This window comes from Synechococcus sp. N32 (assembly GCF_900473895.1).
Taxonomy (GTDB): Bacteria; Cyanobacteriota; Cyanobacteriia; order PCC-6307; family Cyanobiaceae; genus Parasynechococcus.
Map to the genome: position 1 here is coordinate 106682 of NZ_UCND01000003.1, position 57671 is coordinate 164352.

Below are 57671 nucleotides of genomic sequence, written 5' to 3' on the forward strand. Positions count from 1 at the left end.
ACAACAACACCATCGTGGTCTCCCCCACGAGCACCAAGCGCATCTCCCGTGAGCGCCACGGCCTGAGCCGCACCCTCGTCGCCAACATGATCGAGGGTGTCAGCAACGGCTACAGCAAAGCCCTGGAGATCGTTGGTGTGGGCTCCCGTGCCCAGGTCAAAGGCAAAACTCTCGTGGTGAGTGCTGGCTACAGCCACCCCGTCGAGATGGAAGCCCCTGAAGGCATCACCTTCAAGGTGGAGAACAACACCAAGGTGATCGTCTCCGGCATCGACAAGGAGCTGGTGGGCAACGAAGCCGCCAAGGTCCGCGCCATCCGTCCGCCCGAGCCCTACAAGGGCAAAGGCATCAAGTACGAGGGCGAGCGCATCCTGCGCAAGGCAGGCAAGTCCGGCAAGAAATAAGCCTTGTCCTGACGTTCCTTCCCTTCACCCACCATGTCCCAACTGTCCCGCAAACAGCAGACGCAAAAACGCCACCGGCGTCTGCGTCGTCACATCACCGGAACCTCAGACCGTCCGCGTCTGGCCGTGTTCCGCTCCAACAACCACATCTACGCCCAGGTCATCGACGACGCGGCCCAGAGCACACTCTGCTCCGCCTCCACCGTTGACAAGGAGCTGCGCGCCGGCCTCAAGGCTCCGGCTGGCAGCTGCGACGCCTCTGTCGCCGTCGGCGAACTGGTCGCCAAGCGCGCCATCGCCAAAGGCATCCAGCAGGTGGTGTTCGACCGCGGCGGAAATCTGTACCACGGCCGGATTAAAGCCCTCGCCGATGCCGCCCGGGAAGCGGGCCTTCAGTTCTGATTCCTGCTCAACCCATGACAGATTCCTCCCCCCAATCCAATCCCAACGCCGTGCCGGGTGCGGCCGACGTTCCAGCGGCAGCCGAAGGGCAGCAGCAACAGGAACAGCGCCGCGGCCGTGGCGACCGTGATGGTCGTCGTGGCGACCGGCGTGGTGGCCGTCGCGGCCAGGAACGCGATTCCGAATGGCAAGAGCGCGTGGTTCAGATCCGCCGCGTCTCCAAGACCGTGAAAGGCGGTAAGAAGATGAGCTTCCGGGCCATCGTGGTTGTCGGCAACGAGAAAGGCCAGGTCGGCGTTGGCGTCGGCAAGGCCGGTGATGTGATCGGTGCCGTCCGCAAGGGTGTTGCCGATGGCAAGAAGCACCTCGTCAAAGTGCCGTTGACCCGCCACAACTCCATTCCGACCCTCTCCAATGGTCGTGATGGTGCTGCCAGCGTGCTCATCCGCCCTGCAGCCCCTGGTACCGGTGTGATCGCTGGCGGTTCCATCCGCACAGTGCTCGAACTCGCCGGCATCAAGAATGTCCTGGCCAAGCGCCTGGGCAGCAAGACCCCCCTGAACAATGCACGGGCTGCCATGGTGGCCCTGTCGCTTCTCCGCACCCACAAGGAGACGGCGAAGGAACGGGGAATCTCCCTCGAACAGATCTATTCCTGATTCGCGATGACTCTCCGACTCGATTCCCTCAAATCCAACAAGGGCGCTCGTCGCCGCAAATTGCGCAAGGGCCGCGGCATCGCCGCTGGTCAGGGTGCCAGCTGCGGCTTCGGTATGCGCGGCCAGAAATCCCGTTCGGGTCGCCCCACGCGCCCCGGCTTCGAGGGTGGCCAAATGCCTCTGTACCGCCGGGTGCCGAAGCTGAAGCACTTCCCCCTGGTGAATCCCAAGTTCTTCACCGTTCTCAACGTTTCTGCGTTGAACGACCTGAAGGACGGCAGCACCGTCAACTTGGATTCCCTGGTCAAGGACGGCATCGTGACCAGCCCCAAGCATCCTCTGAAGATGCTCGGCAACGGTGAACTGAAAGCCAAAAAGCTGACAGTGCAAGCCGCGGCATTCACCGCCTCGGCCCGCACCAAGATCGAAGCCGCAGGCGGAACCTGCGAAATCCTCGACTAATCAAGGGCTCGTCCCCAAGTCAGCCCTAGGGTCTGAGCCGTCCGCTGGATTTCGATCCACGGGCGGCTTCTTGGCTTTTCGCCCAACTTCACTTTCTTCCGGACATGCTCGTCAGTCGGGGTCGCAACCCCAACGCCTCCGAAGTGATCGGCCAGCTGATCACCAACCCTGGGCTCCGCAGTCGCGTGCTCACCACACTCGGCCTGCTGTTGTTGGTGCGTCTTGGGATCTACATCCCAATGCCCGGAATCGATCGGGAAGCCTTCAAGCAATTCATCGATCAAGGCGGACAGCTGATCGGTTTTCTCGACATCTTCACCGGCGGCGGGATCTCCACCCTGGGCATCTTTGCCCTGGGGATCCTGCCTTTCATCAACGCCTCGATCATCCTCCAGTTGCTGACCGCAGCGCTGCCGCAGCTGGAAGACCTCCAGAAGAATGAAGGCGAGGCTGGCCGACGCAAGATCGCCCAGATCACCCGTTATGTGGCGCTCGGTTGGGGTCTCGTCCAGAGCGTCGTCTTCGCCATGATCCTGCGCCAATACGCCGTGGAAGGTCTCAGCGAAGTGACCTTTGTGGTGCAGACGGCACTGGCCCTGGTCACCGGCTCGATGGTGGTGATGTGGCTGAGTGAAGTGATCACGGAGCGAGGCATCGGCCAGGGGGCTTCCCTGGTGATTTTTCTGAACATCGTCGCCACCCTGCCGCGCACCCTCGGCGCCACGATCGAAGCCGCTCAAACCGGTGACCGGGACACCGTGCTGGGCATCATTGTTCTGGTGCTGGTGTTCCTGGCCACGATCGTTGGAATCATCTTCGTGCAGGAGGGGGCTCGCCGTATCCCCATCGTCAGCGCCAAGCGCCAGGTAGGTGGAGCAGGTGTGCTCCCCACACGTCAGAGCTATCTGCCGCTCAAGCTGAATGCCGGCGGTGTGATGCCGATCATTTTCGCTTCAGCCCTGATTTTCCTGCCGGTCACCATCGCCAACCTCACCAAGAGTGAGTGGTTGATCCGTGCGGCCAGTGCCCTGAATCCTGGGGCAGCGAACCCCTGGCCATACGCACTCACATTTTTTGCGTTGATCCTGGGCTTCTCTTATTTCTATGCCTCGCTCACGGTGAATCCCGCTGACATCGCCACCAACCTGAAACGGGGTGGTGTGGCGATTCCAGGCGTTCGCCCCGGCAGCGCCACGGCCACTTATCTCTCAGGAGTCCAGAACCGCCTCACCTTGCTGGGTGGTCTGTTCCTCGGCGCCGTCGCCATCATTCCCGCGGCCGTCGAACGCGCCACGAATGTGCAGACCTTCCAGGGGCTTGGCGCCACATCACTGCTGATCCTTGTCGGTGTGGCCATCGACACGGCCAAACAGGTGCAGACCTATGTGATCTCACAACGCTACGAAGGCCTCGTTCGCCAGTGAGCGCTGCTGCGCAGCGCACCTTCCGTTCACGTCACCTCACGCTTACGCAACCATGAAAAATCGTTTGCTATTTCTTGGCCCTCCCGGAGCCGGCAAAGGCACCCAGGCCGCTCGGCTGTGCGATGCCAACAGCATGAAGCATCTGTCCACAGGCGATCTGCTGCGCTCTGAAGTAGCAGCCGGCAGCGATCTGGGCAAAGAAGCTGAAGCGGTGATGAACCGCGGCGAACTGGTGAGCGACGCCCTTGTGCTGGCGATTGTGGAAAGCCAGATGAAGGCTCTCACGACCGATGGCTGGCTGCTGGATGGGTTCCCGCGCACGGTGCCCCAGGCTGAAGCACTCGAACCCCTGCTGGCCGAATTGCAGCAACCCATCCAGGCCGTGGTTCTGCTGGAGCTGGATGACGCCGTTTTGATTGAACGGCTGTTGGCCCGCGGTCGCGCCGACGACAACGAAGCGGTGATCCGCAATCGCCTGGAGGTTTACCGCGAGAAAACCGCACCCCTGATTCGCTTCTATAGCGACAAGGGTCTCCTCGTTTCCGTCCCCGCCCAGGGCACAGTCGAGGAGATCACCAAGCGGATCGAGTCCATTCTCGGTTGACCGGCATGGTAACGTTGCCGTTTGGAAATTTGGAGAGCCACGCCTCATGAAGGTGCGCAGCTCAGTGAAAAAAATGTGTGACAAGTGCCGGGTGATCCGTCGCCACGGCAAGGTCATGGTCATTTGCGCCAACCCCAAGCACAAACAGCGCCAGGGCTGATCCCCCGCTGTTCTGAAACATTCCTCGCCTCCAGGACTTCGGAGGCATCTGTCCTTTTCAACTAAACGAACGTGGCACGGATCGCCGGCGTTGACATTCCCCGCGACAAGCGGATCGAAGTGTCCCTCACCTACATCTACGGAGTTGGTCTCACCCGCTCACAGGCCATCCTGGCCAAAACCGGCGTGAACCCCGACATCCGGGTGAAAGATCTGGAGGACGGAGATCTTCAGAAGCTCCGCAACGCCATGGAGGAATACACCCTCGAAGGTGATCTGCGCCGTCAGGAGGGCATGGCCCTCAAGCGCCTGCAGGACATCGGCTGCGTCCGTGGCCGTCGCCACCGCATGAGCCTTCCCGTTCGTGGCCAACGCACCCGCACCAACGCCCGCACCCGCCGCGGCGCGCGGAAAACTGTGGCCGGCAAGAAGAAGTAAGTCCTCTACATCCTTATCCCTGACTGCATACGGCCATGGCTAAAACCGTCAAAAAATCCGGCCCCAAGAAGGCCAAGCGCAACGTCCCGAACGGCGTCGCTCACATCCAGAGCACCTTCAACAACACCATCGTGTCCATCACCGACACCGCCGGTGAGGTGATTTCCTGGTCGTCTGCGGGTGCCAGTGGCTTCAAAGGTGCTCGCAAAGGCACCCCCTTCGCGGCTCAAACCGCTGCAGAAGCAGCAGCACGTCGCGCCCTTGACCAAGGCATGCGTCAGATCGAAGTGCTGGTGAGGGGTCCTGGCTCAGGCCGTGAGACAGCCATCCGTGCTCTCCAGGTTGCTGGCCTCGAAATCACCCTGATTCGCGACGTCACCCCCCTGCCCCATAACGGTTGCCGCCGGCCCAAGCGCCGCCGCGTCTGAACCGAGCTGATTTCCGTCCGGTTTCACCCCTTACCCCGATTCAGACCGTGTTGCAGTACCAGATTGATCGCATTGAGCATCAGGTGGCCGAGGATCGCGCCCAGTCCGGCGTTTTCCTGATCGGTCCCCTCGAGCGTGGCCAGGCCACGACCCTGGGCAACGCGCTGCGTCGCGTGCTGATGGGTGGGCTGGAAGGCAGTGCTGTCACCGCCATCCGGATTGCCGGTGTCAATCACGAATACGCCACGGTTCCTGGGGTCCGTGAAGACGTTCTCGACATCCTGCTGAACTGCAAGGAGCTCACCGTCAACAGCCGTTCGGCCGAACTCGAGATCGGTCGTCTCGTGGTGGCTGGTCCCGCTGAAGTGAAGGCTGGAGATCTTCAGTTCTCCTCTCAGGTGCAGGTGGTGGACGCCGATCGTCCGATCGCCACCGTGGCCGACGGCCACAGCCTCGAGCTGGAAGTGCACGTCGAGCGCGGCGTTGGCTATCGCCCGGTGGATCGTCACAACGAAGAAACCAGTGCCATCGATCTGCTCCAGATCGATGCCGTGTTCATGCCCGTGACCCGGGTCAACTTCACCATCGACGAAACCGCCGTTGCCGAAGGCGGTTCGGCCCGCGAGCGCCTGCGGATGGAGATCGTCACCGACGGCTCCATTACCCCCGACGACGCCCTGGCTCAATCAGCCAATCAATTGATTGAGCTGTTCCAGCCGCTGGCCACGGTCACTCTCGTGGAGGAAGTTCCTGCTGAACCCGAGCCCTCGGCGGAAGCACAGATTCCTCTTGAGGAACTGAACCTTTCGGTTCGCGCCTACAACTGCCTCAAGCGGGCCCAGGTCAACTCCGTGTCTGACCTGATGGGCTTCAGCTACGAGGATCTTCTGGAGATCAAGAACTTCGGTTCCAAATCCGCTGATGAAGTGATCGAAGCCCTCGAGCGCATCGGCATCTCCATCCCCCAGAGCCGCACTTCTGCATAACTGCAGAACGGCCTGAACGTCCTTTTTCGTCTTCGTCACCGACAGAACCATGCGTCATCAATGCCGAGTTCCTCAGCTGGGACGTCCAGCTGACCAGCGCAAGGCAATGCTGCGCGCCCTGACCACCCAGCTGATTCGCGAAGGTCGGGTCACCACCACCAAGGCACGGGCCAAAGCGCTTCGCGACGAAGCCGAGCGCATGATCACCCTGGCCAAGGACGGCAGCCTCGCCTCCCGTCGCCGGGCCATGGGTTACATCTACGACAAGCAACTGGTGCATGCCCTGTTCGACAAGGCTCCCAACCGCTACAGCGATCGCAAGGGTGGCTACACCCGCATCACCCGCACCGTTCCCCGTCGTGGCGACAACGCCGAGATGGCCATCATTGAACTGGTCTGATCAGACCTCACGTCAGTTCTGACGTTTGAACACCCAACCCTCGTCTGCAGGTCCTGAGCCAGCGTCCCTTCAGCGGATCGCGCTCACCCTTCAGTACGAGGGTTCTTCGTTTTGTGGGTGGCAGCGCCAACGCAACGGTCGCAGTGTTCAGGCCGTGCTGGAGGACGCCATCGCCCAGCTTGATCCGCACCGACCGGTGCAGACCTTTGCCGCCGGGCGCACCGATGCCGGCGTTCATGCCGCCGGTCAGGTGGTGCACTTCGACTGCAGTGGGCCGATCCCAGCTCGAAAATGGGCCCCGGCCTTGAACGGACGCCTGCCGAGCACCATTCGTGTGCGCGAATCCGTCGCCCGTCCCCTGGATTGGCATGCCTGTTACTCCGCCACCTACAGGCGGTACCGGTACACGATTCACAACGGGCGCCGCCCCAATTTGTTTTTAAGCCCCTGGAGCTGGCACCGTTACCAACACAGGCTGGATGAGTCCCGCATGCGGGACGCTTTGAGCAGCATGCTTGGTCTGCACGACTTCAGCGCCTTCATGAAGGCAGGCAGCCGTCGCGCCCATGCCCGAACCACCGTGCAGGAGGTGCTCGTGGAGCGCCAAGGCGATCTTCTGCGGGTTGAGATTCAGGCCAGTGGTTTTCTGTACGGCATGGTTCGCCTACTGATGGCCCAGTTGGTGGCCGTTGGCGAGCACCGTCTCAGTGTTGCCGCCTTTGAACAGCGCTGGAGGGAACGACGACGCCATGAGGTGAAAGAGGCGGCGCCGGCCACGGGCCTCTGCCTGCTTCGGGCTGGCTATGCCGAGCCCATCTTCACCAAAGCCGGCTGGTACGATTGTCAGCCGTGGTTTTTTCTGGCCGAGAGCGATCCGCCTCCGGATCCACCCTCAACGCCGGGATAAACGGGCCTCTACTTCGAAAGCTGCCCAACTCACTGGAGCTGGAGGGCCGAAGAGTAAGCTCGATCTTTAGCCCCGTCAGGTCCAGTTCTGGACCGACCCCTTTGCCCAGTTCCGCTTCTTCAGGCGGGACATAACCGAACCGGCATGCCGGCGCGATGAACAAGACCTCTCTCCCCCCGATTGATTCGATCGACCGCCAGTGGTACGTGGTGGACGCTGAGAATCAAACCCTCGGCCGTCTGGCCACTGAAGTGGCCGCCGTGCTGCGTGGCAAGAACAACCCCAGCTTCACCCCCCATCTGGACACCGGTGATTTTGTCGTCGTCGTGAACGCCGAGAAGATCAAAGTCTCCGGCCGTAAGCCCCAGCAGAAGCTGTACCGCCGTCACTCCGGTCGTCCCGGCGGCATGAAGGTGGAAACCTTCGAAGCTCTGCAGGAACGGATCCCCGAGCGGATCGTGGAGAAGGCCATCAAAGGCATGCTCCCCCACAACGCCCTGGGCCGCCAGATGTTCCGCAAGCTCAAGGTCTACAAAGGCACCGAGCATCCCCACGCCGCTCAGAAGCCCCAGCCTCTTCAGCTCAACCCCTCCGCATCCGCCCAATGAGCAACAACTCCGTCGTCTACTGGGGCACCGGTCGTCGCAAGACCTCTGTTGCCCGTGTTCGCCTCGTCCCCGGCAATGGAACGATCACCATCAATGGTCGTCCCGGTGACAACTATCTGAACTACAACCCCTCGTACATCGCAGCGGTGAAGGCTCCCTTGGAGACCCTCGGCCTCAGCAGCGAGTACGACATCCTCGTCAATGTTCACGGTGGTGGACTCACCGGTCAGTCCGGCGCCATCAAGCAAGGTGCAGCCCGCGCCCTGTGCGAACTGTCGGCCGACAACCGCAAGCCGCTGAAGACGGAAGGTCACCTCAGCCGCGACCCCCGTGCCAAGGAACGCCGCAAGTACGGCCTCAAGAAAGCCCGTAAGGCTCCTCAGTTCTCCAAGCGCTGATTTTTTTTACCCGATGCCAAAGCCCGACATTCATCCCACCTGGTATCCCGACGCCAAGGTGATCTGCAACGGCGAAGTGGTCATGACCACAGGCGCCACCCAGCCGGAGATCCACGTCGACGTCTGGAGCGGCAACCACCCCTTCTTCACCGGCACCCAGAAGATCCTCGACACCGAGGGTCGTGTGGACCGCTTCATGAAGAAGTACGGCATGGGCACCAAGAAAAAAGGTGCCGACTCTGCCAAGGCCGAGTCCAAGGCCTGAGGGTGAGAACGGGGCATGGACGCCTCGACCTTGTTCACACGGCTGGAAACAGCCACAGCCAGCTTCCGCAACCTCGAGCGGCAGCTGGCTGATCCTGATGTGGCCGCTGATCCGAAGCGGCTTGAATCGATCGCACGGGAGCGATCAAGACTTGAGCCACTCGTGCTCGACTTCGAGGAACTCCAGAAGCTCGAATCCGAGCGTGATTCCGCACGTCAGCTGCTGAAAGACAGTCGCGGTGACGCTGCAATGGAGGAGCTGGCGCAAGATGAGTTGGCCAGCCTCCAAGAACAGCACGCAATGCTGACGGAGCGGCTCACCCTGGCTCTGCTGCCGCGGGATCCCCGCGATGAGCGCAGTGTGATGCTGGAAATTCGTGCCGGCGCAGGCGGCGACGAGGCCTGTCTCTGGGCCGGTGATCTGGCACGGATGTATGAGCGGTACAGCCAAAAAGTGGGCTGGGCCGTGCAATCCATCAGCTGCACCGAGGCCGACCTGGGCGGGTTTCGCGAACTGATCCTGTCGGTGCGTGGCGACAGCGTCTACAGCCAACTGAAATTTGAAGCGGGAGTGCATCGGGTGCAACGGGTCCCGGCCACGGAATCCCAGGGTCGGGTCCACACCTCAACAGCCACGGTGGCCGTGATGCCCGAAGCCGATGCCGTGGAAGTTCAGCTCGACCCGAAGGATCTCGATATCAGCACCGCGCGTTCAGGCGGTGCTGGGGGGCAGAACGTCAACAAGGTGGAAACAGCTGTGGACCTTCTCCACAAACCCACGGGCATCCGCGTGTTCTGTACCCAGGAACGCTCCCAGCTGCAGAACCGGGAACGGGCCCTGGAGATCCTGCGCGCCAAATTGTTGGAGCGGGAGCAGGCGGCTGCCGCAGAACGCGAAAGCAGCGACCGACGCGCCCAAGTGGGCAGTGGTGACCGCTCTGAAAAAATCCGCACCTACAACTACAAAGACAACCGAACCACAGATCACCGGCTGGGCCGAAACTTCACCCTGGAACCTGTGTTGGAGGGCCAACTGGAGGACCTAATCGGTGCCTGCATCGCCGAAGAGCAACGTCAGAAACTCGAAGCGCTGAGCGATCAGGCCGAGGCCTGACGGTCAAGCACCGATCACGTACTTCGCCCATTCCTGGTGATGACCGGAATGGATCTGGCGCCGGGCCTCAAAACTGAGGCTGCTGGCCGGTCGCCGCGGCACATGGCGCAGAGGCATGGCGGCTTCCTTCGGAGTTCGATTGCCTTTGCGCACATTGCAGCTGAGGCAAGCCGTGGTCACGTTCTCCCAGGTGTCGCTACCTCCCCGACTGCGGGGCATCACATGGTCGATGGACAACTGATTGTCACGACTGCCGCAGTACTGGCAGGTGTGGTTGTCCCGCTGGAAGAGGTTGCGACGCGTCAGGGGCAGCTGACGAAAGGGAACGCGAACGTACTGGCGCAGGCGGATCACCGTTGGCAGGTGGGTGCCCTGACGCAGTTGCCGACAGGGGTCGTGTTCCAGACTCTCGGCCTTGCCCTTCAGCATCATCACCACAGCCCGTCTCCAGGTGGTGATATTGAGCGGCTCGTAGGACGCATTGAGAACGAGAACCTGGCCCATGCCAGCTCACTCAATAATGGTCATGCTACCGGCGATGTGAAGCTGTCTCGGTAGCGCCGAGCACCGCCTGTGATTCCTGAGCTGAATCCCCGTCAGCGCGCCTGGGTGGAGGTTTCACCTGCAGCGATTCGGGCCAACGCCAGGGCGCTCTGCCAACACCTCGGTGCTCGTACCCAACTGATGGCGGTGGTGAAGGCCGATGGCTACGGCCACGGCGCCGAGACGGTGGCACGGGCTGCCCTTCAGGGGGGAGCCACCAGCCTTGGCGTAGCCACGCTGCAGGAAGGCCTTGAGCTGCGGCGGGCCGGGCTGGACGCACCAGTGCTGTTGCTCAGCAACCTCAACGAACCGGACGACCTACGCACCTGCCTGCACTGGCGGTTGATGCCCACCCTGAGCAGCCTCAGGGATGCCCAGCTCTGCAACGCTCTGGCAGCCGACAGCGGTCGGTGTTTCGACGTGCAATTGAAGATCGACACCGGCATGGCACGGCTGGGCTGCTCCCTCAGCGAGGGACATCAGACCGCGGCGGAGCTGAACAGCCTGGAACACCTCAATCTGGAGGGCATCTACAGCCATCTGGCCTGTGCCGATGAGCCGAACGATGCCTTGACCAGCCTCCAGCAGGAGCGCTTCGTGAGCATGCTCTCGGCCCTGCCCCAAGCGGGTGCCGGCATCACCCGCCATCTCGCCAACTCCGCAGGGACCCTGCTCAACCGGCAGCTACACCACGACCTCGTGCGCGTTGGATTGGCCCTGTACGGCCATGCCCCCGCCAGTCATCTGAGCAACGTCATTCCCCTGCAACCCGCCCTGGCGGTTCGTGCCCGGGTCAGCCTGATCCGCGACGTGCCCGCCGGCACTGGAGTCAGCTACGGCCATCGCTTCATCACCCAGCGCCCCACGCGGCTTGCGGTGGTCGGGATCGGCTATGCCGATGGTGTTCTGCGGTCCCTCAGCGGGCACATTCACGCCCTGCATCGCAATTGCCAGCTGCCTCAGGTGGGAGCCATCACCATGGACCAGCTCCTGCTGGATGCCACCGATGCAGCTGAGCTGGAGCAAGGCGACATCGTCACTCTGCTGGGCCAGGACGGCGACCTGGAATTAAGCCCTCAAAGCTGGAGCAACCACTGCGGCTCGATTCCCTGGGAGATCCTCTGTGGTTTCAAACGACGTCTGCCCCGCGTTGAAGTCTGACCACCTGCCCAGCACTTGGTACTCTGGGTGCGCCGCTGGAGAGGTGGCTGAGTGGTTGAAAGCGGCTCCCTGCTAAGGAGTTACAGGAGGCAACTTCTGTCGAGGGTTCGAATCCCTCCCTCTCCGTTCCAAGTTCATCAATTCAATCCGCCGGCTCCTCTGAGCTGGTGAACAGGTTGAGTTGCCGTGCCAGCTCCGGCAAAAGGGATGCGTCCCTGGCGCGATCAGGCCCCGTGGTGAACACCACCAGCAAGCTGGGCGGCTGCTGTTCAGACGCCTGGAACCAAGCGGCGTCATGACGGGCCTGACTCATCCAGCCGGCCTTGCTCCACAGCAGAGCGTCCTCAGGTAGGCCTTCGCCGAGGAAGCCATCCACCTGGTTTTCAGGATCAGCGCGACGCTGCTTTTGATCGAGCGAGCGCCGCAACAGACCCTGCAGGCGACGACAGGCCGGTGGCGACACCACCGCACCGGTCATCACCGCCTCCAGCATCCGGGCTGTCGCAACCGTGGACAAGCCATTGCGGTTGCCGTTGTCGGCCCTATAGAACATTTTTTCCCGGCCATAGGGACCATCACCCCAGGTCTTCTGGCAGCAATTCACCGCCTCAAGTTCCGGCCAGGCCAGGCTCTGCAACCAGCCATTGATCAAGCGACGCTGCTGCGTCCAAAGCTCCCAGCGTTCGCCATGGAGGGCAGGGCCGCTGGTGGTACCTGTGAGCAGATCCACCACAAGCCCCGTGGCATCGTTGCTGGAATCAACGATCATGTCGCGCATCGCGCGCCGCAATTCGTCGTTCTCAGGGATCAGGTCCCGTTGCAGCCACTGCTCAACGGCGACGGCATAGAACAGCTTCACCACGCTGGCCGGATAGAGGATCCGGTCCTGGTTCCAGGAAGCACCACGGCCCTGACCCGCCTCCGGTGCAGCGTCGTCGTACCGCACCCAGGTGATCGCCAGGCTGTTGCGCAGCCCCGGGCGACCGTCGGCATCGAGCCCATCGAGGGCCGCCTCAAGCCGAGCCGCCATTGCGGGATCGGGACGGTAGAACGCCATAGCGATTCGATTGGGCCATGGCGACGTTAGGCACCCTGCTGGCCCCGGACCTGATTCAGACAGGCTCCAGTTGGCAGCTGTGCGCTGACGTGAATGGTTATTCGCGATCTGAGGGCGCGAGTCTGACCACCCAGGCCTGTCGTGGACGCCGTTTTCGCATTCTGGAGAGGCAGCCCAAGAGGATCGCTGTGCAGCTGCTGGAGGATGGCTACCGCTGCTGGCTCGAACTCGAGGCGGTTCTGGGGCGAGCTGAGCGATGCGCAGCCTGGCGACCGTCGCCGCTGAGCGCGACGGAGATTGAACGACGTCTGCCCAGCGTGCTCGCCTGGAGCGAAACCGCCCAGCAGCGCCCCAATGTCTACCTCTGGGGAGGCACCACAGAACCGGACATGGATTGTTCCGGTCTGATGCAGATGGCCTTCGCCAGCCAGGACATTTGGATTCCGCGAGATGCCTATCAACAGGAGCGGTTCTGCCAACCTGTTGCAGCTCTGCCCGACGATCACAGCCTGCTGCGCCCTGGAGATCTGCTGTTTTTTGGCACACGGCGACGTTGCACCCATGTGGGGATCCATCTCGGCGAGGGCCGCTACCGCCACAGCTCAGGCCAGGACCATGGGCGCAATGGGATCGGCATCGACAGCTTGCACAGCAGCGATCAACACCCGGTGGCTTGCCACTACAGGGCTGAATTCCGCGGCGCAGGCCGTGTGGTGCGTTGCCATGACGGATCGCATCTCTCCTGACGCTGGCTGCCGGATGAACCGGGCCCCTGCTTAAGTTGAGCGACTCGCAGCGCGACCGGCATGAGTGCACCCCTGAATCTCTCGGTGGTGGTGCCGCTGTACAACGAAGAGGAAAGCCTGCCTCATCTGGTTGAGCAGCTCCTTTCAGCGCTGCGTCCAACCGATGAGGCGTTTGAGCTGGTTCTGGTCGACGACGGATCCAGCGACCGCACCGCGAACGTGCTGGCCAAGCTCAGCGCCGAAGTGCCCGAAGTGGTGGCTGTACTGCTGCGCAAGAACTATGGCCAGACCGCAGCCATGGCGGCTGGGTTTGATGTGGCTGGCGGAGAGGTGATCGTCAGCCTCGATGGAGATCTGCAGAACGATCCAGCCGACATCCCCATGCTGCTGGCCAAACTGCGAGAGGGGTACGACCTCGTCAGTGGCTGGCGCCATCAGCGCCAGGACGCCGCCCTCCAGCGCAAACTTCCCTCCCGGATCGCCAACCGCTTGATCGGCCGGGTAACCGGTGTGCGGCTGCATGACTACGGCTGCTCCCTCAAGGCCTACCGCCGCGAGGTGCTCTCAGACATGCGGCTCTATGGGGAGCTGCATCGCTTTCTTCCCGCCCTGGCCTTCATCGAGGGTGCACGGATCACCGAAGTGAAGGTGAACCACCGGGCGCGTCAGTTCGGCAGCAGCAAGTACGGGATCGATCGCACCTTCCGTGTGCTGATGGATCTGCTCACCGTCTGGTTCATGAAGCGTTTTCTGACCCGGCCGATGTACGTGTTCGGCTTCGGGGGGCTGCTGGCCATCGCCGCCAGCCTGATCACCAGCACCTATCTGCTGGTGATCAAGGTGATGGGAGGCGACATTGCCAATCGCCCACTGCTCACCTTGGCAGTGGTGCTTGGCTTGGCTGGCATTCAACTGTTCTGCTTCGGACTGCTGGGCGAACTGCTGATCCGCACCTACCACGAAAGCCAGGATCGCCCGATTTATCGCATCCGCGAAACATTGCGCGGCGGCCGAGCCGGCTGACGGATCGGGGCAGCGGCCGGCGCGCCGCGGAACGGTGCGATCGCAGCGGCAGCTGCTTCCACCACACGCGCATCGCTGTCACGCAGCGCCTGGCGCAGCAGGGGCAGCGCCGAACGGTGTCCCCATCGGGCGGCCAAACGAACAGCGCGCAAACGCTCCTCGGGTCCGGCCTCCATATCAGCCTTGAGACGACGCTCCAGGGCAAGACGCTCCAAGGGACTGCTCGGCGCCGTCCAGGACTCCAGGGAAGCATCGGCGGATTCCCCATCAGCGGCGGGCTCAATCACCAGTTCCAACTGGGCACGATTGATCTGTGCGACACGGCTGGCATCCGTGCTGGAAAGCATCGGCTTCACCGGCTTCCTGCGCAACCAGAGCACCACCGTGAGCAGCACGACGGCACCTGGGAGGAGAACGTTCTGCATGCGGATTGAACTTTTATGTCGCCGTCGGGGCCTAAAGCAGGCCGTCAGAACGGTCCTACTTACAGTAGCTGCGAAGCTTTTGGCCTCGACATGACTGGAGATTTCGCTGCTGCCTGGCTGCCTGCGATTTTTGTGCCCATCACCGGAATCGTGTTCCCCGCAGTGTTCATCGTCCTTGTTGGTCGAGTGATCACCGCTGCCGAGTGACCGCGACCTGCGGACCGTTTTAACCCCTCAGCACTCGTACCTCATGACCGTCACTCCTGCTGCTGATCCCTGCGTCGGCAACCTTGCGACACCCGTCAACAGCGGCTATTTCATCAAGGGTCTGATCAACAACCTGCCCCTGTACCGCCCTGGAATTTCCCCGAACTTCCGTGGCCTGGAAACCGGTGCAGCCTTCGGCTATCTGCTCTACGGCCCCTTCACCATCTGTGGTCCCCTGCGTGCCACGGAATACCAGCAAACCGCTGGCCTGCTGGCTGCCATCGGCGCCGTGCACATCCTCAGCCTGCTGTTCCTGCTTTACAACCAGCCCGGCAAGCAACCCAACATCCCCCCTGCAGATGTGACGGTTGAGAATCCCCCCGCCGACCTGTTCACCCGCACCGGTTGGGCTGACTTCACCAGTGGGTTCTGGCTGGGTGGTTGCGGCGGTGCCGTTTTCGCCTGGTTCCTCTGCAACACTGTTCACGTGCAGGAACTGTTCAAGATCGCTGCTGGTGTCTGGAGCGTCGGCTGAAGCAGTTCACTGAACCCTCTGACAAAAACCATTCATCCCCCGGTTGCCTGATTCCAGGCGATCGGGGGATTTTTCCTGGCAGGATTCATTCACATTTGAGACGCCCCGGTGCGGTCGATCTCCCAGCCGTTTCTTCGGCGGCCGGTTCTGACGGTCGTCTGCAGCCTGCTGATCCTTTTGGCGGGCTGCACGGCGTTGTTCGGCCTGGGACTGGAGGATCTTCCGCCCCTCGCTCCCACCCGCGTGAGTGTGAGCGCCAGCTTCCCGGCAGCTTCACCGGAGGTGGTGGAGCAGAGCGTGACCCGGGTATTGGAACAACAGCTGAATGGCCTTGAAGGGGTCGAAAGCATCAGCTCAACCAGCAAGCAGGGCGGCGCCAGCATCTCGTTGCGCTTCAACTCGGGTGATCCCGAGCTGAATGCGATCAAGGTTCAGAACGAGGTGAACCTGGCCAGCCGCCGGCTGCCTCAGGCTGTAACGCGCCAGGGGCTCCAGGTGCGGCGCTCCTCGGAAGACCTGTTGATGATCCTGGGGTTCAGCCACCCGCCGGATCAATACGTCCCCACCTTTCTCACGGGCTGGCTGGACCAGACCCTGCGGGACGCGCTGCTCAGCACACCAGGCATCGGTGATGTGCGGATCTTCGGCAGCAGTGAACTCTCCTACCGCCTTTGGTTGGATCCGCAACGCCTCGAACAGACCAACCTCACCCTTGGCGATGTCAGCCGAGCCCTGGCTGAACAGAACGTTTTGGCTGCCGTTGGCAGCATCGGGGCTGCCCCAGTTCCAGCGGGCCAAGTGCTGAGCCTTCCGGTGGAAGCGGAAGGGCGTCTTCGCAGCCAATCAGATTTCGAGAATCTCGTCTTGCGCCGGCTCGACAACGGCGGGCTGCTGCGCCTGAAGGATGTGGGACGGGTTGCCCTCGGACAGCGCAACTACGGACGCGAGGCCATGAATCTGGCTGGCGAGCGTTCGGTGGCCGTGGGCATCTACCAGCGCGATGGGGCCAATGCCCTGGAGGTGAGCAAGGCGATTAAGCGCAAGCTGAAGCAGTTGGAAGCGAGCTTTCCCCCGGGCATCGAGGTCTCAATGATCGTGGATGTGGCCGACACGGTTCAGGCCAACCTCGATCGCACCTTCATCACCTTGCGCGATGCCGTGCTGCTGGTGCTGGTGGTGCTGGTGCTGTTTCTGGGCCGCTGGCGTCTCGCCCTGATCCCTGGCCTTGCCGTGCCGGTGGCGCTGGTGGGAAGCCTCAGCCTGGTGAAACTGAGCGGTTCCAATCTCAACAGCCTGATCCTGTTTGGCCTGGTGCTGGCCACCGGGATCGTTGTGGATGACGCCATCGTCGTGAGCGAAGACATTGCCGGACGCATCGAACGGGGCACACCCCCCGAACAGGCGGCCGAAGACGCCATGGCTGAGTTGGCAACGGCCGTTGTAGCCACCTCATTGGTGCTGGCAGCCGTGTTCCTCCCTGTGCTGCTCATTCCTGGATCGATCGGACGCCTCTATCAACCGATCGCCCTGGCCATCAGCGGAGCGATCCTGTTCTCCACCCTGAATGCGCTCAGCTTCACCCCAATGGCCTGCGCCCGGGTGTTGGGCCCAGGGGGCGGCCGTCTTCCTGGGGCCATCGGCAAGCTCAGCCGTTGGCTTCGGCAGGGCATGCAAACCCTGCAATCCCGATACGCGAAACAACTCGAGCACTGGCTGCAGCACAAGCGATGCATCGCCCTTGTGCTGCTGAGCGGCCTTGTCATCACAGCCTCAGGCTTGGCGGTAATGCCAACGGCGTTTATTCCCGATGACGACCAAGGCCAGATCCGCGGCTACTTCACCCTCCCCGATGGCGCCAGCCTTGAGCGCAGCCTGGCCGTGATGGACGACATCCGACGGGTCGTCAGCGAAGAGCCCCTGGTGCGCACCGGCAACTTTTATGCCGGCAGCTCCTTCGGACAGAGCGGAGAAGACCGTGGCTCGTTTTACCTGCGCCTCCAGCCACTCAAGGATCGGCCTGGCAAAGAGCAGAGCAGCAACGCCATCAAACGCCGTCTCAATCGCAAGATTCAACAACGGGTTGGTGAGGCCAGGGTCGTGCTGATCACCCCACCAACCGTGCGGGGCTTCAGCAGTGAATCAGGACTTTCGCTGGAACTGCTGGACCGCAGCGGAGGGCAACTCAGCCTGGAGCAATTCGGCCAAGTCGCCCAGAATTTCATCCAGACAGCCAAGGCGACGGACCGGTTTGAACGGGTGGGCTCCCGCTTTGATGCCAGCTTCCCCCGCTGGCGACTGGAGCTCGACCGCGACCAACTGGCTGCTCTCGACCTCGACTACGGCGCAACCCTGCGGGAGATCGGCACCGCTTTCGGCGGCCGCTACATCGATGACACCTACGACGACGGTCGCATCCGCTCGATTGTTCTGCAGCTGGAAGGCAGAGAGCGACGTCGGCCGGAAGACCTCACCGGGCTGATGGTGCGCAACCGCAGCGGTGAGCTGGTGTCGGTGGCCAGCGTGGCAAGCCTGACCCGCGAGGAGGGCGTTAACAACATTCGCCACTACGGACTCAACCGGGCCATCCGGATCACGGCCATCCCGGCGCCAACGGTGAGCAGCGGTGAAGCCATCGATGCCCTCACCCAGGCCGGTGATCGCATTGGAGGCAGCAACATCGGCCTGGCCTTCACGGGCCTGGCGTTGGAGGAACAACGGGCTGGGCAGGTGACCTGGGTGCTGTTCGCCCTTGGCGTGACGGTGGTCTATCTGATGCTGGCCGCTCTTTACGAGAGTTTCATTGACCCGTTGATCATCCTGCTCACGGTGCCGATGGCCCTGCTCGGAGCTCTGATCGGCTTGAAATTGCGGGGCCTTCCACTGGATGTTTACGGCCAGATGGGACTCCTGGTGCTGGTGAGCCTGGCGGCAAAGAACGGAATTCTGATCGTGGAATTCGCCAACCAACGGGTGGCGGCAGGCCTGGCCCTGCGCGAGGCCGTTGTGGATGCAGCCGTGAACCGGATGCGCCCAATCCTGCTGACAGCGGTCACATCTCTGGCGGGTTTCCTGCCGCTTCTGTTTGCCCAGGGCACTGGAGCAGCCAGCAGGGTCAGCATTGGCACCGTGGTGTTCAGCGGACTGCTGGTGGCCTCGTTGCTGTCCCTGTTTGCCGTCCCTGCCGTCTATCTGATGCTGAAACGCGATCGAAGCCCCACCGCGTAGGGTGCGCTCTCGATCCAATGGTTCTGCTGCTGGAGGGAACGATGACCATCACCCCACGGGCGACAACGGCAACCAGTTCCCAGGCGCAGTTCTTCGATTACGCCTCAGCAGCCAATCCCCTGCAACAGGGGCTGATCAGCACGATCCCCTACCGCAGCTTTTCGGCCAGTTTTTTTGATCAAGCCGGAACGGCCCTGCAACCTCTTGATTTGAGTGCCGACTTGCACTGCGAAGGTCCGGCCACCGGTCCATCGCTCTGCGGCAACTTCATCCGACTGGATCATGGATCCCTGCGCACCCATGCGGATGCGACCAGTCAGTTGTTCTTCGTGGCCCGAGGCCATGGGCAAACTGAAGCCTGCGGTCAGGTTTTTCACTGGAGCGAGGGAGACACGTTCGTGCTTCCGGCGGGCGGTGAAGCCATTCACAACAGCGACACCCACGCAGGCCTGTATTGGGTGCACGATGCCCCCTTGCTTCGTTATCTGGGGGTGAGCACCGTGAAACCGGTGTTCGAACCCTGCTTCTACAGCCATGAGGATGCTCGCGCGCAGTTGGATGCCATCGCCAGCAATCCCCGCGGAGCCAACGCCAATCGCGTGAGTGTGCTGTTGGGAAACAACGCCTTCCCTCAGACGCGCACCGTCACCCACACCCTCTGGGCCATGTTGGGAATCCTCCCCGCAGGCCAGGTGCAGCGGCCCCACCGACACCAGTCGATCGCCCTTGATTTTGCGGTGGCCTGCCAACCGGGTTGCTACACGATGATCGGCACCGAGCTGGATGAGAACGGAATGATCCGCAATGGGCACCGGGAAGACTGGGCAGCCGGTGCAGCCTTCGTGACCCCGCCCGGCTACTGGCACTCTCACCACAACGAATCCGGCGCCGACGCCTACGTGCTGCCCATTCAGGATGCCGGCCTGCACACCTATCTGCGCACTCTCGACATTGCCTTCAGCAACAGAGGCCGGGCTGACTTAAGCAACACCCCCTAGCCAACCCAACCTCAACGGGTGAGCAATTGATGGTTCACCGAGCTGAGGGCACCGTGTTCTGAATAGCGACGTGAAATGCGCTCGAGGCGCGTTGCACTCGACAGCCAAAGCGCTTCGATGTTGAAGGGCTGGTGCGGATCTATCTGGGCCGGCGCCAGAAAAGCGCCTCCATCAGGCAAAAAGATCCAGCGATCAAGATCGCCTGCGGCAAAACAGATGTTGTCCCCTGGCGAAGGGTGGTCGCAGCGCCAGTCACCGATCAGCTGATCTGGCTCCAGGGCTGGACGTTCCAGGGCTGAACTTCCAACGAGGAACTCACGGATCAGCACAATCCGATCCAATTGCCCCGCACCATCCCAAAGCAGCACCAAGCGATGACGGCGTTGCTCATGCAGGAACCCGAACTCGGCATAGGGCTTGGTCCAGGTGGAGCGGTGCAGCGTCCCCCTTGAAAAACTACCGGTGCCGAAGACCCCCATGTCGGGATCCAGCCGCGTGAAGCATTGAACGATCCGCTTTTCAGGCTCGCCGGCAGGCGGTTGATGAGGAGAACTCGATCCCGCCCCCTCAGGCCAGAGCAGCAGGGTCAGATTCAGTGGCACACCGGAGGGAGCCGGTTTAAGCGTGAGCAGGGAGGGCTGACGCTTGGTGCGTTGAAGTGTCCGGTCAAGGCTATCGAACCAGCCGCGCCACTCACCAACGTTGCGCTGCAGGTGCTCCCATTCGCCCACGTTCAGCCCGATCCCGATCGAGGCCTGATGTTAGAGAGGGCCCAGAGCAAGACGAGAACAACAACGCGGTCCAACAGAACCACTGCGAAGCACAGACAACAAAAATCCCCACCCGGCGAACCGGATGGGGACGTTTGAAACGAGGAACGACTCGTCGCGGGTTAATTCAGGAAGGAATCAACCGAATTTCCCTGAAGTCGAGGCAATCAGGAAGGCGGCGTACGTCAGGACATAGCCAACCGTGAAGTGAGCCAAGCCGACGACACGGGCCTGAACGATGGACAGTGCCACAGGCTTGTCGCGGTAACCCATCATGTTGGCGATGGGGCTGCGCTGGTGAGCCCAGACGATGGTCTCGATCAGTTCCTGCCAGTAACCCCGCCAGGAGATCAGGAACATGAAGCCGGTGGCCCAAACCAGGTGTCCGAAGAGGAACATCCAAGCCCAGACGGCGAGGTTGTTGCTGCCGAACGGGTTGTAGCCGTTGATCAACTGGGAGGAGTTGAGCCACAGGTAGTCGCGGAACCAGCCCATCAGGTAGGTGCTGGATTCGTTGAACTGGGCCACGTTGCCGGACCAGATGGCCAGGTGCTTCCAGTGCCAGTAGAAGGTGAGCCAACCCACGGTGTTCAGAGCCCAGAAGACAGCCAGGTAGAAGGCGTCCCAGGCAGAGATGTCGCAGGTGCCGCCACGGCCGGGGCCGTCGCAGGGGAAGGAGTAGCCGAAGTCCTTCTTGTCGGGCATCAGCTTGGAACCGCGGGCATCCAGGGCACCCTTCACAAGGATCAGGGTGGTGGTGTGCAGACCCAGAGCAATGGCGTGGTGAACCAGGAAGTCACCAGGGCCGATGGGCAGGAACACATCGGTGTTGCCATTGATCGCGTCCAGCCAGTAGTGCTCACCAGGAATGTTCTGGGCAGCAAGGCTGGCGGAGCTGGAGGCGTTGGAGAGCAGCACGTCCATTCCGTACATGGCCTTACCAGAGGCGGCCTGAACGAACTGGGCGAACACGGGCTCAACCAGGATCTGCTTCTCGGGGGTACCGAAGGCAACGACCACATCGTTGTGGACGTAGAGGCCGAGGGTGTGGAAACCGAGGAACAGGGAGACCCAGCTCAGGTGACTGATGATCGCTTCCTTGTGCTCGAGCATCCGGGCCAGGACGTTGTCCTTGTTGGCTTCGGGGTCGTAGTCACGGATGAAGAAGATCGCACCGTGGGCGAAGGCACCACACATCAGCGCGATGGCGATGTACTGGTGGTGGGTGTAAAGGGCTGCCTGAGTCGTGTAGTCCTTCGCGATGAAGGCGTACGACGGCATCGAGTACATGTGCTGCGCCACGAGGCTGGTGACCACGCCAAGGGAGGCGAGAGCCAGACCAAGCTGGAAGTGCAGGCTGTTGTTGATGGTGTCGTAGAGACCCTTGTGACCAGCGCCGAGGTCACCAGGGGTGCCCTTCGGGGGGTTGTGGGTTTCGAGGATCTCCTTGATGGAGTGACCGATACCGAAGTTGGTCCGGTACATGTGGCCGGCGATCACGAAGAGGCAACCGATGGCCAGGTGGTGGTGGGCGATGTCCGTCAGCCAGAGGGCTTCTGTCTGAGGGTGGAAACCACCGAGGAAGGTGAGGATGGCGGTGCCGGCACCTTCGGAACTACCGAAGACCTGATTCAGAGAATCGGGGTTTTCGGCGTAAACACCCCAGTTGCCGGTGAAGAAGGGTCCAAGACCGGCGGGGTGAGGCAGAACGTTGAGGAAGTTGTCCCAACCAACGTGCTGACCGCGGGCTTCGGGGATCGCAACGTGAACCAGGTGACCGGTCCAGGCGATGGAGCTGAAGCCGAAGAGGACAGCGAGGTGGTGGTTCAGACGCGATTCAGCGTTTTTGAACCAGGCCAGAGAAGGACGGAACTTGGGCTGCAGGTGCAACCAGCCGGCGAAGAGGGCCCAAGCCGACAGGATCATCATGAAGATGGAACCCTGATACAGCTCGGCATTCGTCTTCATGCCGATTGTGTAGAACCAGTGATAAAGGCCTGAGTAGGCGATGTTCACCGGGGAGGAAGCACCCGCTTGGGTGAAGGCGTCAATGGCGCCTTGACCGAAGTGGGGATCCCAGATTGCGTGAGCGATGGGGCGCACGTGCAGGGGGTCGGCGACCCACTGCTCGAAGTTGCCCTGCCAGGCGATGTGGAACAGGTTTCCCGAAACCCACAGGCCGATGATCGCGAGGTGACCGAAATGGGTGGAGAAGAGCTTCTGGTAGAGGCGCTCCTCCGTCATTCCGTCATGGCTCTCGAAGTCGTGAGCCGTGGCGATCCCGTACCAAATACGGCGGGTTGTCGGGTCCTGGGCCAGACCCTGGCTGAACGAAGGGAATTTCGTTGCCATTAGAGGGAGAGGTCAGGTGAGGTCAGCCGACCACAAGAATGTGGGCGTGGAAGAAGGCCCACGTGGTCGCAATTCCGCCCAAGAGGTAATGGGCAACACCCACGGCACGGCCTTGGATGATGGAAAGAGCACGGGGCTGGATGGCGGGAGCCACCTTCAGCTTGTTGTGAGCCCAGACAATGGACTCGATCAGTTCCTGCCAGTAGCCGCGGCCACTGAAGAGGAACATCAGGCTGAAGGCGAACACGAAGTGGGCGCCGAGGAACATGATTCCGTAGGCGGCTGTGTTCGAGCCATAGCTGTTGATCACCTGAACGGCCTGAGCCCACAGGAAGTCACGCAGCCAGCCATTGATGGTGATGGCGCTTTGGGCAAAGTTGCCGTTGGTGATGTGCGCGACGGAACCGTCGGCATTCACCGTTCCCCAGATGTCGCTCTGCATCTTCCAGGAGAAGTGGAAGATCACAACAGACAGGGAGTTGTACATCCAGAACAGGCCCAGGAACACGTGGTCCCAAGCGGAGACCTGGCAGGTGCCACCACGACCAGGACCGTCGCAGGAGAAGCGGAAGCCCAGGTTGGCCTTATCAGGGATGAGGCGGGAGCTACGGGCGTACAGGACACCCTTCAGCAGGATCAGCACCGTCACGTGAATCGTGAAGGCGTGGATGTGGTGAACCATGAAGTCGGCGGTGCCGAGCGGCATGGGAGCAGCGGCAACCTTGCCGCCGACGGCGACAACGGAACCGTTGAACACTTCACTCACACCCGCGAGGGCGTTGGGAGCCGTGCTGCCGGCAGCTGCGGCGTGCACGTTCTGAATCCACTGAGCAAAGATCGGCTGAATGGAGATCGCCGAATCGCTGAACATGTCCTGGGGACGACCCAGGGCACGCATGGTGTCGTTGTGGATGTACAGGCCGAAGCTGTGGGCTCCGAGCCAGATGCAGACCCAGTTGAGGTGACTGATGATGGCGTCGCGAGCCTTGAGCACCCGATCCAGCACGTTGTCGATGTGCTTGGCGGGGTCGTAATCGCGAACCATGGCGATGGCGGCGTGAGCTCCGGCACCAACGATCAGGAAGCCGCCGATCCAGATGTGATGGGTGAAGAGCCCGATCTGGGTGGGGTAATCGATCGCTTGGTACGGATACGGAGGCATCGCGTACATGTGCTGAGCAACGATGATGCTCACGGAACCGCCGATGGCGAGGTTGACCGCCAGCTGGGCATGCCAGGAATTGGTCATGAAGTCGTAAAGACCGTCGTGACCGTTGGTGGCAGGGAACAGCAGGGGATCACCCTTCTGGCCTTCGTGGATCTCCTTGATTGAGTGACCGATGCCCCAGTTGGTCCGGTACATGTGACCGGCAACGATGAACATCACGGCAATCGCCACATGGTGATGGGCGATGTCGGTCATCCAGAGACTTCCCGTTACAGGATTCAAACCACCCTTGAAGGTGAGGAAATCGCTGTAGGCAGCCCAGTTGCCGGAGAAGAAAGCACCGACACCAGCACTGAAGCCGGGATACAGCTGCGCCAGCAGGTCCTGATTGAAGAACTCGTGGGGCAGCGGAATGTCTGCAGCCGAAGCGATGGTCTTGCCATTCAGCACCAGCGGTTGGCCGGCGTCGATGGCGTCCATCAACTTGGTGACAGGGGCAGACACGTGGATGACGTGTCCGGCCCAGGACAGTGAACCGAGACCCAGCAGACCTGCCAGGTGGTGGTTCAGCATCGACTCAACGTTCTGGAACCACTCCAGCTTCGGCGCAGCCTTGTGGTAGTGGAAAACACCGGCGTTGAGCATGAGGCCGGCCATCACCAGGGCACCGATGGCCAGAGCCATGAGCTGGGTTTCGCTGGTGATGCCCCAGGCCCGCCACATCTGGAAGAGGCCTGAAGTGATTTGGATGCCTTGGAAACCGGCACCCATGTCGCCGTTGAGGACTTCTTGGCCGAAGACGGCCCAGACCTGCTGGGCGCTTGGCTTCACATGGGTGGGGTCAGCAAGCCAACCAGAATAGTTGGAGAAGCGGGCGCCATGGAAGAAGGCACCGCTGAGCCAGATGAAGATGACGGCCAGGTGGCCGAAATGGGCGGAGAAGATCCGCCGAGAGACCTCTTGAAGGTCGCTCGTGTGAGCGTCGAAGTCGTGAGCGTTGGCGTGAAGGTTCCAAACCCAGGTGGTGGTTTTGGGACCTTTCGCGAGAGCTCGGTCGAAGTGTCCGGGCTTGCCGAACAGCTCGAAGGTTGCTGGATTGTCAACCTTCTCGACCTGGCTTTTCGCGTCACTCCCACGCTCAGGTGGGCTGATGGTCATCGAGTCGTTCCTCGAGGGACGGGTTTCGAGGTGGTGGGCCACCCCTCCGAAGGGCCGAAGCCAATCGGGGCCCCGAACAAGGATTCGCAAGGAATCGGTGTTCGGGCGTCAGTACGGCAAGGGGTCGAAACCCCTTGCCTGCACTGAAGCTGGGGCCCCAAAGAGGGGACCGCTGGCGGAAGCATAGGGGCGGAGAAGGGGGTTAAAGGGCCCTGAGTTACAAAGGTTCAATCCCGTGGCGAGCCAGTCAGCGACAGGCGTCTGCAGAAGGCTGAGAATCAGCGAAACAACAAAGATCTCAGGCAGTAAGCAATACAATTTCACGCATATTTCCTTCCTAAATAACTAAAACTCTGACAGTGAAGGGCGGATTGTTCAGAATGATCGGATCTGTTCATGCCCGATGCGTCGCCCTGGCCTGAAGTCGATATGGGCTGTTCTGCTTGCAGCAGTGCTGCTTCTTGGTGCCGGCTTACCTGTTCATGCGCGCCCTGGATTCTTCAATCGCGATGCAAGGTCCGCTGCCAAACCGCTGCCGAGTTCAGCCCCCAGCGGGAAGCTCCAGGAAGTGGCTCCTCCAGGGGCAGTGCAACAGCTGCGCCAGAAGCTGCAACAGCACCGCCCCTCCCTGCGGCTGATCGATCCAAGCAACGACAGCATCGTTTCTTCTGACGCCCTTGAGCTGCGTTTCGAAATCGACGACTGGCCCCTCAGCAGCGACCCCGAATTGGGCCTGGGGCCCCATGTGGTGCTCCAAATCGACAACCGCGCTCCCCTACGACTGAGCAAAAGCGATGGAAACCGCCTGAAGGTCCGCATCGATGACCTGGAGGCGGGCAGTCACCGGTTCAGCGCATGGGCCGCTTACCCCTGGGGAGAAGCCGTTCAAGCACCGGGAGCCTCAGTCCAGGGACGCATGCACCTCTGGCAAAAACTGCAGGGCACACAACCCGAACGTGATGCCCCCTGGCTGGTCCCTGTCTCACCGGCCGGAGAGCAGGGCCTGCAACCCCTGTTGGTGGATTGGCTGATCTGGAATGCTCCGCTGCAAAACCTGCGGGAGGGCGATGGACGCTGGCGACTCCGCATCAGCATTGATGGGGACAGCTTTTTGGTTGATCACCAGGAAGCCCTTTGGCTCAAAGGATCGAACGGCTCAGGCAGCCACGACATTCAGATGGAACTGCTGAATGGGCTGGGCGAGCCAATTACACCGGTCTTCAACAACCAGCTGATTCATCTGAAAGCCGCATCCGGTGCCAAGCCGGGCTGGATGCGCCCACGCCTCACCGAAAGCCAGCTCGCGCGCCTGAGCGGCTCCCCTGAGCCTGACGTTCTGGAGGTGGTCGAATCCTCGCCAGAGCCTCCTCAAAAGACTGAGGAGAAACAACAGGAGAAGACAGAACAGCCCCGAGACCTTCCTCAGGCTGAGCTCAAAGCCGAGGCCGTCGACAAGGACGAGGTTGAAACCAAGCCCGAAGCCACCCCCCAGCCCGCGGCACCAGAGGAAAACGAAGAGCAGGATCCTGAGCCACCCCTTGTTGAACAGCCGCTTGCTGAGCAGGTACCTGCTGAACAGCCATCCAAATCAGAGGCTGCTCGGCCCACTCCTCCCACTCCCGACCCGAAGGAGCCAGCGGAGCCTCAGCAGCCAGCCGACGAGGAACCCAAGCTGAAGCCAAGCAGCAGCCTGGGAGGATCAGCCCGTGAGTTGCTCAACAGCGATGGGCGCTTGCACAAGCCCTGATCCGGATTTCCTGCCCTGAACCCCACATCTGCCGCTCCCGCTCTGGGCCTCGGACTGAGCCCCAGCGCCATGCCGCTGTTGGAGCGTTTGCTGCTGCACGGCCACATCGACCGGATCAAGCCAGCCGATCAAGACATCAGCACCGCCCTGGATGGGAACTGGACGGCAGAGAACGTCGTGTTGTTCGTGGGCGCCGTGGGAGCAGTGACGCGCCTGATTGCAGCTCGGATCCAAGGCAAGGAGAAGGATCCAGCCGTTCTGGTGCTTGATCCGAAAGGAGAATTCATTATTCCGCTGTTGGGAGGCCATTCCGCAGGCGCCGAACAACGCGCCCGGGAAATCGCCATGGATCTCGGCGGGCAGGCGGTGATCACGGGCGCCTGTGCCCATGAAGGACGTCTCCCCCTGGATGCTTTTGGCGAGAGCTGGGGCTGGAAACGCAGCGGATCGGTGGCCGATTGGCGCGATCTGATGGTGCGGCAATCCCAGGGATCCAGCATCAGCGTTCACCAGAGCAGTGGATCCACCGCCTGGCGAGGCCCTGAAGGCCATCCCCTGCTGCACAACATCGAGCCCAAGGGTGTGCCAGACGCCGCTGATCTCGTGATCGGAGCGCGCCGTCAGGGTGATTGCCAGTGGCATCCAGCAACGCTCTGGATCGGCATCGGCTGTGAGCGCAATACCAGTGTTTCGCTGGTGGAGAAGGCCATTGCCGAGGCCTTGGCAACAGCAGGACTGGCGGAAGAGGCGATCGCCGGCATCGCCAGCGCAGCGAGGAAAGCCGATGAACCGGCCCTGCAAGAGCTAAGCCGCACCAGGGCATGGCCGTTCCGAACCTTTGCGGAGCACGCCCTTGCATCCATCGACGTGCCCAATCCCTCCGAAGTGGTGCGCCAGGAAATGGGGACTGCGTCTGTGGCTGAAGCAGCGGCCTTGCTGGCTGCGGGCGAACAAGGCCATCTGATCCAGCCCAAGCGAATCTGCCGTTCGGGGACAGGGGAGCAGGGTGCCGTGACCGTGGCCATTGCCGAAGCCGCCATCCCCCACGCACCAGAGAGGGGCGAACTGCATCTGGTGGGGAGCGGCCCAGGGGATCTGTGCCTGCTCAGCGGAGACGCCAAAGCAGCCCTTTCCCGTTGCTGCACCTGGGTTGGTTACAGCCTCTACCTCGATCTTCTGGAGCCCCTGCGCCGGCCGGATCAGATCCGATTCGATGGCCAGCTCACCCGGGAATGGGACCGCTGTGCAGAAGCGCTGCGCTTGGCCCAACAAGGGGCCAAGGTTGCTCTGATCTCCTCCGGCGACAGCGGGATCTACGGCATGGCGGGATTGGCCCTGGAGCTGCTGCTTCAGCAACCCGAGCAGGAGCGGCCCAGCTTCGCGGTGCATCCCGGCATTTCAGCCTTCCAGCTGGCCGCCGCCCGGGCCGGAGCGCCACTGATGCATGACTTCTGCTGCGTGAGCCTCAGCGATCGCCTCACGCCATGGGCCGTGATCGAAAAGCGACTGGAGGCCGCCGCCGCTGGAGATTTTGTGCTCGCTCTGTACAACCCACGCTCCAAGGGCCGGGACTGGCAGCTGGGACACGCCAAGGAAATCCTGCTGAAACACCGCCCCCCCACAACCCCGGTGACGCTGGCGCGGCAGCTGGGCCGCGCAGAGGAATCCCGTGAGCTCACCTCTCTTGAGCGCTTGGAGCCGGAATCCGTGGACATGCTCACGCTGGTTCTGATCGGGAACAGCAGCAGCCGTGCAGAGGATGGCTGGATGGTGACGCCGCGGGGCTACCCCGGGGCGAGTCTCCAATGAGCGCCAGGTCTTTTTTGGCCTAGCTCAGGCCTCCCTCAAGTCCAGGCAGTGCCATGCAAACCAAGAATCGGGATGACAGGATTCGAACCTGCGGCCCCTTCGTCCCGAACGAAGTGCGCTACCAAACTGCGCCACATCCCGGCACCGCAATCCTAAAAGATCGCAGTGAAGCCAAATCCAGGCGGATCTCAGCAGCGACTAGGGTCATGGATTGAAGATGCTTCGCCGTGCTCAAGCCGGAGTGGTTGCGCGTTAAGGCTCCGCAGCGCCAGCGAATCGGCGCCGTGGCCGACCTGCTGCTGGACTTGAACCTGAACACGGTCTGCCAGGAGGCCAGCTGCCCCAACATCGGCGAATGCTTTGCAGGCGGCACCGCCACGTTTTTGATCATGGGGCCCGGCTGCACCCGCGCCTGCCCCTACTGCGACATCGACTTCGACAAGAGCGTGCGGGAGCTCGATCCCACCGAGCCGCAACGGCTTGGGGAGGCAGTGGCCCGTCTGGGCCTGAAGCACGTGGTGATCACCTCGGTGAACCGCGACGATCTCGTCGATGGTGGAGCGTCCCAGTTCGTGGCCTGCATCGAACAGGTGAAGCAACGCTCACCGCTCACCACGATCGAGCTGCTGATTCCCGACTTCTGCGGCAACTGGGATGCCCTGGCAACGGTGATGGCCGCCGCCCCCCACGTGCTGAACCACAACATTGAAACGGTGCCGCGGATGTACCGCCTGGCGCGGCCCCAGGGCATCTATGAACGCTCCCTCGAGCTGTTGCAACGAGTGCGGGAGCAATGGCCCAAGGCCTACAGCAAGTCGGGCCTGATGGTGGGACTCGGGGAAACCGATGAGGAGGTGATCGAGACGCTCCGGGATCTACGCAAACACAAGGTCGATATCGTCACCATCGGGCAATACCTCTCACCTGGCCCAAAGCACCTGGCCGTCGACCGCTTTGTGACACCCGCTCAGTTTGATATGTTCAGAAAAATCGGCGAAGAGGAGCTGGGCTTCCTTCAGGTGGTCAGCACGCCTCTCACCCGCAGCAGTTACCACGCTGGCGAGGTGCAACGACTCATGAGAAGTCATCCACGATGAGTTAAGATCAATACTGTAAAATATGCTTCAACAAAATTAATCTACTTTAAAAGCGAGGAATTCCAAAGGAACTGCACATTCCTCTCACCAATTAAATGACAGAAGATTATTAAACCAAAATTCGAACAATGCCAATTGGTTGTCTTGATGAAATAACTGAACTAGGCATTTTACGCGGGTGGGCACGTCCCTACAAAGATGGCTCATCACGACAAATTGAAATTTACGCCAACGGGCATCTCGTGGGCGAATGCGTAGCAGATCATTATCGCGCCGACGTCCAACAACAACTAAAATTAATACCGAACTGCGGAATTCAATTCGACTGCGGCAAAATAGAGCTTCCCGAACAAACGGATAAGAATCAAGAATTAATAATATCCGCGAAGTGCAAGCTAAGTAAAAATGACCTAAAAGGAACCCACTCATTTTCTATAGCCAGCGCCTTAGCCCTTAGAGAAAAGTCAGGGATAGCATCTGTCAAATACTTATCAGGAAAGATTCATATCGATACCTTGAATCAGGATGGGTTGATATCTGGATGGTCTGATTTGCAATCAGAGGAATATAAAAACGACTCAGCCGTATCAGTAAAAGCCTTTATTGGCGAAAAGCTAATTGGTGAGGGATTATCAAACATCCCCAGAGAAGACGTAGCAAGCGAAAGGGGAATTTCCAAAGAATGTGGTTTTTCGTTTTATTTAAATATTAGCGATTACTGCCTACAGTGCAGCTTGGGCGAGGCTGATAATACTCAATTATCGCTCATCGCCTCACGCCCCAACGGCGAAGCACTCCTGGTTAAATGCAGTAAGAGGTCAAAAGCTCAATCAAACCTAGAAGAAATATTGTTTAAAAGCTATGCTGGCTCTAATAAAACAGATAGTGCACTAAACCTTTTGAGGCGAGACAATCCTAAGTCACATATTCTTAAATACACCCACATCGCAACAGAACTAAGTGGAATCAATTGTTTATTAGGAAAACCAGAATCAAAGCTTCTTGAAGAGTGCTTGAATATTCAAAAATCTGATCGATATCCACTTTCTTCAAGTCACGATGCATCTTGTAGACGAATTGGGCTTTTTGCTGTACTCCTTGCTGAACTGAATGAAGTACAAAAAAAAATACATCTCGAGGAATCACCTATTCACAAACCTATCGATAGCAGATCCGCGAACGAAACTAATATCCCAAAAATTGTCTCGGATATCAAACAGTTAATGCATGCCGCTCCGAGCCAAGTCGAGGCAAGGTTGTGGGAAAGTTATTTTTGCTTACTCGCTTACCATGCGGCAGATTTCTATTTTTTAAATAGTATTAACAAAAAATCATGCGAAGAAATACTCGCTTTAGAAGCTATATTCAATTACAATAAAGTAATATTTAAAGACAACAGTCTGAGCTTAGCCATTACACATGCTCTAGACGAAGGGGCAATAACTCAAACAAACAACCACAACCTTATAGAAGCCGAGTTCAACAACGGCAGATTTCGACGAGTACTCAAGGAAACAGAAAACATCAATTTTGCAGTCACAGGGCAATCATCAATCCAGTTCAGGCTCCTTAGCATATTAAAACTAAGCCTGGAGAATCCGTTAACCATATATGACCAAAGGGAATTCATAATCAGTCAGATCACTAAATATTTCTCACTTAACGCAAAGACAAGAGATATGCGATTCGCGATTCATCTAGCTTGCACTAAATGGCAATCTCAGATAGATAATATTCTTTCGCTATCAGTCGAACATTTAATCAACGAAATTCACACAAGTGCATATCAAGAGAAAATCCTAAATTTAATTGACGCTTTTAATGAACTTTATTGGTCTCTAGCTGTACCCGAAAATAATTGTGATAGCAGTCCTAGTAAAACAAAAAGAAATGAGCGCTTTTTATTGGTCGGTAATGAAAACCTAGGCCAAGTCTGGGAGTACAGAGTTTCGCAAAAACTAACGCAGCTCGAATCGATAGGCATTCAAACAAAATACTGCAACTACCTAAATCTCAATGATTGGAGATTCACGAATGCATTTGATTGGGCTGATGCAATAATATTCTGCAGATGCGAAGCAAACTATAAAACACTTTGTGCCATTAACTTTGCAAAACAAATTGGAAAAAAGATTTTCGCTGATATTGACGATCTTGACTTTACTGGGGACTTCCCAGCTCCTCTTTCAACTTATGGAGGAACGATATCCCTCAAACTGCATAGATCATTAAAAAATCAGGCTATTAAGTCATCATTTTTCTTGGGCAAATGTGAAACTATAATCACCTCAACAAAGACATTAAAAGATGCAGCATCCCAAGAATTTGGCCCAAATAAAAATATCGAGATTTTACCCAACCTTCCCCCGCCAGCTCTAGAAACAATTTCCAATTTAATACCTTCATTCCGATCACTCAAGGTCGCTAAAAATCCACGATCACTACTTATTACATCTGGAACATTAGCTCACAAAGGAATTTGGAATGAAGAACTTGCTCCAGCCTTAGCGAGCATATTAGAGCGATATCCTGACACTTCACTTACTACAATTGGAACCATAGAAATACCACCAATCTTGTCTAAATTCAAGGAAAGAATAATTCAAGTTCAATATTGTGACTACAAAACTTATATATACCACGTTCGTAAATGCTCCATTCTCTTGGTTCCTTTAGAAAGCCATAAGACCACAGATTGCAAGAGTGCAATTAAGTGGATGGAGGCATCACTGTGTGACCTTGCCACAATTTGCTCTCCTTCCAAGGCATATATGGCATATGCAACAGCTGAAGAAAATATTCTGACGGCAAGCGGAAGATCAGAATGGGAAAAACAAATCTCAAAGTTACTCATAAATGAAGATTTTAGGTCTACTTTATCCCAAAATGCCTATCAATACTGCCAAGAATACTTTAATCACTCCGTTGCGATTGATTTTTGGATGAAGCAAATAGAAAGACAAGAACAAAAGAAAAAAAGAAAAGTCTTGTTCATAAATGTATATTTTGCCCCTCAAAGCATAGGTGGAGCAACACGCGTTGCACAAGACCAAGTGCTCGATTTTATGAGTAAAAATCCTGAAGCAGATGTAACAATACTATGCTGCGACAAAGATCACAATGATTGGACAGAGTATCAATCCAATGAACCAAGTTTCAATGATTCTATTCCCTTCGATACCTATTATTGGCATAATGCAAAAATAATAAGGCTGTCTCTACCCCCAAACGAATGGTCTAATCATTTTTCACAAGAAGTGCAAGATTTTTGTGAGAGGTGGTACAAAGAAGAAAAGTTCGATATTATCTATTGCCATTGTTGTCAAATTTTAACTGCATCAGTTTTGACTCCAGCCATTAAACAATGTATTCCATATGAAATTACGGTACATGACGCGTGGTGGATAAGCCCCTTTCAATTTCTCGTCAATGATGATGGCAATAATTTTGATCATATTGATCCCTTAGCTCATTTAAATTCTGAAATTGCAGGAGATCGTGAAATTACAAATGCTATTTCCCGAAGATCCGAATTAATGAATATTTTAAATCGCTCTAAATCCGTCAATATTGTATCTAAAATTTTTGCTTCGCTCTACGAAGACATTGGAGTCAAAAATATAAAAGTAACTCCGAACAAAGCAGCTAACATGGTACTGCCAGCAAATGCTGAACTGAAGAACACTCGAGGTGAAATAAAGCATCTTCATAAAATTAACATATGCTTTATTGGCGGAATGGCTGCACACAAAGGCTATTACATCCTTGTGACGGCTGCCGAACTTTTGCCATCTGGTCTTGATATCGAATTCACTGTTGTTGATCACAGTTTGGCTAGCACCGCTGATAACTATCAATCAAAGTGGGGCGATTATATTGTTAACTTCATTGCCAAAATAGACATGGAAAATATGGCTAAATTCTACAGTTCCCAAGATATGTTATTGGCTCCATCGATATGGCCTGAAAGTTTTGGTCTCGTGACGCGGGAAGCACTTTCTGCTGGATTATTTGTAATTGCTAGTGATATTGGTGCTCTAGCTGAACCAATCCTAGAAGACAATTCAAATGGCATAAAAGTTGAGCCTGGGTCAGCAGATCAACTTACCAATGCGATATTGAATGCAGTACAATATCTCACTTCAAAGCGGTAAGACAATGACTATTGATTTCATGATATGTGGGCTCGAACATTCTGGCACAACAGTAGTATCCGATATTTTTCGTCAACATAAAGGTTGTGATTCAGGTTGGGAGTGCGGGGTTTTACTGTGTGATAACCACAAAGATTTTGAAAACTTTGAACCATTCTCGAAAAATATATTAAGTGGATGGGGTATCACGGCCCAACAATTTAAGGATGCATGTTTGCGAGATACGCTCGATGGCTTCTACGATGATCTTTACAAAAGCTCATCCATACACGGAATTGCAGAAGCTTATATCCGTTTCGATAAAACACCACGCTATATATCCAAATTAAACACAATACACGAAAAGATCAACATACCTGTCATAGCAGTTACGAAAGATTTACGCTCAATAGTTGCATCTGACTTCAAGCGTTCGCGCTTTAATTATAATCAATTTAACGAGTGGTATGAAAAATATTTGCCAGCTAAAAAAAGGTATCTGAGATCAGTTTATCAAGGGTATTTGTATGCCCTAAACAGTCCCGAATGCGAGTTGATAAGGTTAGAAGATCTATGCTTCGACTCCAAAAAAACCATCAAAAGGATGTTCGAGGCAGTTCGTTTAACTCCCAAAATGGAATACTTCGTCTTTAATGATTCTAGAACTTCTCACACTAAAGGTACCTCGCTTAACCATAAAGCGGGACTAGGTCTCATGCAACTGCCAAAATCAAAGCGAGAACAGATAAAGGCCGATCTCGCAGAATTCGAGCTGATGTTTTACGACTTTAATTTATGATTAACGGCTCAACATTTAAGGAAAGTTATTTAATTGTTTATCATCGTTGGTGACGATAATCCATTCATGCACCTGCCAGTCCACAAGGCCGGCGATGATCATCGGATCGTTCTGCACCCACGCCAAAGCATCGGCATAGGACGACGCCTCAAAGATCAACAACCCCCCACCGCCCGGACGCCGGTCGCCATCCACAAGGTAACCGCTGCGTAGACGGCGGACTCCTGCTGCAGCTTCATCTAAAACCCAACGGCGGTGAGCCTCCAGGGTGGGTCGCCGCTGCTCAACGGAGAGGGCGGCGGCGACAGCCGTGAAGGTTTCGGTCTTGACGAACCAGGCCACGGGCGGGGGACGGCGCTAAGCCGCCACAGCCTGCTTGTCGGCCAATCCCATCGCCTCCCGCTCACTGGGGGGGACCAACACCTTGAAGCGACCCTTCGCCGCAGACCAATCGGCCAGTAGAGCAGCAGCCTTCTCGCTTCCCGTGAGCGCCACATGCCGTTCCAGCAGACCCTTCAGCAGCGACTCCTGCTCATGGGTAGTGATGGTGCAGACCTCCACAATCTCCGGGTTCACCCGAGGAGCGACACGCCCCTCATCATCCAGCAGGAAGGTCACTCCACCGGTCATACCAGCGCCGACATTGCGGCCGGTGCTGCCGAGAACAACGACGACGCCACCGGTCATGTACTCACAGCAGTGGTCACCAGCTCCCTCCACAACCGTGCGGGCGCCGCTGTTGCGAACACCGAAGCGCTCACCAGCCCGGCCATGGGCAAACAACTCACCGCCGGTGGCCCCGTAGAGGCAGGTGTTGCCGAGGATCACCTGGTCACCTGGAGAAGCACAACCATCTGATGGCACCAGGGTGATGCAACCACTGTTCATGCCCTTGCCCACATAGTCGTTGGCTTCGCCTTCCAAACGAACCTGCATGCCCTGCACCAGGAAGGCGCCGAAGCTCTGGCCTGCCGCACCCCGGAAGGTGAGATCGAGCTGTCCCTTGAAGCCGCGGTTGCCATGGCGCTGGGCGATTTCACCGGCCAGACGGGCACAAACACTGCGATCGGTGTTGATGATCTCGATGCTGCGGCTGATGGAACCGTGGTTCTCCAGGGCAGCCATCAGTTCAGGGTCGGCGAGGAGCTGATCCTCAAGGATCGGTCCGTTGCCGTGGGCCTCGTCGCTGTGGCGAAGCCAAGAGCGATCTTCGGCGCCGCTGATCGGGGCCAGCAGGCTGGAGAGATCCACACCCTTGGTCTTGGCCAGATCAACCGAGCGGGCCTGGAGCAGATCGGTGCGACCGATCAGCTCCTCGAGACGGCTGACGCCGAGCAGGCTCATCAGCTGACGCACTTCCTCGGCGACGTACCAGAAGAAATTGACGACATGCTCAGGAATGCCGGTGAAACGCTTGCGCAGGTTCTCCTTCTGCGTGGCCACTCCCACAGGGCAGTTGTTGGTGTGACAGACGCGAGCCATGACGCAGCCCTCGGCGATCATCGCGATCGAGCCGAAGCCGTATTCCTCGGCCCCCAGCAGGGCAGCGATCACAACATCCCAGCCTGTTTTAAGGCCTCCATCGGCGCGCAGCAGAACCCGATCGCGCAAACCGTTCTCCACCAGGGAACGATGCACCTCGGTGAGGCCCAGTTCCCAGGGGCTGCCGGCGTGCTTGATCGAACTCAGGGGAGAGGCACCGGTGCCACCGTCGTGACCGGAGATCTGGATCACATCGGCGTTGGCCTTGGCCACACCCGCAGCGATGGTGCCAATCCCGATCTCAGCCACCAGCTTCACGCTCACGGGAGCAGCGGGATGCACCTGATGCAGGTCATGGATCAACTGCGCCAGGTCTTCAATCGAATAGATGTCGTGGTGTGGCGGCGGTGAAATCAAGGCCACACCTGGCTTGCTGTTGCGCAACCAGGCGATGTACTTGTCGACCTTGGGCCCTGGCAGCTGACCGCCTTCACCGGGCTTGGCGCCCTGGGCCACCTTGATCTCCAACTGCTTGCCGCTGCGCAGGTATTCCGCCGTCACACCGAAACGACCTGAAGCCACCTGCTTGATTGCCGAGCAGGCGGTGTCCCCATTGCGCAAACCACCGATGCTGGGGAAGGAAGCGGAACGGCCCTCGCCATCCACATCCTTGAGGATCTGGAAGCGGGCAGGATCTTCGCCGCCTTCACCGCTGTTGCTCTTGCCGCCGATGCGATTCATCGCCACGGCCAACACTTCATGGGCTTCGCGGGACAAAGCGCCCAGGCTCATCCCGCCCGTGCAGAAGCGGGTGCAGATGCTCTCAACGCTCTCCACTTGATCCAGGGGCACTGGGGTGGGAGCCAACTTGAACTCCAGCAGGTCCCGCAGGGCCATCACCGGTCGGTTCTCCAACAAGGCCTGGTAAGTGGAGAAGTGGTCGTAACCAGGGCCCTGAGCCACCGCCTTGTGCAGCGCCTTCGACAGCTCGGGATTGTTGCGGTGGTATTCAGCACCACTGCGGTACTGAACGAAGCCCATGAATTCGAGCTTGCTGCGGTTGAGCTCAGGGAAAGCCTTGGCGTGCATCGAAAGCGTTTCGTTCGCCAGCTCGGCCAGCGTCATTCCGGCAACACGGCTGGTCGTTCCGGTGAAGGCGGTCTCCACCACATCCGCTCCCAGGCCGATCGCTTCAAAGATCTGAGCGCCGTGATAGCTGGCCAGCAGTGAAATTCCGATCTTGGAGAGGATCTTGCGCAGGCCGTTCTCCAGCGACTCACGAACGTTGGCCTGGGCTTGATTGGCATCCAGGGCGGGCAACTTGCCCTGTTCGATCCGCTTCTTGGTTTTGGGGTGATCCAGCCAGTGGCGGGTGGTCTCCCAGGTGAGCCAGGGGCAGACGGCACTGGCGCCGTAACCGATCAGGCAGGCCATGTGATGGGTGCTCCAGCACTGGGCCGTATCCACCACCAGAGAGCACTGCAGCCGCAGCTTCTGGCGCAGCAGATGGTGATGAACAGCACCCACGGCCAGCAAGGCAGGCATCGCCACCGTGGTGGGGGTCAGCGGGGCAGCCGCCCCCGTGCCATCGACCCGGTCGGACAGCACCAGCACTTGGGCTCCGTCACGCACCGCCTGTTCCGCAACGCTGCACAGCGCCGCGATGGCCTGTTGCAGGCCTCCCGCACACGACTCCACAGCCACCTGGGTGGAGACCGTCTTGACGGGCAAACCCTGCTCACTGATGGCCGCCAGTTCCGCCTCGTTCAAAACGGGCGTCTCCAGATGGATGACGGAGGCAGCTTCCGGCTGGGGCTTCAGGGCGGGCCGGCGCTCACCAAGGTGCATCTCCAGACTCATCACCAGCTTTTCCCGCAGGGGATCGATTGGAGGGTTGGTGACCTGGGCGAAACGCTGCTTGAGGTAGTCGTAAAGCAGGTGGGGCTTGTCGGAGAGCACCGCCAGGGGGATGTCATCGCCCATGCAGTAGGTCGGCTCTTTGCCGAGGGCAGCCATGTCCTCGATGATCAGATCGAAGTCTTCGGCGGTGAACCCCATCGCGGTCTGCAACCGCAGCAGATCGAGTTCACCCACCTGCCGGTCCTGGGTCCAGGGCTGGGGGGCCACGCCGCGGCGATGCTTCTGCAGCCAATCGGCGTAGGGGAAGCGCTGCGCCGCGTCTTCCTTCACCGACCAGTTGTCGAGCAACTCGCCACGTTCAAGATCGACGGCCACCATCTGACCAGGACCAAGACGACCTTTCCGAACAATCGTCTTGCCGCTGAGATCCACCACGCCGGTCTCCGATCCCATGATCACGAAGCCGTCAGCGGTGGTGCACCAACGCGCCGGACGCAGCCCGTTGCGATCGAGCGTTGCACCCACTCGCTTGCCGTCGGCGAACACCAACAGGGCCGGGCCGTCCCAGGGTTCCTGAATGCCCGCATTGAATTCGTACATCGCCGTCACATCGGGACGGCTGTCGAGATCGGGCTGATTGCGAAACGCTTCGGGCACCAGTGTGATAAGGCTGTCGGTAATCGACCGCCCACTGCGCACCATCAATTCCAAAGTGGCATCCAGGTTGGCGGAATCACTGAAGGCAGGGTTCACCACCGGAATCAGGTCATCAGCCGCCTCACCCCAGACGTTCTCAAGGCTGGCTTCTGAAGCCTTAGCCCAGTTGAGATTGCCCAACAGAGTGTTGATCTCGCCGTTGTGCCCCAGAAGCCGCATCGGCTGCGCCAGGGGCCAGCGCGGCAGGGTGTTGGTGCTGAAACGGCGGTGATACACCGCAAAGCTCACCTCAAATCTTGGGTCCTGCAGGTCGGCGTAGAACTGCGCCAACACCTCAGATCGCACCATCCCCTTGTAGACAACCGTCCGGCTGCTCAGGGAGGCGACATAAACGTCCTGGGCCACCTCAGCACCCAGAGCGGCCCGCACACGGGCACCGATGCGGCGCCGCAAGCGCAGCAGCTGGCCATCAAACGTTGCGTCGTCGGCATCACCATTCAGCACCCACTGCTCGATCACGGGGGCTGTGGCACGAGCCAAAGGCCCAAGAACCGCAGGGTCGACGGGCACAGTTCGCCACCCCAGAGGCTGCATACCAAGGGCTTTGGCCTCTTCATCACACAGGCCCCGTACCTCAGCACGACGGCTGGCATCGGTCGGCATGAACATCATGCCGAGGCCCCGTGCTGCAGCCGCCTCGGGCCAGACGGCTTTCAAATACGACCAGGGAATCTCACACAACACCCCCGCGCCGTCTCCGGAGTCGCCATCTCCCCCGCAACCGCCACGGTGCTCCATGCATCCCAGACCACGCAGGGCCTGCTCCAGCACCCAGTGGCTGGCCTTCCCCTGAAGCTGGGCCAGGAAACCAACGCCACACGCATCCTTCTCGCCCGCAACAACCTCGGGTGCAGGGCTGTCGCAGTAAGGCCAGACAGCGGAACGGATGGCGTCAGACATAGGGAACTCAACCGGACGATCGCATGGGCCTGCAGCTTCGAGCTCTGCAGAATCCATCTCGAGGGACGATCCTAGGCAGGCGCCTCTCCGCCAAGGCATTTCATGCTGGCCTTTGCCCCACTTCCCGCGCCACCGCCTGAGCTTCGCCCTGTGCCGAACCAGAGCGGTGAGGAGGTGCTGATCGGTAGAGAGCGCAGCAAAGCGGTTTGGCTCTGGAGGGGTAGCGACGCAGAACCGGAAGAACTTTGGCTGCCCTTGGAGGTTTTGGAATCCCGTCTGGGTTTCCGGCGGGTGTCTCGCCTCGATGGAGAGGCACTGGAATGGTTTGGTCGAACGGTCGCATTGACCGCATTGGCGACCCGTTCACTCGGTGATGAAGTCGGCCTCGAAGTGAGCGACTGGCTGGCCGCCACTGGCGTCAGCGCCCAAGTGAGGGGAAACACCTTGGAGCTTCGGCTGCCCCTACCAACGGTGAACAACCTGCGCCGCGGCAAGGGTTCAACCGCCGATCGGTTGGTGCTGGACCTGAACGGCCCCGCCCTGGTGCAGCGCTTGAACGGCGACCTGTTGCTGGAGCTCAAGCTGTCGCGGACCCAGCAACGTCAACTCAAGGCATGGGGGCTCTCGCCACAGCTGCATCGCCACGGCGGCCTTGTGCTGAAGGGACAAGCCATCAAGCTGAGGAGCCTGAGCCTGGCATCCCCTTGGCGGCTGGTGCTGGATGGTGTTCAGACCGGTGGTCGCCGCCCGGTCCAGAGCGCACGTCTCCCCCTCCACAACCCAGCTGTGGCCGAATGGCTGAGGCGGGGCTTCGTCCTGGAGCAACGCACCATCAAGGTGGGGGTGAAACCGATTCAGGTGTTCCGTGCCGGCGGGCGGCTTAGCCGTCTCGGCATCACCCTTCAGCCTCTGGTCAAAGCCGAGCAGCAACAGGGTCTGCGTTTTCTGCCTCAGCTCTCCCAACCCGCCGGGGCACTGGTCGCAGTGAACGGAGGCTTTTTCAACCGGATCAACCAACTCCCCTTGGGGGCCGTGCGGCATCAGGGGGTCTGGCTGTCCGGTCCGATCCTGAACCGCGGTGTGATCGCTTGGGGATCCTCAGGAGATCTGCAGTTCGGCCGGCTGCGTCTGAATCAGACGCTGCAGGTGAACAACGGTCGCCGTTGGAGCCTCATGGCACTCAACAGCGGCTACGTCCATAAGGGGCTGAGCCTCTACACACCTGCATGGGGGCCCCGCTACCGGGCCCTGAGCGGCGAGGAGGAAGCACTGTTGATTCGCGGCGGCCGCGTCGAAGCAACGGTCGACAAGAACAGCCTGCAACGCGGCATCGCCATCCCCAAAGACGCTGAATTGGTGGTGGCCCGGGGACGCACGCCGCTGCCAGCACGGCCTGGGGATCGGATCCGAGTGACATCCAGATCCCTCTCCTCCCTGGCGCAACAACCCAATGTTCTGGGCGGCGGTCCACTGCTGATGCAGAACGGCAACGTGGTGCTGAATGGACGCCAGGAGGGATTCAGCCCTGGCTTCATGAGCTTGGCGGCACCAAGAACGGTGGTGGCCCAGGGGCCGAGCGGTCAGTGGCTGATGACCATGCGTGGCGCCGCCGGCAGTGATCCCACCCTTGTAGAAACAGCCCTGGCAGCCCAGCAACTGGGGCTGCGCGATGCCTTGAACATGGATGGCGGCAGCTCCACCACCCTCGTGGTGGCCGGACGCACCGTGATGAATGGCCGAAGCAGCACCCCGAGAGTCCACAACGGCCTGGGGCTCATCCCCCTCTGAGACCTGCGACAGTGGGGGCCCCGAAGAACTGAGCATGGCTGCCAATTTGCGGCTGACCGCTGCTGCTGCTGCCGAGCTTGGGCGACAGGCGGCCGTTGCGGGAACACCGGGGCAGATGCATCTCGATCTCACGCCCGGCGAGTGCGCACAACATGTGCTGCGCATCCGGGCAGGACATCTGGCTGGCGTTGCGATCGCAAGGGCCGATGGCGTGACCCTGCACGCCCCTGCAAAACAGCTCAAATTGCTTGAAGGCCTTTGCCTGGACTACCGCGGCGACCTCAGTGGTGGTGGTTTTCTGATCCGCAACAGCGATGGGGTTGAACCCTGTGCCTGCGGCAGTGCCTTCAGCCGCCTTTGAGGGGGGACCGTCACCCGGTATCGTGGTCGATTGTCGAATCAGGTCGGGAGTCCGACCGCTCACCGACCATCGATGCCAACCATCCAACAGCTGATCCGCACTGAGCGCTCACGCCTCAAGGCCAAGACCAAGTCCCCGGCTTTGAAGTCCTGCCCTGAGCGTCGCGGTGTTTGCACCCGCGTTTACACCTCAACGCCCAAAAAGCCGAATTCGGCGCTGCGCAAGGTGGCTCGTGTGCGCCTGACCTCCGGCTTTGAGGTCACGGCATACATCGGCGGTGTCGGTCACAACCTGCAGGAGCACTCGGTGGTGTTGATCCGCGGCGGTCGTGTCAAAGACCTCCCTGGCGTCCGCTACCACATCATCCGCGGAACCCTGGATACCGCTGGCGTGAAAGACCGGCGTCAGTCCCGCTCCAAGTACGGCGCCAAGGCTCCGAAGGAGTGATCACCGGTTTCTTCCCCATCCTCATCAAGTTCTGATCCCTAATGTCACGCCGCAACGCCGCTGAGAAGCGCCCGATTCTTCCCGACCCGCAGTTCAACAGCCGCCTCGCCACGATGATGGTGGTGCGCTTGATGCAGCACGGCAAGAAGTCGACAGCGCAACGGATCCTGTCCGACGCGTTCGGCCTGATCAACGAGCGCACCGGTGGAGATCCGCTCGAGCTGTTCGAAACAGCTGTCAAGAACGCCACCCCCCTGGTGGAAGTGCGCGCCCGCCGCGTCGGTGGTGCCACCTATCAGGTGCCCATGGAAGTGCGCCAGGAGCGCGGCACCGCCATGGCTCTTCGCTGGCTGGTGAGCTTCTCCCGTGCCCGCAACGGCCGGAGCATGGCCCAGAAGTTGGCTGGCGAACTGATGGATGCCGCCAACGAGGCTGGCAACGCCGTTCGCAAGCGCGAAGAAACCCACAAGATGGCCGAAGCCAACAAGGCTTTCGCCCACTACCGCTACTGAGCCTCACAGGCCAGCCATCAACACAGATGTTCATGGCTGGCCTGTAGAGTCACCCCGCCTTTTCACGCCCCACCCCCGGAGAATTTCCTGTGGCCCGCGACTTCCCCCTGGAACGCGTCAGAAATATTGGTATCGCTGCTCACATCGATGCCGGCAAAACCACCACGACAGAACGGATCCTGTTCTATTCCGGTGTGGTTCACAAAATCGGCGAGGTGCATGACGGCGCCGCCGTGACCGACTGGATGGCCCAGGAACGGGAGCGTGGCATCACGATCACCGCAGCTGCCATTTCGACGTCCTGGCAGGACCATCGGATCAACATCATCGACACGCCTGGCCACGTGGACTTCACCATTGAGGTGGAGCGCTCCATGCGTGTGCTGGATGGTGTGATCGCCGTCTTCTGCGCCGTTGGTGGCGTTCAGCCCCAATCGGAAACCGTCTGGCGTCAGGCCGATCGCTATTCGGTTCCCCGGATGGTGTTCGTGAACAAGATGGACCGCACCGGTGCGGACTTCCTCAAGGTTCACGGCCAGATCAAGGATCGCCTCAAGGCCAACGCTGTACCGATCCAGCTTCCGATCGGTGCTGAAGGTGAGCTGAGCGGCATCATCGATCTCGTTGCCAACAAGGCCTACATCTATAAGAACGATCTCGGCACTGACATCGAAGAAGCCGAGGTGCCGGCCGACATGGCCGATGAGGTGGCCGAATGGCGGAACACCTTGATGGAGACCGTCGCCGAGACCGATGAGGCGCTGATCGAGAAGTTCCTCGAAACCGGCGAACTCAGCGTTGACGAGCTCAAGAAAGGCATCCGTGAGGGCGTGCTCAAGCACGGCCTGGTGCCCATGCTCTGCGGCTCCGCCTTCAAGAACAAAGGTGTGCAGCTGGTGCTCGACGCTGTGATCGACTACCTGCCTGCCCCCGTCGACGTTCCCCCCATCCAGGGTGTGCTCCCCGACGGCAGCGAAGCGGTGCGTCCGTCCGACGACAACGCCCCCTTCAGCGCCCTCGCCTTCAAGGTGATGGCCGATCCCTACGGCAAGCTCACCTTCGTTCGGATGTATTCCGGCATCCTCGAGAAGGGCAGCTACGTGCTCAACTCCACCAAAGGCGAGAAGGAGCGCATCTCCCGCCTCGTGGTGCTCAAGGCTGACGACCGTGAGGAAGTCGACGCACTGCGTGCCGGCGACCTCGGTGCGGTGCTCGGACTGAAGAACACCACCACGGGTGACACCCTCTGCACCCAGGACGATCCGATCGTTCTCGAGACCCTGTTCATCCCTGAACCGGTGATCTCCGTGGCTGTTGAGCCGAAGACTAAGGGCGACATGGAGAAGCTCTCCAAGGCCCTGGTTGCTCTGGCTGAAGAGGACCCCACCTTCCGCGTCAACACCGACTCCGAGACCGGCCAGACCGTGATCGCCGGCATGGGCGAACTCCACCTGGAAATCCTGGTGGACCGCATGCTGCGTGAGTTCAAGGTGGAAGCCAACATCGGCGCACCTCAGGTGTCCTACCGCGAAACCATCCGTGGTTCCGCAGGTGGCGAGGGCAAGTTCTCCCGTCAGACCGGTGGTAAGGGCCAGTACGGCCACGTTGTGATCGAGATGGAACCGGGCGAGCCCGGCTCCGGCTTCGAATTCGTCAACAAGATCGTGGGCGGTGTCGTTCCGAAGGAATACATCAAGCCCGCCGAGCAGGGCATGAAGGAGACCTGCGAATCCGGTGTGATCGCCGGATACCCCCTCATCGATGTGAAATGCACCCTGGTGCATGGCTCCTATCACGACGTCGACTCCTCGGAGATGGCGTTCAAGATCGCCGGATCCATGGCCTTCAAGGACGGCGTCAAGAAGTGCAACCCTGTGCTGCTTGAGCCGATGATGAAGGTTGAGGTCGAAGCTCCCGAGGATTTCCTCGGTTCGATCATCGGCGACCTGTCCTCCCGTCGAGGTCAGGTTGAGGGCCAGTCCGTCGAAGACGGCACGTCCAAAATCTCGGCCAAGGTGCCCCTTGCCGAGATGTTCGGTTACGCCACCGAGCTCCGCTCCATGACCCAGGGCCGGGGCATTTTCTCGATGGAATTCGACAATTACGCCGAAGTTCCTCGCAATGTGGCCGAGGCCATCATTTCCAAGAATCAGGGCAATTCCTGATCTCTAAACTCCTCCAAATCCAACCCTCGATTCTTTAAACACCCATGGCACGCGAGAAGTTCGAAAGGAACAAGCCCCACGTCAACATCGGCACCATCGGCCACGTTGACCACGGCAAGACCACCCTCACCGCTGCGATCACCAACGTGCTCGCCAAGAAGGGGCAGGCTGAAGTTCAGAACTACGCCGACATCGACGGCGCCCCTGAAGAGCGTGAGCGCGGCATCACCATCAACACCGCTCACGTTGAGTACGAGACCGAGACTCGTCACTACGCCCACGTGGACTGCCCTGGCCACGCGGACTATGTGAAGAACATGATCACCGGTGCCGCTCAGATGGACGGCGCCATCCTGGTGTGTGCCGCCACTGACGGCCCCATGGCCCAGACCAAGGAGCACATCCTTCTGGCCAAGCAGGTGGGCGTTCCCGCTCTGGTGGTTGCACTGAACAAGTGCGACATGGTCGATGACGAAGAGATCATCGAACTGGTGGAGATGGAGATCCGCGAACTGCTCTCCAGCTACGACTTCCCCGGCGACGACATCCCCGTGGTTCAGGTCTCCGGCCTGAAGGCCATCGAGGGCGAGGCTGAGTGGGAAGCCAAGATCGAGGAACTGATGGCGGCTGTTGACGCCAGCATTCCTGAGCCTGAGCGGGAAGTGGACAAGCCCTTCCTGATGGCAGTGGAAGACGTCTTCTCCATCACCGGTCGCGGCACCGTGGCCACCGGCCGGATCGAGCGCGGCATCGTCAAGGTTGGCGAAGAGATCGAAATCGTCGGTATCAAGGACACCCGCAAGACCACCGTCACCGGTGTGGAAATGTTCCGCAAGCTGCTCGATGAGGGCATGGCTGGCGACAACGTTGGTCTGCTGCTGCGCGGCATCCAGAAGGAAGAAATCGAGCGCGGCATGGTGCTCGTGAAGCCCGGTTCCATCACCCCTCACACCAAGTTCGAGGGTCAGGTGTACGTGCTCAAGAAGGAAGAGGGCGGCCGCCACACCCCCTTCTTCGCTGGCTACCGCCCGCAGTTCTACATCCGTACAACGGACGTGACCGGCCAAATCACTGCCTTCACCGCGGAAGACGGTTCCAACGTGGAAATGGTGATGCCTGGTGACAACATCCAGATGACCGGTGAGCTGATCTGCCCCGTCGCCATCGAGCAAGGCATGCGCTTCGCTATTCGCGAAGGCGGCCGCACCATCGGTGCTGGCGTGGTCTCCAAGATCATCGAGTGATCAGCGCAAGCTGAACCACACGGCAGGAGATGGAGGGGCTCAGCCCCCCATCTCCTACATTTCTCTGAACCTCGACAACTGAAGTCCTGCTTCGTCCTCGAAGCTTTTTCGCTCCCTTCCTATGTCCACTGCCATCGCTCAGCAGAAGATCCGCATCCGCCTGAAGGCGTTCGACCGCCGCATGCTCGATCTTTCTTGCGAGAAAATCATTGAAACGGCCGATAACACCGCTGCAACCGCGATCGGTCCGATCCCCCTGCCCACGAAACGCAAGATCTACTGCGTTCTGCGCTCTCCCCACGTGGACAAGGACTCCCGCGAGCACTTCGAGACCCGCACCCACCGTCGGATCATCGACATCTACAGCCCCTCGGCCAAAACCATCGATGCGCTGATGAAGCTTGATCTCCCCAGTGGTGTGGACATCGAAGTGAAGCTCTGATCCGTTCGATCAGAACTTCATTTTCCTAGGATTCAGTTGCCTACAACACGGCGTTCGTGTCCGATTTTTCTGTGAGGGAGCTTCCCCTGTTCCCCCTGCCGGACGTCGTGTTGTTCCCGCAGCAGCTCCTGCCGCTGCACATTTTTGAATCTCGTTATCGGATGCTTCTCCAGACGGTTCTGGAGACCGACAAACGATTCGGCATCGTTCGCATCAACCCCGAGAACGGCGAAATGGCCGAAATCGGTTGCTGCGCTGAAGTGCTTCAGCACCAAACAACCGAAGACGGTCGCAGCTACATCGTTTCGCTGGGCCAACAGCGGTTCCGGCTGCTCAACATCACGCGGGAAACGCCCTACCGAACAGGGATTGTGAGCTGGCTGGAGGATGAGCCCGTGGCCGACACCGACCAGCTCAACAGCCTGCGGGACAAGGTGAGCGAAGCCTTGAGCGACGTCGTTCAGCTGACCAGCAAACTGCAGAACCGAGAGGTGGAACTGCCTGACGATCTGCCTGATCTACCGCGGGAACTCTCCTTCTGGATCAGCGCCCATCTGGATCAGGCTGCTTCGGAGCAACAGAGTCTTCTGGAACTAACCGACACCCACGAACGGTTGAGTCAGCAATTTGAAATGTTGGACCACACCCGACGCCAACTGGCGGCCCGCACTGTGTTGATGGATCTGAAGTGATGTTGGGATCTCTGTTATTGGTAGTCGGCTCCGTTGGAGCCACCGGAGTTGCGCTGTGGCTTCGCCGCGACCGGCGCTACGAATCATCGGAGAGTGTCGCCTCCGCCTACGACGCCTGGACGGAAGACCGCTTGCTGGAGCAGCTCTGGGGAGAGCATGTCCATCTCGGCCATTACGGGACCCCGCCCGGCTCCTGCGACTTCCGCGAAGCCAAGGAAGCCTTCGTCCACGAGCTGGTGCGATGGAGCGGTCTGGACCAACTCCCCGCCGGCAGCCGGGTGCTGGATGTGGGATGCGGCATCGGTGGCAGTGCCCGAATCCTGGCGCGGGATTACGGATTGAACGTTCTCGGCATCAGCATCAGCCCTGCTCAGGTGGAACGAGCCACACAACTCACCCCATCAGGTCTGAGTTGCCGCTTCCAGGTGATGGACGCCTTGGATCTTCAACTGCCCGATCAGAGCTTTGATGCGGTTTGGAGTGTGGAGGCCGGTCCCCACATGCCGGACAAGCAGCGTTATGCCGATGAGCTGCTGCGGGTGATGCGACCGGGGGGTCTGCTTGCAGTGGCCGACTGGAACCGCCGGGATCCATCTGACGGCGGCATGACGCGAACCGAACGCTGGGTGATGCGTCAGCTGCTCAACCAATGGGCCCACCCTGAATTCGCCAGCATCAAGGGGTTCCGCCAGAACCTCGACAACAGCGTGCACAACCGTGGCGAGATCGTCACCGGTGACTGGACCCAGGCCACGCTCCCCTCATGGATTGACTCGATCATCGAGGGCGTCCGCCGTCCCTGGGCGGTGCTCAGCCTGGGACCGAAAGCGGTCCTGCAAGGCCTGAGAGAAACGCCGACGTTGCTGCTGATGCACTGGGCCTTCGCCACCGGTCTGATGCAATTCGGCGTCTTCCGGATCAGAAAAGACTGATCCTCAACAGCCGCTCAAATCGCTGCTGGGGTAGGCACCGAAATGGGCGAGATGCTCACACAGAGGCTGCAACTGGGCGATCAGATCCTTCAGAGCCGCTGACGGAGCCGGCGGAAGATCCACATCCACAAAAAAGACGTATTCCCCCAGCTCCCGTTTGGACGGTCGCGATTCAATCCGACTCATGTTCAGGCCCCGCTCAGCCAAACAGGCCAAAGCCTCCAACAAAGCCCCCGGCGCATTTCGATGCAGCGAGAACGCCAGACTGGCCAAATCGCCATGCTCACTGCGCTGCCCACGGCGCAGCAGCAGAAAACGGGTGCGATTGCCCGCAACATCGTTCACCGGGAACGCCAGCTGATCCAACCCGTGTTCCCGGGCAGCGGTCTGGGAGGCGATCGCAGCCCGGAAGGGACTGCCCGCCACCATGCGAGCTGCTTCAGCCGTGGATGAGGTGGGCAGTTGCAAGGCGTCGGGCAGATGCTGGGCCAACCAGCCACTGCACTGGGCCAGGGCCTGCGGGTGGGAGAGCACTTCGGTGACTCTGCTGAGCGGCCCACTCCCCAGCAGAGCGTGCTGAATCGGCAGCACCAAAGCCCTGCGGATACAGAGCTCTGGATGGGACCACAGCGCATCGAGGGTCGCTGTCACCCCCCCTTCAACCGAGTTCTCGATCGGGACAACGGCTGCATCACACTGCCCTCCAGCCAGCTGTTCCACCACCGATCGGAGCCCCACGCAGGGAACGAGCTGGACATCCTCGAGAGCGTCCTGTTCGATCAACACCCGGGCGGCCTGCTCGCCATAGGTCCCGACTGGGCCAAGGAATGCGAGACGTGTAGGCATCGAAGCCGCACTGGATGGACTCGATAAGATCATGCCGCGTCAGGTGAAGACCATGCCCCTGGCCTTCGAAGCCAGTCAAAAGCTTGATCTGCCTGTCCGAACCGGAGCAGAGCGGCTTCCCACTTACCTGCTGGAGGAGGAGCGCGTCCTCGGGGCCCTGCTGGATGCCAAACAGCTCACCCGCCTGCAGTCAGGGCGCTACCGCTATGTGGTAACCAGCCTTCAGGTCTTCCAGCTCCACGTGAAACCCGTGGTGTCCCTCCAGATCCACATGGAAGGCGACACCTTGGTGATGCAGGCCCTCGACTGCGAACTGGAGGGTCTGGGGATTGTTGATGACTTCGCCCTGAACCTGGAAGCACGGCTGACGTCCACACCCGACGGACTTCAGGGACATGCCCATCTTTCGGTGAGCGTCAGCCAGCCATCGCTGCTCAAGCTGATCCCCAAACGGGTGCTGGAATCAACGGGCGAATCAATCTTGAGTGGCATCCTCATTGGCATCAAAGCCCGGGTTGGCCAGCAACTGATCGACGACTACCGAAGCTGGTGCCGGGAAACCGACGGGCAAGGCTCAACCGAGCAGACGCCTCAAGAACGTGTGCCGATGCAGGGGCGTGGGGCCTGAGGCCATCAAGCTCTGACGATGTTGCGCCGTGCCGTAGCCCGCATGGCGCTCGAGGCCGTAACCAGGGAATCGAGCCGATAAGCGCCGGATGAGTGCATCCCTGGCCTCCTTGGCCAGAACACTCGCCGCAGCAATGGCCGCTGATCGGCTGTCCCCTGCGATCACCGTGCGCTGCGGGCCCTGCCACAGCCGAAGGGGAAGGTTGCCATCCACCAGCACGAGCCCAGGGCGCTGCGGCAGTCGCTGCAGCGCCCGCAACATGGCGCGTTCCGTGGCAACGCGGATGCCGCAGGCGTCAATTTCGCGCGCTGATGCCTGGCCCAGACCGGATGCCGCACACAGCGACTGGATCACCGGAACCAGAGCAGCCCGACGCTTGGCTGACAGTTTTTTGCTATCGGTCAGCCCTGCCTTCAACAGCTCTTGAGCCGCTGCGGTCTCGAGCACAACAGCAGCCGCAAACACAGGACCGAACAAGCAACCGCGACCGACTTCATCCACACCAGCCACGTCCCGCCCGAGGGGGAGGGAGTCCTGCGCGGTCATCCGACTCAGACCGTGGCGACAGCCGAGGAGCGGCGACGGCGACGGCGAGGCTCATCAGGCTCAGATGTGTCCGCCACGGCCACAGGCTCAGGCTCAGCCGGTTGGCTGATGGGGGCCGGTTCTGGTTCGGTGATCGTCAGGTTGGTCACCGCCTCCAAGGGGGTGATCTCCACCATCAGGGGAACCGACTCATCCGGGGCGGATGAGGTGACGACAACAGGAGTCTCAGCGGCAGGGACCGGGATCGCAGTGGACTGACTCGCCCCGTTGCGTGAACCTGAACGACCACCCCGTCCGCCACGACGACGGCGGCGTCCGGAACTGGCCGCCAATTGCTGACGCGCCGCCTCCAGCACCTCCTGCTCGTCCTCGCCAGGACGCACAACCCGGACCACGACGTTGTCGGATGTAGGGGGCTCCTCCAGCAACAGGGCAGGGTTCAATCCCAGCCAACCAAACAACTGCTGTTGCTCGCCGGTCATCGGGACGGCAACCAATTCAGGGTCCTGACGACGGGCGGTCGCGGGCTCCTGAGCCTCTTGGGTCGACACCTCAGGGGCAGTGGTGTCGGTCGTCTCGACAGGAAGGACGGCATCCTGACTGCCGCGCCCTCGACCACCGCGCCGCCGCCGGCCATTGCCACCGCTCTCTCCTGGCGCAACAACTTCGGCGCGGGCAGAGGCCGCCGAGCGAACCAATCCTGTGGCCGTTGCCAGAGGTTGAAGCAGGTCTTTGCCGGGAAGAACGGCCACATGGCCCAGACCACCACAGCTGGGGCAAGCCCGACCAAACAGTTCATAGATGTTCTGCCCTTGACGCTTGCGGGTGAGTTCCACCAGGCCCAGTTCGCTGAGCTGTGCAATCTGCGGGCGGGCTGAGTCGTCACGGACGGCTGTCGTGAAATGCTCCAGCAGCTGGAGCTGATCACGACGGGAATCCATATCGATGAAGTCGATGATGATCACCCCACCGATGTTGCGAAGCTTGAGCTGGCGAGCGATTTCGATCGCCGCCTCGCAGTTGGTCCACAGAACGGTTTCGCGCGCATTGGCCGATCGTGTGAACGAGCCCGAGTTCACATCGATCACCGTGAGTGCTTCGGTGGGCTCGATGATCACGTAGCCACCGGACGGCAGATCAACCCGCGGCTTCAGCGCATCGCGGATGGCGGCATTGACCTTGTAGTGCTCCAGCAACTCGCTGGGTTCACTGTGAGCCTCCACCAGCACATTGCCGGCTTCGGCACCAAGGAAACTGCTCACACGGTTCACAGCGGCGGCATCGTCCACCACAACCCGGGCCAGATCCGGGCCCATGTGGTCCCGCAGAATCCGATGGATGAAGTCTTCATCGCGGTTGAGCAGCACCGGCGGTGCAGCCGTTTCAGCGGCTTGCTGAATCGCCTCCCACTGGCGCAGCAAGGATTCCAGATCCTCAATCAACAGCTCTTCGCTGATGCCGTCGGCTTCCGTACGGATCAGCAGACCGGCTCCAGGCGGCTTGATCAGAACACCAAGGGCACGCAGCCGGTTCCGTTCTGCATCAGAACTGATGCGCCGGGAGATGTTGACCCCCTGGCCATGGGGCTGAAGAACCAGGTAGCGACCTGGCAGAGCAAGATTTCCCGTCAACCGTGGGCCTTTGGTGCCGGTCGGTTCTTTCATCACCTGAACCAGAACCTTCTGGCGAGGCTCCAGAAGTTCAGTGATCCCTGCTGAACCTTTCTTCAGACGCAGCGGCCCAAGATCGGTGACATGGATGAACCCGTTTTTCTCACTCTCACCGATATTGACGAAGGCGGCATCAATGCCTGGCAGAACATTTTCTACCGTTCCTAAATAGACATCTCCGATCTGATAACGACCCTGCGCGACGATGAGTTCATCAACGCGTTCATCGGTCAGCACTGCTGCGATGCGCAGCTGCTCCGCGATGACAATTTGCTGGGGCATAACAGGACTGGTTGAGCCCGATTGAGGGCCAAATCCGTTGAGGAACCTGCCGGTTCTCCCTCACGGGTTGATGGAAAGATCTGAGCTGGTCAGCAAGACCAAAAGGTTGCGGAGCAAGAACTCCTATGACTCAGGCTTGGGGGTTCCAAAAAAGACCGCCGTGCAAGCCGTGATGTGGACCTCGATATCCGTGTTGGATCAGACAAGACCGGAACAAGGTTGGTCCCGATGGACGAAACACCTGTTCTTTAGCCAAATTAGCACTGCGCACTGAGGAGCAGGGCCTCTCGCGCCAAGCGTTGCACCTGCAAGGGCTGACCAACGGTCTCAGCCAGCCAGTGCTGAATCTGAGCAGGGCGCAAGCTTCGACCCATCTCATCCACCGCCGCTTCCAAGCGAAGCCGAACGGATCCATTGGCGTTCTGATCCGTCACCTGCAGCGCCTTCAACGCGGGGCGGCAATCCCGTTCCCGAGGGCGGCCCTTCTTGTCGGTGTCGTGCCACACCAAGGCTGTGGCCTGCAGGAGCTGATCCACCGCCGCAGTCCAATCCAATGACATCAGGGCCTGCTCCTGCGGCACGAGATCAAAACACCAAATGGCCCCCGTCAGTTCTTGCGAAAGGCTCTTGCCACTGACGGGAACCTCAGCTGCCGCCAGCAGCTGAATGCCCTCCGGCAGCAACGGCTGAAGCGTCTTGCGGAAGTGGTTGGGATCCAGGGCCTCGGTGAATTCCAGATCCATCCACTCGCTCTGGGCCTCAGCACCGAGGGGAAGTGCCAAAGCGATCTGAACCCGCGGCAGTGGATGAAACCCACCGGTGAAGCTGATCGGAAGCGCACTGCGACGAAGGGCCCGCTCCAGCATGCGCATCAAATCAAGATGGCTGAGCAGCGCCATCGATCCCGTTTTGGCGAATTGCACCCGGATCCGGCACACCCGGTCACTGGGCGGCGCCTGGGTCGGCACCTGGGTTGGCACCTCAGGAGCGGGAACCACCACGTTGTGCCCGAGATCCGGGCCGCAGACCCCACAACTGCTGCAACCATCAAAGGAGCAGTCGGGCACAACCGCCGCCGCCAGAGCCCGTTGCAGATCGTCCGCGAGCCAGGCTTTGTCGATGCCGGTGTCGATGTGATCCCAGGGGAGTGGCTGAGCACAGAACGCTTCCAGATCCTCCCGATCCAGCGCAGCCACAGCACTCCAACCCCCCACCTCCATCTCCCGGTAACGCCCCTCCAGGCCGGCATCCGCGATGGCTGCGGTCCAGGCGGCGTAGGTGCGATCCAGCGACTCGAACCAGGCATCCATGCCGGCACCAGCTCGCCAGGCCGCCTCGATCACCGGGGCAAGGCGCCGATCGCTGCGGCCCACAAAATCCTCCATGGCCGAAAGCCGCACATCGGTGAAATTCACCTTCACGCCGCGCAAACGCCTGAAGGCCTCCTTGAGCAGCACCTGGCGCCGCTCAAACTCAGCTGTGGAGACGCTGTGCCACTGAAAAGGGGTGTGGGGCTTGGGCGTGAAATTGCTGATCGTGATGTTCAGGTTCAGCCGACCCAGATCACGGCAGCGCTGCTGGAGCATCACGCAGGTCTCGGCAATGCCGAGAACATCGGCATCCGTCTCACCGGGGAGACCGATCATGAAGTACAGCTTCACCTTGCGGTACCCGTTCTGCATGGCCGTGCGGATGCCATCCAGAAGGTCGTCATCGGTGAGGCCCTTGTTGACGATGTCGCGGAGGCGCTGTGTCCCGGCCTCCGGGGCGAAGGTGAGACCCGCTTTCCGCGTGCCGCCAAGGATGTGGGCAATGTCTTCATCGAAGCGATCCACCCGCTGGCTGGGCAGTTGAAGCGTGACGTTCTGATCCGCCAGGCGGTTGCGCAACTCCACCCCCACCGCCGGCAGCGCCAGATAGTCGCTGCAGCTCAAGGAGAGCAGCGAGAAATCGCTGTAGCCGGTTTGTTTCATGCCGGTCTCCACTGCCTCGATCACCGCTTCGGGTTCCACATCCCGAGCCGGTCGCGTCAACATTCCGGGCTGGCAGAAGCGACAACCCCGGGTGCAACCGCGGCGAATCTCCACCGTGAGACGGTCGTGCACCGTTTCCACATGGGGCACGAGACCCATGGCGTAGTGGGGCATTGGCGTCGCCACACGGCGAAGAACCCGTGCCGGGACATCAGGATGAAGCGGCTCGAGGGTGACCCCATCGGCGCCCGTTCCATAGAGCGCAGGCACGTAAACGCCGGGAACCTGGGCCAGATCCCGCAGCAATTGCGATCGCGTCAATCCATCCGCTTTGGCTTGCGCCACCACCAGACCGATTTCGGGCAACAGCTCCTCACCGTCACCCAGAGCGATGAAGTCGAAAAACGGGGCATAGGGCTCTGGATTGCTGGTGGCGGTGGGCCCACCAGCGAAAATCAAAGGAGGTGCTGCAGGATCACTCAGGGGCAAGTCGCCCCGATCAGCGGCGCGGATGGGCACCTGCGCCAGATCCAGCATCTCAAGAATGTTGGTGGCGCCCAGTTCGTAACTGAGACTGAAACCCAGGATGTCGAAGGCCGGCAAAGGCCGACGGCTTTCCACGGCAAACAACGCCTGGGAACGTTCCCGCAAGCGGCTTGCCAGATCAGCCGCTGGAAGATAGGCGCGATCACACAACTGCCCGGGGACGGCATTGAGGATCGAATAAAGAATGATGTGGCCCAGGTTGCTGGAGCCAACCTCATAGATCTCGGGGTAGGTGAGCGCCCAGCGAACCGACGCTGTCTGCCAGTCACGTGGTTCAACCCCTAACTCATGCCCCATGTAGCGGGCCGGTTTGTTGATGCCGCTGTCCACCAGGGCATGAAAATCAACCGGGTGATCCAGGGATGAGACGACCACGTCGGATGTCCTGACTCCTGAGGTCATCGTATGGAGCTACCGACACGGCAGGATGCACCGCAGAAATAGCTCCCGATTCCGTGGTTCAGGTCAACGGCAACTACCTCAAGCTCAAAGCGGGCTACCTGTTCCCTGAGATCGGTCGACGCGTCAAAGCATTCAGCAGCGCCAATCCCGAGGCAGCGCTGATCCGCCTGGGCATCGGTGATGTCACGGAACCCCTGCCGCTGGCCTGCCGTGAAGCCATGAAAACCGCCATCGATGCGATGGGCACCGCCGAAGGCTTCCATGGCTATGGCCCGGAACAGGGCTACGGCTGGCTGCGGGAGGCCATCGCCAAAAACGACTTCCAAGCCCGAGGCTGCGACATCAGTGCCGAGGAAATTTTTGTTTCCGACGGCTCCAAGTGCGACAGCAGCAACATCCTCGACATCCTCGGCGAGAGCAACAAGGTGGCCGTCACGGACCCCGTCTACCCGGTGTACGTGGACAGCAACGTGATGGCTGGCCGCACCGGGGAAGCTGGAGAGATCGGTCGCTACGCGGGACTGACCTACCTACCGATCAGCGCAGACAACGGCTTTGCAGCGCAGATTCCCAGTGAACCGGTCGACCTGATCTACCTCTGCTTCCCCAACAACCCCACCGGTGCCGTCGCCACCCGGGAACAACTCCAGGCCTGGGTGAACTACGCCCGCGCCAATGGCGCACTGATCCTCTTCGATGCGGCCTACGAGGCCTTCATCCAGGATCCGGAACTCCCCCACTCCATCTTCGAGATCGAAGGAGCCCGGGACTGTGCCATCGAATTCCGATCCTTCTCCAAAAACGCCGGCTTTACCGGCACGCGCTGTGCCTTCACCGTGGTGCCCAAGGGGCTGAAAGGCAAAGCAGCCAACGGCGAAGCCGTGGAACTCTGGGGGCTGTGGAACCGACGTCAGAGCACCAAGTTCAACGGTGTGAGCTACATCATTCAGCGCGGAGCTGAGGCTGTTTATTCCGAAGCCGGTCAGGCCGAGGTGAAGGCCCTGGTGAGCTTCTACATGGAGAACGCCGCGATCATTCGCCGCGAACTCAGTGCTGCAGGCCTCACCGTCTATGGCGGCGAACACGCTCCCTACGTCTGGATCAAGACCCCTGAGGGCATGGACTCCTGGGGCTTCTTCGACCATCTGCTCAACAAGGCCAACGTGGTGGGCACACCCGGCAGCGGTTTCGGCGCCGCTGGCGAGGGGTATTTCCGCTTGTCGGCCTTCAACAGCCGCGCCAACGTGGATGAAGCCATGGCACGCATCAAGGCGTTGTGAGCCGCCCCCTCTCCCCATTCCCTTTAGATTCCAAAGGCTTCGGATCAATGGTCATGGCGGTGGACTCTCCCAGCCAAAAACCAGGTGGTGCAGCTGTTCTGGACAAGGCGCCAGAGCGGGTTCGCAAGCGCTCGCCTCGCTACAAGGTGCTGCTGCACAACGATCCGGTGAATTCCATGGAATACGTGGTGGCCACCCTGCAGCAGGTCGTGCCTCAACTCAGCGAGCAGGACTGCATGGCCGTGATGCTGGAGGCCCACAACACAGGCGTGGGCTTGGTGATCGTGTGTGACATCGAACCGGCGGAGTTCTATTGCGAAACCCTCAAGGCCAAGGGGCTGACCAGCTCCATCGAGCCTGAAAACTAGAGCGATGAAGCAACTGCTGAAGAGGTTTCTCCTGCTTCAGCCGGCCTGGCTGCCCACGGTTCTGTTCATTCCTCTCCTTTATGCGTTGGGGTGGCTTGCCGCTGTTCCGTTGACGCTGCTTGGCCTGCCAATGGATCAGCTCTCACTCACCGGAACGGTGCTGAGTTTTGCGCTGTTCCTCCTGGTGCTGCCCCGCTGGGCAGCACTGCGTTGGTCCGAATCACGGCCTTGGGCGGCCCTGGGAATCTGCGGGGCTACCCCACAGAAACGACCCACACCTGCAGCTGCTCTTCTCAAAGGTCTTCTCATTGCCGCAGGGCTGCTGACGGTGATCACAAGCGTCGTTCTGATCGAAGGCTCGGGAGATTGGCGAGGCGAAGTGGATGGAAGCCACTTGGTGAATGCTGTGTTGCTCTGCCTCGGCGTTGGCTTTGCAGAAGAATTGATTTTTCGCGGCTGGCTCTGGGAGGAACTCAATCGAATGATGGGCTCGCGTCGTGGAGCCATAGCCCAAGCCAGCATCTTCAGCCTCGTTCACACGCGCTTCAACCTGGGGCTGGGTGCAATGAGCGGCCTACTCATCGGCCTATTTCTACTAGGGATGGTTCTTGCCAAACAGCGGCAAGCAGACCGGGGTTCACTTTGGGGCTGCATTGGCCTGCATGGCGGACTAGTCGCTGGGTGGTTTCTATTACAAAATATTCTTATCTCAACAAATCAGAAACTGCCCTTATGGCTTCTGGGAGGAGCTAGTATTGAATTTAACAATCCTATAGGAAGTCCTCTTGGAATATACCTTTTATCTACCACATTTTTATTATTCACAAAAATCTCATCCAAATCAAATGCTTAAATTAAGCCTGCCTATTAACTTTATAAAAGCGCAACTAAGCAAGTCAAATAAAATACTTATATATATGATGCAAAAAAATGAATGCGACCTTCTTGAAGCGTGGTCTAAATATCACACAAAGATCA

Annotated in this window: 54 protein-coding genes and 2 tRNA genes (2 of these 56 running past the window's edge); 43 read left to right on the forward strand and 13 right to left on the reverse strand. The window is 59.7% G+C overall.

Annotated elements, in window-relative coordinates; genetic code table 11:
* The 16 genes from rplF to prfA all read left to right on the forward strand — a co-directional run.
* Positions 1–404 carry the 3' portion of a 50S ribosomal protein L6 gene (gene rplF, locus DXY35_RS00900; protein ID WP_114987267.1) on the forward strand. 136 nt of this gene lie to the left of the window's left edge, so only the last 404 of its 540 coding nucleotides appear in the window; its start codon lies off the left edge, out of view; its stop codon occupies positions 402–404.
* Between the two features lie 33 nt (positions 405–437).
* Entirely contained in the window at positions 438–806 is a 369-nt protein-coding gene (gene rplR / locus DXY35_RS00905; RefSeq protein ID WP_114987264.1) for a 50S ribosomal protein L18, read from the forward strand.
* A 14-nt stretch (positions 807–820) separates the two neighbouring features.
* Complete coding sequence (gene rpsE / locus DXY35_RS00910) at positions 821–1465, forward strand: 30S ribosomal protein S5 (protein ID WP_011363379.1); 645 nt, start codon at positions 821–823, stop codon at positions 1463–1465.
* Between the two features lie 6 nt (positions 1466–1471).
* Positions 1472–1927, forward strand: a complete 456-nt coding sequence (gene rplO / locus DXY35_RS00915) for a 50S ribosomal protein L15 (protein WP_115010467.1) — start codon at positions 1472–1474, stop codon at positions 1925–1927.
* A gap of 104 nt (positions 1928–2031) precedes the next feature.
* Positions 2032–3351 (forward strand): preprotein translocase subunit SecY, encoded by a 1320-nt coding sequence (secY, locus tag DXY35_RS00920; RefSeq protein WP_115010466.1) that lies wholly within the window; start codon positions 2032–2034, stop codon positions 3349–3351.
* A gap of 52 nt (positions 3352–3403) precedes the next feature.
* On the forward strand, positions 3404–3955 hold the full coding sequence (locus DXY35_RS00925; RefSeq protein WP_115080402.1) for an adenylate kinase: 552 nt from the start codon (positions 3404–3406) through the stop codon (positions 3953–3955).
* A 46-nt stretch (positions 3956–4001) separates the two neighbouring features.
* Positions 4002–4115, forward strand: a complete 114-nt coding sequence (gene rpmJ / locus DXY35_RS00930) for a 50S ribosomal protein L36 (protein ID WP_006850859.1) — start codon at positions 4002–4004, stop codon at positions 4113–4115.
* 71 nt (positions 4116–4186) lie between these two features.
* Positions 4187–4552 carry a 30S ribosomal protein S13 gene (gene rpsM, locus DXY35_RS00935; protein WP_006850466.1) on the forward strand — a complete coding sequence of 122 codons (366 nt, stop codon included), beginning with the start codon at positions 4187–4189 and terminating at the stop codon, positions 4550–4552.
* Between the two features lie 35 nt (positions 4553–4587).
* Positions 4588–4980: a 30S ribosomal protein S11 gene (rpsK, locus tag DXY35_RS00940; protein ID WP_006850182.1), complete on the forward strand. Its 393-nt coding sequence runs from the start codon at positions 4588–4590 to the stop codon at positions 4978–4980.
* 47 nt (positions 4981–5027) lie between these two features.
* Entirely contained in the window at positions 5028–5966 is a 939-nt protein-coding gene (locus DXY35_RS00945) for a DNA-directed RNA polymerase subunit alpha (RefSeq protein ID WP_114987249.1), read from the forward strand.
* A 49-nt stretch (positions 5967–6015) separates the two neighbouring features.
* Positions 6016–6366: a 50S ribosomal protein L17 gene (rplQ, locus tag DXY35_RS00950; protein ID WP_006851925.1), complete on the forward strand. Its 351-nt coding sequence runs from the start codon at positions 6016–6018 to the stop codon at positions 6364–6366.
* Positions 6367–6391: 25 nt separating this feature from the next.
* The gene (gene truA / locus DXY35_RS00955; protein WP_115080404.1) at positions 6392–7273 is read left to right on the forward strand and encodes a tRNA pseudouridine(38-40) synthase TruA; all 882 of its coding nucleotides are present in this window, start codon (positions 6392–6394) and stop codon (positions 7271–7273) included.
* Between the two features lie 155 nt (positions 7274–7428).
* Positions 7429–7881, forward strand: a complete 453-nt coding sequence (rplM, locus tag DXY35_RS00960; RefSeq protein WP_114987243.1) for a 50S ribosomal protein L13 — start codon at positions 7429–7431, stop codon at positions 7879–7881.
* Positions 7878–8279 carry a 30S ribosomal protein S9 gene (rpsI, locus tag DXY35_RS00965; RefSeq protein ID WP_006849745.1) on the forward strand — a complete coding sequence of 134 codons (402 nt, stop codon included), beginning with the start codon at positions 7878–7880 and terminating at the stop codon, positions 8277–8279. Before rplM ends, rpsI begins: the two co-directional genes overlap by 4 nt.
* Positions 8280–8292: 13 nt before the next feature.
* Complete coding sequence (gene rpmE, locus DXY35_RS00970) at positions 8293–8544, forward strand: 50S ribosomal protein L31 (protein ID WP_006851595.1); 252 nt, start codon at positions 8293–8295, stop codon at positions 8542–8544.
* 15 nt (positions 8545–8559) lie between these two features.
* Positions 8560–9657 carry a peptide chain release factor 1 gene (prfA, locus tag DXY35_RS00975; protein ID WP_115080405.1) on the forward strand — a complete coding sequence of 366 codons (1098 nt, stop codon included), beginning with the start codon at positions 8560–8562 and terminating at the stop codon, positions 9655–9657.
* Positions 9658–9660: 3 nt separating this feature from the next.
* Here the strand turns inward: prfA and DXY35_RS00980 are convergent, their stop codons facing one another.
* A complete protein-coding gene (locus DXY35_RS00980) occupies positions 9661–10161 on the reverse strand; it encodes an HNH endonuclease (protein ID WP_114987236.1) in 501 nt (166 codons plus the stop codon).
* Positions 10162–10230: 69 nt separating this feature from the next.
* Here DXY35_RS00980 and alr point away from each other — a divergent pair, with 69 nt between their 5' ends.
* Positions 10231–11361, forward strand: a complete 1131-nt coding sequence (gene alr, locus DXY35_RS00985; protein ID WP_170950471.1) for an alanine racemase — start codon at positions 10231–10233, stop codon at positions 11359–11361.
* Positions 11362–11398: 37 nt separating this feature from the next.
* Positions 11399–11487, forward strand: a tRNA-Ser gene (locus DXY35_RS00990).
* Positions 11488–11503: 16 nt separating this feature from the next.
* Here the strand turns inward: DXY35_RS00990 and DXY35_RS00995 are convergent.
* The gene (locus tag DXY35_RS00995) at positions 11504–12418 is read right to left on the reverse strand and encodes a serine hydrolase (RefSeq protein WP_115080407.1); all 915 of its coding nucleotides are present in this window, start codon (positions 12416–12418) and stop codon (positions 11504–11506) included.
* Between the two features lie 17 nt (positions 12419–12435).
* Between DXY35_RS00995 and DXY35_RS01000 the strand changes: the two genes are divergently transcribed.
* Together DXY35_RS01000 and DXY35_RS01005 are read left to right on the forward strand one after the other, a co-directional pair.
* Complete coding sequence (locus DXY35_RS01000) at positions 12436–13164, forward strand: C40 family peptidase (RefSeq protein WP_115080409.1); 729 nt, start codon at positions 12436–12438, stop codon at positions 13162–13164.
* A gap of 60 nt (positions 13165–13224) precedes the next feature.
* Complete coding sequence (locus DXY35_RS01005) at positions 13225–14187, forward strand: glycosyltransferase family 2 protein (protein WP_115080411.1); 963 nt, start codon at positions 13225–13227, stop codon at positions 14185–14187.
* Here the strand turns inward: DXY35_RS01005 and DXY35_RS01010 are convergent.
* The gene (locus DXY35_RS01010; protein WP_115080413.1) at positions 14145–14612 is read right to left on the reverse strand and encodes a HEAT repeat domain-containing protein; all 468 of its coding nucleotides are present in this window, start codon (positions 14610–14612) and stop codon (positions 14145–14147) included. The two genes, DXY35_RS01005 and DXY35_RS01010, sit on opposite strands and share 43 nt — an antisense overlap.
* Positions 14613–14702: 90 nt before the next feature.
* On the opposite strand from DXY35_RS01010, the gene DXY35_RS01015 reads away from it, so the two are divergent.
* From DXY35_RS01015 to DXY35_RS01030, 4 genes are all read left to right on the forward strand, one after another.
* A complete protein-coding gene (locus DXY35_RS01015; protein ID WP_006851672.1) occupies positions 14703–14819 on the forward strand; it encodes a photosystem I reaction center subunit VIII in 117 nt (38 codons plus the stop codon).
* 43 nt (positions 14820–14862) lie between these two features.
* A complete protein-coding gene (locus DXY35_RS01020; RefSeq protein WP_011363361.1) occupies positions 14863–15354 on the forward strand; it encodes a photosystem I reaction center protein subunit XI in 492 nt (163 codons plus the stop codon).
* 108 nt (positions 15355–15462) lie between these two features.
* The gene (locus DXY35_RS01025; RefSeq protein WP_115080415.1) at positions 15463–18579 is read left to right on the forward strand and encodes an efflux RND transporter permease subunit; all 3117 of its coding nucleotides are present in this window, start codon (positions 15463–15465) and stop codon (positions 18577–18579) included.
* Positions 18580–18596: 17 nt separating this feature from the next.
* The gene (locus tag DXY35_RS01030) at positions 18597–19577 is read left to right on the forward strand and encodes a cupin (RefSeq protein WP_244272822.1); all 981 of its coding nucleotides are present in this window, start codon (positions 18597–18599) and stop codon (positions 19575–19577) included.
* Between the two features lie 11 nt (positions 19578–19588).
* Here DXY35_RS01030 and DXY35_RS01035 read toward each other — a convergent pair whose 3' ends face one another.
* The 3 genes from DXY35_RS01035 to psaA form a co-directional block, all read right to left on the reverse strand.
* Positions 19589–20308 (reverse strand): DUF3598 family protein, encoded by a 720-nt coding sequence (locus DXY35_RS01035; protein ID WP_244272824.1) that lies wholly within the window; start codon positions 20306–20308, stop codon positions 19589–19591.
* Positions 20309–20485: 177 nt separating this feature from the next.
* Positions 20486–22699 (reverse strand): photosystem I core protein PsaB, encoded by a 2214-nt coding sequence (psaB, locus tag DXY35_RS01040; RefSeq protein ID WP_114987216.1) that lies wholly within the window; start codon positions 22697–22699, stop codon positions 20486–20488.
* 22 nt (positions 22700–22721) lie between these two features.
* Positions 22722–25025: a photosystem I core protein PsaA gene (gene psaA, locus DXY35_RS01045; RefSeq protein WP_115010450.1), complete on the reverse strand. Its 2304-nt coding sequence runs from the start codon at positions 25023–25025 to the stop codon at positions 22722–22724.
* A gap of 403 nt (positions 25026–25428) precedes the next feature.
* Here psaA and DXY35_RS01050 point away from each other — a divergent pair, with 403 nt between their 5' ends.
* The gene (locus DXY35_RS01050; RefSeq protein WP_115080418.1) at positions 25429–26772 is read left to right on the forward strand and encodes a hypothetical protein; all 1344 of its coding nucleotides are present in this window, start codon (positions 25429–25431) and stop codon (positions 26770–26772) included.
* Positions 26773–26841: 69 nt separating this feature from the next.
* Entirely contained in the window at positions 26842–28581 is a 1740-nt protein-coding gene (gene cobJ / locus DXY35_RS01055) for a precorrin-3B C(17)-methyltransferase (RefSeq protein WP_115080420.1), read from the forward strand.
* A gap of 67 nt (positions 28582–28648) precedes the next feature.
* Here cobJ and DXY35_RS01060 read toward each other — a convergent pair.
* Positions 28649–28722, reverse strand: a tRNA-Pro gene (locus DXY35_RS01060).
* Between the two features lie 86 nt (positions 28723–28808).
* Here DXY35_RS01060 and lipA point away from each other — a divergent pair.
* The 3 genes from lipA to DXY35_RS01075 all read left to right on the forward strand — a co-directional run bounded on the left by lipA (position 28809) and on the right by DXY35_RS01075 (position 34610).
* Positions 28809–29678, forward strand: a complete 870-nt coding sequence (lipA, locus tag DXY35_RS01065; RefSeq protein ID WP_115080422.1) for a lipoyl synthase — start codon at positions 28809–28811, stop codon at positions 29676–29678.
* Between the two features lie 128 nt (positions 29679–29806).
* Positions 29807–33832 carry a glycosyltransferase gene (locus tag DXY35_RS01070; RefSeq protein ID WP_115080424.1) on the forward strand — a complete coding sequence of 1342 codons (4026 nt, stop codon included), beginning with the start codon at positions 29807–29809 and terminating at the stop codon, positions 33830–33832.
* A complete protein-coding gene (locus DXY35_RS01075; RefSeq protein ID WP_115080426.1) occupies positions 33801–34610 on the forward strand; it encodes a sulfotransferase in 810 nt (269 codons plus the stop codon). Before DXY35_RS01070 ends, DXY35_RS01075 begins: the two co-directional genes overlap by 32 nt.
* Positions 34611–34625: 15 nt before the next feature.
* On the opposite strand, the gene DXY35_RS01080 is transcribed toward DXY35_RS01075, so the two are convergent.
* Positions 34626–34952, reverse strand: coding sequence for a YciI family protein (locus DXY35_RS01080; RefSeq protein WP_115080428.1), 327 nt, complete (start codon positions 34950–34952; stop codon positions 34626–34628).
* Positions 34953–34967: 15 nt separating this feature from the next.
* The gene (gene gltB / locus DXY35_RS01085) at positions 34968–39569 is read right to left on the reverse strand and encodes a glutamate synthase large subunit (RefSeq protein WP_115080429.1); all 4602 of its coding nucleotides are present in this window, start codon (positions 39567–39569) and stop codon (positions 34968–34970) included.
* Between the two features lie 102 nt (positions 39570–39671).
* On the opposite strand from gltB, the gene DXY35_RS01090 reads away from it, so the two are divergent.
* The 9 genes from DXY35_RS01090 to DXY35_RS01130 all read left to right on the forward strand — a co-directional run bounded on the left by DXY35_RS01090 (position 39672) and on the right by DXY35_RS01130 (position 48152).
* Complete coding sequence (locus DXY35_RS01090) at positions 39672–41357, forward strand: phosphodiester glycosidase family protein (protein WP_115080431.1); 1686 nt, start codon at positions 39672–39674, stop codon at positions 41355–41357.
* A 34-nt stretch (positions 41358–41391) separates the two neighbouring features.
* Positions 41392–41718, forward strand: coding sequence for an iron-sulfur cluster assembly accessory protein (locus DXY35_RS01095; RefSeq protein ID WP_115080433.1), 327 nt, complete (start codon positions 41392–41394; stop codon positions 41716–41718).
* A gap of 72 nt (positions 41719–41790) precedes the next feature.
* Positions 41791–42165, forward strand: a complete 375-nt coding sequence (gene rpsL, locus DXY35_RS01100) for a 30S ribosomal protein S12 (RefSeq protein WP_006850614.1) — start codon at positions 41791–41793, stop codon at positions 42163–42165.
* A gap of 41 nt (positions 42166–42206) precedes the next feature.
* The gene (gene rpsG / locus DXY35_RS01105; RefSeq protein ID WP_006849937.1) at positions 42207–42677 is read left to right on the forward strand and encodes a 30S ribosomal protein S7; all 471 of its coding nucleotides are present in this window, start codon (positions 42207–42209) and stop codon (positions 42675–42677) included.
* Between the two features lie 89 nt (positions 42678–42766).
* Positions 42767–44842: an elongation factor G gene (gene fusA, locus DXY35_RS01110; protein ID WP_114987193.1), complete on the forward strand. Its 2076-nt coding sequence runs from the start codon at positions 42767–42769 to the stop codon at positions 44840–44842.
* A 44-nt stretch (positions 44843–44886) separates the two neighbouring features.
* Positions 44887–46086: an elongation factor Tu gene (gene tuf, locus DXY35_RS01115; protein ID WP_115080435.1), complete on the forward strand. Its 1200-nt coding sequence runs from the start codon at positions 44887–44889 to the stop codon at positions 46084–46086.
* Between the two features lie 121 nt (positions 46087–46207).
* Positions 46208–46528, forward strand: a complete 321-nt coding sequence (gene rpsJ / locus DXY35_RS01120; protein ID WP_011363346.1) for a 30S ribosomal protein S10 — start codon at positions 46208–46210, stop codon at positions 46526–46528.
* A gap of 56 nt (positions 46529–46584) precedes the next feature.
* Positions 46585–47220, forward strand: coding sequence for an LON peptidase substrate-binding domain-containing protein (locus DXY35_RS01125; RefSeq protein ID WP_115080437.1), 636 nt, complete (start codon positions 46585–46587; stop codon positions 47218–47220).
* Positions 47220–48152, forward strand: coding sequence for a methyltransferase domain-containing protein (locus tag DXY35_RS01130; protein WP_115080439.1), 933 nt, complete (start codon positions 47220–47222; stop codon positions 48150–48152). Before DXY35_RS01125 ends, DXY35_RS01130 begins: the two co-directional genes overlap by 1 nt.
* Before the next feature lie 3 nt (positions 48153–48155).
* On the opposite strand, the gene pheA is transcribed toward DXY35_RS01130, so the two are convergent.
* Complete coding sequence (gene pheA, locus DXY35_RS01135) at positions 48156–48998, reverse strand: prephenate dehydratase (protein WP_115080441.1); 843 nt, start codon at positions 48996–48998, stop codon at positions 48156–48158.
* 31 nt (positions 48999–49029) lie between these two features.
* Here pheA and DXY35_RS01140 point away from each other — a divergent pair, with 31 nt between their 5' ends.
* On the forward strand, positions 49030–49626 hold the full coding sequence (locus DXY35_RS01140; RefSeq protein ID WP_115080443.1) for a DUF1997 domain-containing protein: 597 nt from the start codon (positions 49030–49032) through the stop codon (positions 49624–49626).
* Here DXY35_RS01140 and DXY35_RS01145 read toward each other — a convergent pair.
* From DXY35_RS01145 to DXY35_RS01160, 3 genes are all read right to left on the reverse strand, one after another.
* On the reverse strand, positions 49573–50172 hold the full coding sequence (locus DXY35_RS01145; RefSeq protein WP_115080444.1) for a ribonuclease HII: 600 nt from the start codon (positions 50170–50172) through the stop codon (positions 49573–49575). The two genes, DXY35_RS01140 and DXY35_RS01145, sit on opposite strands and share 54 nt — an antisense overlap.
* Positions 50173–50177: 5 nt before the next feature.
* On the reverse strand, positions 50178–52124 hold the full coding sequence (locus DXY35_RS01150; protein WP_115080446.1) for an Rne/Rng family ribonuclease: 1947 nt from the start codon (positions 52122–52124) through the stop codon (positions 50178–50180).
* A gap of 257 nt (positions 52125–52381) precedes the next feature.
* Complete coding sequence (locus DXY35_RS01160) at positions 52382–55045, reverse strand: TIGR03960 family B12-binding radical SAM protein (RefSeq protein ID WP_115080450.1); 2664 nt, start codon at positions 55043–55045, stop codon at positions 52382–52384.
* 53 nt (positions 55046–55098) lie between these two features.
* Between DXY35_RS01160 and DXY35_RS01165 the strand changes: the two genes are divergently transcribed.
* The 4 genes in view from DXY35_RS01165 to DXY35_RS01180 are tightly spaced (at most 47 nt apart) and all read left to right on the forward strand, a layout consistent with a single transcriptional unit that may run on beyond the window.
* On the forward strand, positions 55099–56325 hold the full coding sequence (locus DXY35_RS01165) for an LL-diaminopimelate aminotransferase (RefSeq protein WP_115080452.1): 1227 nt from the start codon (positions 55099–55101) through the stop codon (positions 56323–56325).
* Between the two features lie 47 nt (positions 56326–56372).
* On the forward strand, positions 56373–56693 hold the full coding sequence (gene clpS / locus DXY35_RS01170; protein WP_115080454.1) for an ATP-dependent Clp protease adapter ClpS: 321 nt from the start codon (positions 56373–56375) through the stop codon (positions 56691–56693).
* A gap of 4 nt (positions 56694–56697) precedes the next feature.
* Positions 56698–57546, forward strand: coding sequence for a CPBP family intramembrane glutamic endopeptidase (locus DXY35_RS01175; RefSeq protein ID WP_115080455.1), 849 nt, complete (start codon positions 56698–56700; stop codon positions 57544–57546).
* Positions 57539–57671, forward strand: the start of a protein-coding gene (locus tag DXY35_RS01180; protein ID WP_115080457.1) for a glycosyltransferase family 2 protein. It continues 779 nt past the right edge of the window; the window shows 133 of its 912 coding nt (coding positions 1–133); the start codon lies at positions 57539–57541; its stop codon lies off the right edge, out of view. The genes DXY35_RS01175 and DXY35_RS01180 overlap by 8 nt, the downstream gene beginning before the upstream one ends.

What these genes read in the sequence shown, in the direction of transcription:
- psaB (WP_114987216.1), bottom strand. Translation starts at nt 22,699, where the DNA reads ATGGCAACGAAATTCCCTTCGTTCAGCCAGGGTCTGGCCCAGGACCCG.
- DXY35_RS01030 (WP_244272822.1), top strand. Translation starts at nt 18,597, where the DNA reads ATGGTTCTGCTGCTGGAGGGAACGATGACCATCACCCCACGGGCGACA.
- secY (WP_115010466.1), top strand. Translation starts at nt 2,032, where the DNA reads ATGCTCGTCAGTCGGGGTCGCAACCCCAACGCCTCCGAAGTGATCGGC.
- DXY35_RS01010 (WP_115080413.1), bottom strand. Translation starts at nt 14,612, where the DNA reads ATGCAGAACGTTCTCCTCCCAGGTGCCGTCGTGCTGCTCACGGTGGTG.
- rpsE (WP_011363379.1), top strand. Translation starts at nt 821, where the DNA reads ATGACAGATTCCTCCCCCCAATCCAATCCCAACGCCGTGCCGGGTGCG.
- DXY35_RS01070 (WP_115080424.1), top strand. Translation starts at nt 29,807, where the DNA reads ATGCCAATTGGTTGTCTTGATGAAATAACTGAACTAGGCATTTTACGC.
- DXY35_RS00995 (WP_115080407.1), bottom strand. Translation starts at nt 12,418, where the DNA reads ATGGCGTTCTACCGTCCCGATCCCGCAATGGCGGCTCGGCTTGAGGCG.
- clpS (WP_115080454.1), top strand. Translation starts at nt 56,373, where the DNA reads ATGGTCATGGCGGTGGACTCTCCCAGCCAAAAACCAGGTGGTGCAGCT.
- rpmJ (WP_006850859.1), top strand. Translation starts at nt 4,002, where the DNA reads ATGAAGGTGCGCAGCTCAGTGAAAAAAATGTGTGACAAGTGCCGGGTG.
- rplQ (WP_006851925.1), top strand. Translation starts at nt 6,016, where the DNA reads ATGCGTCATCAATGCCGAGTTCCTCAGCTGGGACGTCCAGCTGACCAG.
- DXY35_RS00925 (WP_115080402.1), top strand. Translation starts at nt 3,404, where the DNA reads ATGAAAAATCGTTTGCTATTTCTTGGCCCTCCCGGAGCCGGCAAAGGC.
- rplM (WP_114987243.1), top strand. Translation starts at nt 7,429, where the DNA reads ATGAACAAGACCTCTCTCCCCCCGATTGATTCGATCGACCGCCAGTGG.
- DXY35_RS01015 (WP_006851672.1), top strand. Translation starts at nt 14,703, where the DNA reads ATGACTGGAGATTTCGCTGCTGCCTGGCTGCCTGCGATTTTTGTGCCC.
- rplO (WP_115010467.1), top strand. Translation starts at nt 1,472, where the DNA reads ATGACTCTCCGACTCGATTCCCTCAAATCCAACAAGGGCGCTCGTCGC.
- pheA (WP_115080441.1), bottom strand. Translation starts at nt 48,998, where the DNA reads ATGCCTACACGTCTCGCATTCCTTGGCCCAGTCGGGACCTATGGCGAG.
- DXY35_RS01050 (WP_115080418.1), top strand. Translation starts at nt 25,429, where the DNA reads ATGCGTCGCCCTGGCCTGAAGTCGATATGGGCTGTTCTGCTTGCAGCA.
- rpsL (WP_006850614.1), top strand. Translation starts at nt 41,791, where the DNA reads ATGCCAACCATCCAACAGCTGATCCGCACTGAGCGCTCACGCCTCAAG.
- prfA (WP_115080405.1), top strand. Translation starts at nt 8,560, where the DNA reads ATGGACGCCTCGACCTTGTTCACACGGCTGGAAACAGCCACAGCCAGC.
- DXY35_RS01175 (WP_115080455.1), top strand. Translation starts at nt 56,698, where the DNA reads ATGAAGCAACTGCTGAAGAGGTTTCTCCTGCTTCAGCCGGCCTGGCTG.
- DXY35_RS01000 (WP_115080409.1), top strand. Translation starts at nt 12,436, where the DNA reads ATGGCGACGTTAGGCACCCTGCTGGCCCCGGACCTGATTCAGACAGGC.
- rpsI (WP_006849745.1), top strand. Translation starts at nt 7,878, where the DNA reads ATGAGCAACAACTCCGTCGTCTACTGGGGCACCGGTCGTCGCAAGACC.
- DXY35_RS01150 (WP_115080446.1), bottom strand. Translation starts at nt 52,124, where the DNA reads ATGCCCCAGCAAATTGTCATCGCGGAGCAGCTGCGCATCGCAGCAGTG.
- DXY35_RS01005 (WP_115080411.1), top strand. Translation starts at nt 13,225, where the DNA reads ATGAGTGCACCCCTGAATCTCTCGGTGGTGGTGCCGCTGTACAACGAA.
- DXY35_RS01160 (WP_115080450.1), bottom strand. Translation starts at nt 55,045, where the DNA reads ATGACCTCAGGAGTCAGGACATCCGACGTGGTCGTCTCATCCCTGGAT.
- rplR (WP_114987264.1), top strand. Translation starts at nt 438, where the DNA reads ATGTCCCAACTGTCCCGCAAACAGCAGACGCAAAAACGCCACCGGCGT.
- DXY35_RS01090 (WP_115080431.1), top strand. Translation starts at nt 39,672, where the DNA reads ATGCTGGCCTTTGCCCCACTTCCCGCGCCACCGCCTGAGCTTCGCCCT.
- DXY35_RS01130 (WP_115080439.1), top strand. Translation starts at nt 47,220, where the DNA reads ATGTTGGGATCTCTGTTATTGGTAGTCGGCTCCGTTGGAGCCACCGGA.
- rpmE (WP_006851595.1), top strand. Translation starts at nt 8,293, where the DNA reads ATGCCAAAGCCCGACATTCATCCCACCTGGTATCCCGACGCCAAGGTG.
- gltB (WP_115080429.1), bottom strand. Translation starts at nt 39,569, where the DNA reads ATGTCTGACGCCATCCGTTCCGCTGTCTGGCCTTACTGCGACAGCCCT.
- DXY35_RS01075 (WP_115080426.1), top strand. Translation starts at nt 33,801, where the DNA reads ATGCAGTACAATATCTCACTTCAAAGCGGTAAGACAATGACTATTGAT.
- rpsG (WP_006849937.1), top strand. Translation starts at nt 42,207, where the DNA reads ATGTCACGCCGCAACGCCGCTGAGAAGCGCCCGATTCTTCCCGACCCG.
- DXY35_RS01020 (WP_011363361.1), top strand. Translation starts at nt 14,863, where the DNA reads ATGACCGTCACTCCTGCTGCTGATCCCTGCGTCGGCAACCTTGCGACA.
- psaA (WP_115010450.1), bottom strand. Translation starts at nt 25,025, where the DNA reads ATGACCATCAGCCCACCTGAGCGTGGGAGTGACGCGAAAAGCCAGGTC.
- cobJ (WP_115080420.1), top strand. Translation starts at nt 26,842, where the DNA reads ATGCCGCTGTTGGAGCGTTTGCTGCTGCACGGCCACATCGACCGGATC.
- DXY35_RS01145 (WP_115080444.1), bottom strand. Translation starts at nt 50,172, where the DNA reads ATGACCGCGCAGGACTCCCTCCCCCTCGGGCGGGACGTGGCTGGTGTG.
- rpsK (WP_006850182.1), top strand. Translation starts at nt 4,588, where the DNA reads ATGGCTAAAACCGTCAAAAAATCCGGCCCCAAGAAGGCCAAGCGCAAC.
- DXY35_RS00980 (WP_114987236.1), bottom strand. Translation starts at nt 10,161, where the DNA reads ATGGGCCAGGTTCTCGTTCTCAATGCGTCCTACGAGCCGCTCAATATC.
- tuf (WP_115080435.1), top strand. Translation starts at nt 44,887, where the DNA reads ATGGCACGCGAGAAGTTCGAAAGGAACAAGCCCCACGTCAACATCGGC.
- DXY35_RS01095 (WP_115080433.1), top strand. Translation starts at nt 41,392, where the DNA reads ATGGCTGCCAATTTGCGGCTGACCGCTGCTGCTGCTGCCGAGCTTGGG.
- rpsJ (WP_011363346.1), top strand. Translation starts at nt 46,208, where the DNA reads ATGTCCACTGCCATCGCTCAGCAGAAGATCCGCATCCGCCTGAAGGCG.
- DXY35_RS01140 (WP_115080443.1), top strand. Translation starts at nt 49,030, where the DNA reads ATGCCGCGTCAGGTGAAGACCATGCCCCTGGCCTTCGAAGCCAGTCAA.